Source organism: Fibrobacter sp. UWB3, assembly GCF_002210405.1.
Classification (GTDB): Bacteria; Fibrobacterota; Fibrobacteria; order Fibrobacterales; family Fibrobacteraceae; genus Fibrobacter.
In genome coordinates this window covers 346,028-403,698 of record NZ_MWQJ01000001.1, presented here as the reverse complement: position 1 = coordinate 403,698, position 57,671 = coordinate 346,028, and the positions used below count along the sequence as shown (strand labels likewise).

General features: G+C 48.7%; 45 protein-coding genes (1 of these 45 cut by a window edge). 18 read left to right on the top strand and 27 right to left on the bottom strand.

From position 1 onward, the window contains the following. Nucleotides 1-72: 72 nt before the first annotated feature. From B7991_RS01710 to B7991_RS01700, 3 genes are all read right to left on the bottom strand, one after another. Nucleotides 73-6,456, bottom strand: coding sequence for a glycoside hydrolase family 9 protein (locus B7991_RS01710; protein WP_088629305.1), 6,384 nt, complete (start codon nt 6,454-6,456; stop codon nt 73-75). Between the two features lie 307 nt (nt 6,457-6,763). Continuing rightward, nucleotides 6,764-13,258: a glycoside hydrolase family 9 protein gene (locus B7991_RS01705; RefSeq protein WP_088629304.1), complete on the bottom strand. Its 6,495-nt coding sequence runs from the start codon at nt 13,256-13,258 to the stop codon at nt 6,764-6,766. A 220-nt stretch (nt 13,259-13,478) separates the two neighbouring features. Then, nucleotides 13,479-14,171 carry a hypothetical protein gene (locus tag B7991_RS01700; protein WP_088629303.1) on the bottom strand — a complete coding sequence of 231 codons (693 nt, stop codon included), beginning with the start codon at nt 14,169-14,171 and terminating at the stop codon, nt 13,479-13,481. A 229-nt stretch (nt 14,172-14,400) separates the two neighbouring features. On the opposite strand from B7991_RS01700, the gene B7991_RS01695 reads away from it, so the two are divergent. Together B7991_RS01695 and B7991_RS01690 are read left to right on the top strand one after the other, a co-directional pair. Next, the gene (locus B7991_RS01695) at nt 14,401-16,038 is read left to right on the top strand and encodes a fumarate hydratase (RefSeq protein WP_072826902.1); all 1,638 of its coding nucleotides are present in this window, start codon (nt 14,401-14,403) and stop codon (nt 16,036-16,038) included. Nucleotides 16,039-16,153: 115 nt separating this feature from the next. Next, entirely contained in the window at nt 16,154-16,519 is a 366-nt protein-coding gene (locus B7991_RS01690; RefSeq protein WP_088629302.1) for a hypothetical protein, read from the top strand. Nucleotides 16,520-16,595: 76 nt separating this feature from the next. Here B7991_RS01690 and B7991_RS01685 read toward each other — a convergent pair whose 3' ends face one another. Together B7991_RS01685 and B7991_RS01680 are read right to left on the bottom strand one after the other, a co-directional pair. Further along, a complete protein-coding gene (locus tag B7991_RS01685; RefSeq protein ID WP_088629301.1) occupies nt 16,596-18,326 on the bottom strand; it encodes an arabinofuranosidase catalytic domain-containing protein in 1,731 nt (576 codons plus the stop codon). A gap of 114 nt (nt 18,327-18,440) precedes the next feature. Beyond that, complete coding sequence (locus tag B7991_RS01680) at nt 18,441-18,992, bottom strand: pseudouridine synthase (protein WP_088629300.1); 552 nt, start codon at nt 18,990-18,992, stop codon at nt 18,441-18,443. Nucleotides 18,993-19,027: 35 nt separating this feature from the next. On the opposite strand from B7991_RS01680, the gene B7991_RS01675 reads away from it, so the two are divergent. After that, nucleotides 19,028-19,783, top strand: coding sequence for an acyl-[acyl-carrier-protein] thioesterase (locus B7991_RS01675; RefSeq protein WP_088629299.1), 756 nt, complete (start codon nt 19,028-19,030; stop codon nt 19,781-19,783). A 198-nt stretch (nt 19,784-19,981) separates the two neighbouring features. On the opposite strand, the gene B7991_RS01670 is transcribed toward B7991_RS01675, so the two are convergent. Beyond that, nucleotides 19,982-20,515: a carbohydrate-binding family 9-like protein gene (locus B7991_RS01670; RefSeq protein WP_254917804.1), complete on the bottom strand. Its 534-nt coding sequence runs from the start codon at nt 20,513-20,515 to the stop codon at nt 19,982-19,984. A gap of 366 nt (nt 20,516-20,881) precedes the next feature. Between B7991_RS01670 and B7991_RS01665 the strand changes: the two genes are divergently transcribed. Both B7991_RS01665 and B7991_RS01660 read left to right on the top strand, forming a co-directional pair. Beyond that, nucleotides 20,882-21,214: a SpoVG family protein gene (locus B7991_RS01665; RefSeq protein WP_235002928.1), complete on the top strand. Its 333-nt coding sequence runs from the start codon at nt 20,882-20,884 to the stop codon at nt 21,212-21,214. Between the two features lie 12 nt (nt 21,215-21,226). Further along, the gene (locus B7991_RS01660; protein ID WP_088629297.1) at nt 21,227-22,756 is read left to right on the top strand and encodes a YifB family Mg chelatase-like AAA ATPase; all 1,530 of its coding nucleotides are present in this window, start codon (nt 21,227-21,229) and stop codon (nt 22,754-22,756) included. Here the strand turns inward: B7991_RS01660 and folB are convergent. Continuing rightward, entirely contained in the window at nt 22,753-23,121 is a 369-nt protein-coding gene (gene folB, locus B7991_RS01655; RefSeq protein WP_254917803.1) for a dihydroneopterin aldolase, read from the bottom strand. The two genes, B7991_RS01660 and folB, sit on opposite strands and share 4 nt — an antisense overlap. Then, on the bottom strand, nt 23,115-24,173 hold the full coding sequence (locus B7991_RS01650; RefSeq protein WP_088629295.1) for a hypothetical protein: 1,059 nt from the start codon (nt 24,171-24,173) through the stop codon (nt 23,115-23,117). Before B7991_RS01650 ends, folB begins: the two co-directional genes overlap by 7 nt. 395 nt (nt 24,174-24,568) lie before the next feature. Between B7991_RS01650 and pgk the strand changes: the two genes are divergently transcribed. From pgk to B7991_RS01635, 3 genes are all read left to right on the top strand, one after another. Further along, on the top strand, nt 24,569-25,825 hold the full coding sequence (pgk, locus tag B7991_RS01645) for a phosphoglycerate kinase (protein ID WP_088629294.1): 1,257 nt from the start codon (nt 24,569-24,571) through the stop codon (nt 25,823-25,825). A gap of 305 nt (nt 25,826-26,130) precedes the next feature. Further along, the gene (locus B7991_RS01640; protein ID WP_141099819.1) at nt 26,131-26,580 is read left to right on the top strand and encodes a hypothetical protein; all 450 of its coding nucleotides are present in this window, start codon (nt 26,131-26,133) and stop codon (nt 26,578-26,580) included. 245 nt (nt 26,581-26,825) lie between these two features. Further along, nucleotides 26,826-27,311 carry a hypothetical protein gene (locus tag B7991_RS01635; RefSeq protein ID WP_088629292.1) on the top strand — a complete coding sequence of 162 codons (486 nt, stop codon included), beginning with the start codon at nt 26,826-26,828 and terminating at the stop codon, nt 27,309-27,311. Nucleotides 27,312-27,323: 12 nt separating this feature from the next. Here the strand turns inward: B7991_RS01635 and B7991_RS14745 are convergent, their stop codons facing one another. Beyond that, complete coding sequence (locus B7991_RS14745; protein ID WP_176421738.1) at nt 27,324-27,479, bottom strand: hypothetical protein; 156 nt, start codon at nt 27,477-27,479, stop codon at nt 27,324-27,326. Nucleotides 27,480-27,674: 195 nt separating this feature from the next. On the opposite strand from B7991_RS14745, the gene B7991_RS01630 reads away from it, so the two are divergent. After that, nucleotides 27,675-28,022: a hypothetical protein gene (locus B7991_RS01630; RefSeq protein WP_088629291.1), complete on the top strand. Its 348-nt coding sequence runs from the start codon at nt 27,675-27,677 to the stop codon at nt 28,020-28,022. 109 nt (nt 28,023-28,131) lie between these two features. On the opposite strand, the gene B7991_RS01625 is transcribed toward B7991_RS01630, so the two are convergent. Beyond that, a complete protein-coding gene (locus B7991_RS01625; RefSeq protein ID WP_088629290.1) occupies nt 28,132-28,749 on the bottom strand; it encodes a hypothetical protein in 618 nt (205 codons plus the stop codon). Between the two features lie 202 nt (nt 28,750-28,951). On the opposite strand from B7991_RS01625, the gene B7991_RS01620 reads away from it, so the two are divergent. Further along, nucleotides 28,952-31,732, top strand: a complete 2,781-nt coding sequence (locus B7991_RS01620; protein ID WP_088629289.1) for a fibro-slime domain-containing protein — start codon at nt 28,952-28,954, stop codon at nt 31,730-31,732. A 107-nt stretch (nt 31,733-31,839) separates the two neighbouring features. Here B7991_RS01620 and B7991_RS01615 read toward each other — a convergent pair whose 3' ends face one another. From B7991_RS01615 to ffh, 11 genes are all read right to left on the bottom strand, one after another. Then, nucleotides 31,840-33,252, bottom strand: coding sequence for a MiaB/RimO family radical SAM methylthiotransferase (locus B7991_RS01615; protein ID WP_088629288.1), 1,413 nt, complete (start codon nt 33,250-33,252; stop codon nt 31,840-31,842). Continuing rightward, complete coding sequence (locus B7991_RS01610) at nt 33,249-34,463, bottom strand: SpoIID/LytB domain-containing protein (RefSeq protein WP_254917802.1); 1,215 nt, start codon at nt 34,461-34,463, stop codon at nt 33,249-33,251. Before B7991_RS01610 ends, B7991_RS01615 begins: the two co-directional genes overlap by 4 nt. A 38-nt stretch (nt 34,464-34,501) precedes the next feature. Beyond that, complete coding sequence (gene def / locus B7991_RS01605) at nt 34,502-35,041, bottom strand: peptide deformylase (protein ID WP_014547023.1); 540 nt, start codon at nt 35,039-35,041, stop codon at nt 34,502-34,504. 2 nt (nt 35,042-35,043) lie between these two features. After that, a complete protein-coding gene (gene yajC, locus B7991_RS01600; protein WP_015732288.1) occupies nt 35,044-35,409 on the bottom strand; it encodes a preprotein translocase subunit YajC in 366 nt (121 codons plus the stop codon). A 49-nt stretch (nt 35,410-35,458) separates the two neighbouring features. After that, entirely contained in the window at nt 35,459-36,349 is an 891-nt protein-coding gene (locus B7991_RS01595; protein WP_088629286.1) for a Crp/Fnr family transcriptional regulator, read from the bottom strand. Continuing rightward, nucleotides 36,346-37,254: a cyclic nucleotide-binding domain-containing protein gene (locus B7991_RS01590; RefSeq protein WP_088629285.1), complete on the bottom strand. Its 909-nt coding sequence runs from the start codon at nt 37,252-37,254 to the stop codon at nt 36,346-36,348. Before B7991_RS01590 ends, B7991_RS01595 begins: the two co-directional genes overlap by 4 nt. A 31-nt stretch (nt 37,255-37,285) precedes the next feature. After that, complete coding sequence (rplS, locus tag B7991_RS01585; RefSeq protein WP_073424632.1) at nt 37,286-37,633, bottom strand: 50S ribosomal protein L19; 348 nt, start codon at nt 37,631-37,633, stop codon at nt 37,286-37,288. 16 nt (nt 37,634-37,649) lie between these two features. Beyond that, the gene (gene trmD / locus B7991_RS01580) at nt 37,650-38,354 is read right to left on the bottom strand and encodes a tRNA (guanosine(37)-N1)-methyltransferase TrmD (protein WP_014547027.1); all 705 of its coding nucleotides are present in this window, start codon (nt 38,352-38,354) and stop codon (nt 37,650-37,652) included. Continuing rightward, nucleotides 38,351-38,905: a ribosome maturation factor RimM gene (gene rimM, locus B7991_RS01575; protein WP_088629284.1), complete on the bottom strand. Its 555-nt coding sequence runs from the start codon at nt 38,903-38,905 to the stop codon at nt 38,351-38,353. Before rimM ends, trmD begins: the two co-directional genes overlap by 4 nt. Before the next feature lie 90 nt (nt 38,906-38,995). Next, nucleotides 38,996-39,409: a 30S ribosomal protein S16 gene (gene rpsP, locus B7991_RS15190; RefSeq protein WP_014547029.1), complete on the bottom strand. Its 414-nt coding sequence runs from the start codon at nt 39,407-39,409 to the stop codon at nt 38,996-38,998. A gap of 225 nt (nt 39,410-39,634) precedes the next feature. Continuing rightward, nucleotides 39,635-40,999, bottom strand: coding sequence for a signal recognition particle protein (gene ffh, locus B7991_RS01565; RefSeq protein ID WP_014547033.1), 1,365 nt, complete (start codon nt 40,997-40,999; stop codon nt 39,635-39,637). A gap of 974 nt (nt 41,000-41,973) precedes the next feature. On the opposite strand from ffh, the gene B7991_RS01560 reads away from it, so the two are divergent. Further along, nucleotides 41,974-42,162 (top strand): hypothetical protein, encoded by a 189-nt coding sequence (locus B7991_RS01560; RefSeq protein ID WP_141099818.1) that lies wholly within the window; start codon nt 41,974-41,976, stop codon nt 42,160-42,162. A gap of 62 nt (nt 42,163-42,224) precedes the next feature. Here B7991_RS01560 and B7991_RS01555 read toward each other — a convergent pair whose 3' ends face one another. Together B7991_RS01555 and B7991_RS01550 are read right to left on the bottom strand one after the other, a co-directional pair. Further along, nucleotides 42,225-43,568 (bottom strand): ATP-binding protein, encoded by a 1,344-nt coding sequence (locus B7991_RS01555; RefSeq protein ID WP_088629282.1) that lies wholly within the window; start codon nt 43,566-43,568, stop codon nt 42,225-42,227. A 274-nt stretch (nt 43,569-43,842) separates the two neighbouring features. Further along, complete coding sequence (locus B7991_RS01550; protein WP_088629281.1) at nt 43,843-45,276, bottom strand: sodium:alanine symporter family protein; 1,434 nt, start codon at nt 45,274-45,276, stop codon at nt 43,843-43,845. A gap of 50 nt (nt 45,277-45,326) precedes the next feature. On the opposite strand from B7991_RS01550, the gene B7991_RS01545 reads away from it, so the two are divergent. The 6 genes from B7991_RS01545 to B7991_RS01520 all read left to right on the top strand — a co-directional run bounded on the left by B7991_RS01545 (nt 45,327) and on the right by B7991_RS01520 (nt 52,703). Beyond that, complete coding sequence (locus B7991_RS01545) at nt 45,327-46,535, top strand: pyridoxal phosphate-dependent aminotransferase (protein ID WP_088629280.1); 1,209 nt, start codon at nt 45,327-45,329, stop codon at nt 46,533-46,535. Between the two features lie 161 nt (nt 46,536-46,696). Beyond that, nucleotides 46,697-48,088 (top strand): alpha/beta fold hydrolase, encoded by a 1,392-nt coding sequence (locus tag B7991_RS01540; protein WP_176421737.1) that lies wholly within the window; start codon nt 46,697-46,699, stop codon nt 48,086-48,088. A gap of 49 nt (nt 48,089-48,137) precedes the next feature. After that, nucleotides 48,138-49,319 carry a hypothetical protein gene (locus B7991_RS01535; RefSeq protein WP_088629454.1) on the top strand — a complete coding sequence of 394 codons (1,182 nt, stop codon included), beginning with the start codon at nt 48,138-48,140 and terminating at the stop codon, nt 49,317-49,319. Nucleotides 49,320-49,327: 8 nt separating this feature from the next. Further along, a complete protein-coding gene (locus B7991_RS01530; protein WP_014547040.1) occupies nt 49,328-49,672 on the top strand; it encodes a MetQ/NlpA family ABC transporter substrate-binding protein in 345 nt (114 codons plus the stop codon). Nucleotides 49,673-49,718: 46 nt separating this feature from the next. Beyond that, nucleotides 49,719-51,134: an MATE family efflux transporter gene (locus tag B7991_RS01525; RefSeq protein WP_088629278.1), complete on the top strand. Its 1,416-nt coding sequence runs from the start codon at nt 49,719-49,721 to the stop codon at nt 51,132-51,134. Between the two features lie 147 nt (nt 51,135-51,281). Then, the gene (locus tag B7991_RS01520) at nt 51,282-52,703 is read left to right on the top strand and encodes a glycoside hydrolase family 16 protein (protein WP_088629277.1); all 1,422 of its coding nucleotides are present in this window, start codon (nt 51,282-51,284) and stop codon (nt 52,701-52,703) included. Nucleotides 52,704-52,754: 51 nt separating this feature from the next. Here B7991_RS01520 and B7991_RS01515 read toward each other — a convergent pair whose 3' ends face one another. Genes B7991_RS01515 through B7991_RS01505 form a run of 3 tightly spaced genes read right to left on the bottom strand, consistent with a single transcriptional unit; the run spans nt 52,755 to nt 54,710 of the window. Beyond that, nucleotides 52,755-53,525 carry a lysoplasmalogenase family protein gene (locus tag B7991_RS01515; protein WP_088629276.1) on the bottom strand — a complete coding sequence of 257 codons (771 nt, stop codon included), beginning with the start codon at nt 53,523-53,525 and terminating at the stop codon, nt 52,755-52,757. A 36-nt stretch (nt 53,526-53,561) separates the two neighbouring features. After that, nucleotides 53,562-54,464, bottom strand: coding sequence for a hypothetical protein (locus B7991_RS01510; protein ID WP_088629275.1), 903 nt, complete (start codon nt 54,462-54,464; stop codon nt 53,562-53,564). A 3-nt stretch (nt 54,465-54,467) separates the two neighbouring features. Further along, entirely contained in the window at nt 54,468-54,710 is a 243-nt protein-coding gene (locus B7991_RS01505; protein WP_088629274.1) for a DUF1653 domain-containing protein, read from the bottom strand. 207 nt (nt 54,711-54,917) lie between these two features. On the opposite strand from B7991_RS01505, the gene B7991_RS01500 reads away from it, so the two are divergent. After that, the gene (locus B7991_RS01500) at nt 54,918-55,904 is read left to right on the top strand and encodes a guanosine polyphosphate pyrophosphohydrolase (protein WP_088629453.1); all 987 of its coding nucleotides are present in this window, start codon (nt 54,918-54,920) and stop codon (nt 55,902-55,904) included. A 46-nt stretch (nt 55,905-55,950) separates the two neighbouring features. Here the strand turns inward: B7991_RS01500 and B7991_RS01495 are convergent, their stop codons facing one another. Then, nucleotides 55,951-57,671, bottom strand: the 3' portion of a protein-coding gene (locus B7991_RS01495) for a glycoside hydrolase family 44 protein (RefSeq protein ID WP_088629273.1). The gene runs 214 nt beyond the window's last position; 1,721 of the gene's 1,935 nt are visible here — the last part of the coding sequence; its start codon lies beyond the right edge, outside the window — the gene reads right to left on this strand; it ends in the stop codon at nt 55,951-55,953.

The following is a 57,671-nucleotide window of genomic DNA, read 5'->3' as shown; positions in this document are numbered from 1 at the left end:
TCTAATTTATCTTGTTCAAAAAATAAAGAAGCCGCCTGAATAGCTAGATCCAGGTGGCTCCATGTTTATTAATTATTTCTTTCTCTTAAAGCCGAGAGTCTTTGTCTTGCTGTCGGTTGCCTTTTCCTTTCTTTCGCCAACGGTCTTGCAAGCAAGCTTGTAGTCGTTGCTAGAAGCTTCGAAGGTCGTTGCGCAGTAGGTTTCGGCGGTAAGGTCGAACTTCGCGATGTAGGCGCCGGTTCCAATCTTATTGCCCTTCTTTGCTACAGGGGCCTCGTTGTCCTTGGCTGCCCATTCCACGTTGAGCTTAAGAATACCGTTGTCTACAAGTTCGCGTATTGCCGAGAATTTTTCCTTCGGAATGTCGAGATTGTACGTGTTGATGTACTGTCCAAGATTGTCGTAGAGGTCCATGACGATCTTCAGGCGGTAATCAAACATGGGGATTCCTTCGTGAGTCGTGAAGGCTGCCGAAGGCATTGTAATCTGGATATCGAAGTTCGGACCCGATCTGTAGTACACGGCAGTATCGACTTGACCGAGAATATTTCCGTTATCGCTGATGAAGCTGTTCTTGCCACCGATCGTCGCTGTCGTAACGAAGGCGTTATCCTTGGCTGCAATCGGACGACCTGCATAAGCGTTGGCCTTCGGGGTCGAGACCGGCTTTGTGAGTGTCACGTTGAAGCGGATGTTGTCGTCACCAGTGATACGGACGTAGGGGTTCGCGCTTGTCGGAGCGTTGTTGTTCTTGTCAAGGTAGGCAGAACCGATTGCGTCCGGAACGAGGCGGATACGGTCACCGGCATGGACAACGTTATCCTTTTCGTTGTACATGAAGACCTGGGCCTTGCTGGAGCCTTGCGGCTTTTCGGACGGAATGTAGCTGTCGCGTTCACGCTGGATGTACTTGCCCGTTTCGAGAATGGTGAGCGGTTCAGACATATTGACCGTAAGCATTCCCTTGATCATGCGGGCCGAAGAGATAACCGGCGGGCACTTGTCGTACAATGTGTAGTTCGTTTCGAAGAAACCGCTTGCGGTACCCTTGAGCGGGGAGACCGTTCCGTTGCCGTCCTTGTCGCCGCTTGTAGATCCGTAAGGATAGGCCTTGGAGGCAGGAATGGTGATTTCGATAATGCTGTTGGTATCTTGCACGAGCTTGGTGTTGACTGAATCAACCGCTACAGTGTACGGAGCCGAAAGTGTATCACGGATGGTCCAGTAGCTTTCTTTAGGCTTGATTACACCTCCAGTGGTGTCTGCAGTCGTGATAAAGCTACGAGTGATGCCCGGGGTGCCCCAGACCGTGACGATGCTGTCGAACACGTCCTTCGTCTTGAGCTTCTTTTCGAACATCATGTAGATAACATCGGGGACGCCATCGCCTTCAAGGTCAATCATTTCAGCATGGTAAATAGGTACCGGGCGAGAAATCAGCGTTACCGGAACGGTCGGCTTGCAGCCTACCGGATCAATAGCGTTGAAGCTTTCGTCGGTAATGGTGAAGTTGCCTGTAGTTCTTGCCGATGCGAGTGCGCCGACAGGGACAAGCGAATTGTTTTCGTTACCGGTGATGATAATCTGCCAGCTCTTGCCGTTGTTGGTCGTCGTTGCAGATCCAACTACTGTAGGCATGCCCGCGGTATTCGAGATGACGAGCGGCCATTCGTTCATGGAAGAGAACACAACAGGTTCAGAGAAGGCGACCATGACGGTATCGAAACCACTGTTGTCGTCGTCAGCCTTTTCGAGAATCGATACGCTCACGAGCGTGGGGAGAATACCATCGGTGATCTTGGCCGTTTCTCCGTTTGCGATGCCATTTTCTGCAACGTAGGTCGTGATCTTTCCAGAAGGACTTGCGTTTACAGGGTGGAGGCTCGTGTCGATTGCGACAACGACTTCGTTTTGGTCAAGATAGTTCTTTGCGACAAGCGGAACCTTGATGGTGTCTGCCATACCTTCGATGAAGTACTTGATGCTGTCGAGCGTGTAGTTGTCGGTAAGCTTGTTCGTGAAAGTAATTCTCAGCTGGTCCGCCTTGTTGTCGCAGTCGGTATCTTCTGCAAGAACCTTTTGCGGAGACGGAATCTTGGATTCGGCGTAGAATGTCTGCTTAGAGATATCTTCTTCATCGTCTGGGTCGATGTAGATAACCTGGATCGTGTCGCCAGCGTAGAACGAAATTTCAGAAGTCTGGTTCCTCGTTTCCTTGGAATGGTTGACTGCTGTAATCGGGCCTCCGACGAAGTGGCCAGGATTATTAGCATCTGCCGTCAAAGTCACCTTGAGGACATCGTCCTTCTTGTTATTGATGACCTGGACTTCAACAGTCTTGACATTGCCCTTAATCTTATCCTTGTCCATCACGTCGATGTAGAACGTCGTTCCTTCCGGCTTTGCAGGGCTTGCAATCGGGTTGCCTGCGGCATCCTTGATCACGAGCGTCGAAGCGGTAGCATCGCCCTTGGAGAAGTTCACGTAGTAGCTTCTGTTTTCAAATGCGCAACCGCCATTTTCGGTGCAGGCGTCGCAGGTCGGATCCGGGCCAACAAATATGGTCACGTCAACCTTGTTACTGCCGATACCCATCTTGACCGGAATATCGAGATCCCACATGTCGCTTGGAATGTCGTACTTGGCGATAATCTGGGTTCCGGATTCATCGAGGAGCCACTTGTTCATGCCGTCGACATATCCCTGACCGCTAACCTTCACGCCGTTTGCCCAAATCTTTGTGATGTGGCCATTTTCTGTGACGTGAGCCTTACCGGTGACATGCACGATGCTGCTGGTCTGGTCGATTTCGATGAAGGAGCCGTTAGAGACGTTGAACGGTTTATCGAGAGTCAGAGAAATCTTGTAATTAGCCCTCTTGGTTTCCATTTCCTTTCTGGATGGGCTGTAACCCCAGACAAACTGGTCTTTACGATAAACAGTAATATACGGGTCTACAGGAATGTCGCCGTCGATATCGCCGTAGTCCTTGTCTTCGACTGGCATACCGTCATAATCGGCGCCATCTTCCATGTAGGTGTGCGGACGCCAGGACCAGTCGCCAGATTCCTTGCTGAAGCGCTTTTTGCCCGGGGCGCGTATGGTTTCGCAGGTCTTGTAACCGTCGTTTGAGATACCGGAAGAGAAGCCGAAGTCTACGCGGAGACGAGACTGGGACTTGATGACGGAGGAGCCCAACGGAGCCGGGAAGTAGTAGGAGTATTTTCCTGTTGCCGGATCATAGGTGTCGTCCAGGCGAACCGGAAGTGCGGCACGCAGCAAGTCGCGAAGTTCGCGGTCGTTTTCGCAAGGCTTGTTGAAGCCTGCCTCGTCGTATGCCTGGCAAATATCGGAGTCGATCAAAGTAGCGCACTTTTCGACTTCTTCAGGCAATGCGGTGAAGTAGAGGCGAAGTGTCAAGCTGTCGAACGGTCTTGCTTCGTTGTTGTAAACGTTCAAGTTCAAGAAGTCCATGCCACCGAAGATGTACTGGTAGCCGCGGACGCTAAAGTCATACTGCGTCACAGGAGTCGTGAACTTGAGGAGTTCGCCATTGTCGTTGACATTAGTGAACACGCCGTTGCTTTCGACCATGAAGTAGTATGTCGTCTTTTCCTGAAGTCCGCCAATTTTTACGTAATGGAACTTGGTTGGAATGCCGGAAACGTCGGCGTTTCCGCTACCAGAATTGTATGCGAATTCCGCTGCCGTGGAGTGCGGCTTTGTATCCCAGTAAACCTTGGATTCGTATTCGCCGTTCGGGGTGTACCACATGATTTCTGCGGTATCTGCCGTGACGTTACAGACGGTCACGTTCACGATGTTTGCGTTTTCAATAGTGTTGAGCGTCGTAAATGTGAACGGAGTCTGAGTGCTGTCGACAAGGAACTTGGTCTTGGAATTCTCGGGCTTATAAGCGTTAAGACCGGTAACGTAGAAGTAGTAGGTTGTGCCCGGAGTGAGGTTGCGGAGCACCATTTCGTGCTGGACGCCGGCTACGGTATCAGCTGTCGTCTGTGTGTACTGGCCTTCGGCGGTACCGTAAGATATGACGGTTGTACCGCGCTGGGTGAGCTTCACCATTACGATAGCGGAGTCCATGCTCACGTGGCGGATTTCCACGTTGATGTCCGGTGCTGCGGTCTTGTCAAATTTCTGGGAGGCGATCATGTTCGAGCTAACCAGCGTTGCTGCAGCGTCGATACAGGTTTCGGACTTGTGGTAGTCTTCCCAGCTCTTGTTGTCGGGGACCATGGAGTTTTCTGTACCCGGCTTGACACCACCATAAAGGGCGCCTGTCGGCGGATTGTACTTATAGGCTGCACCCGGCTGGTTCTTGCCTTCGGGGTTTGCTGCACGGTGGTGCGGGTGAGCGTCGTTCTTGTCGCCAACGCCCAAGATGTAAGAAACATCCCACGGGTTCACACCAAGGAGATAGTTCAACTGGTTGATGCCCAACTGGCGCATTTCGTCGGCCTTCCAGTCCGGAGTGCCGAGGTCGGGGAGGCTAATTCCCTTTTCGGTAATGTCTTTGGCGACATCGGAATAGGCAAGAACTTCAAAGATGTTGCCGGCCTGGTAACGGTTATAGATCCAGTCCTGGTCCGTCTGCATGGTGTACCAGATCGGGTCGTACTTGACTGAGTTCGGCTTCCAGCCGATACCTTTCCAGTTCGGGCTTGTGGGGAGCACGATTTCTGCGGTTCCAGAGCCCAAGCTCATGTCGCCGAGGTTGTAAATCATGTCCATGATACAGTCTTCAACGGCGTGAGCCCATTCGGTTTCGGTAAGGCCGTAAACTGTTGTTGCTTTAGTCTTGTCAGCAAGAATGAGCTTGTAAAGGGCGTAGAGGGCGTAGCTGTAGGCGTTTGCCCAGCTCGTGTTCTTGACGTTCTTCAAGAAGCCCTTGTTGTCTGTAACGAACCAGCCCCCTTCAAAGCAGCCGGAGCAGTCCATAAAATCTTGGGGAACAGTTGTTTTGAGTGTTCTGGAACGGATTGCGTCATCGCCATACTTAGAATCTTCGGTGGCATACCACAGGGCGACCGATGCAAGTGCAAGATCATCAAAGTATTCGTTGTTGCCGTTGTAGGCCGGGCTAGACCAACCGGCTGCTTCGGTGTTGTTCTTGTAGGTCTTGCCTTGTGCCATCGACTTTGCAAAGTCGTACATTTCTATAGCGACTTTCAAGCAGCTGTCAGCGAAAGCTTTGTATTCGGGGTAATCCTGGTACATCTTACCGACAATGGCAAGGCCTGCAGCCGTTTCACCACCGATGTTTGCACCGATTTCACCGAGACGCACCGTACGGGATGCCGGACCACCACGGTCTGTTGCCGAGGCGGAGTTGTCGACCGGGAGCTTGTCCTGGTTTTCGGGGCGTCCCCACCAGCCGTGGTCAGAGCCGAAGTTACCAACAGAGAGGGCCATGTCGTCGATGACGCCTTTTGCGCGAACGTAAGCACGGAGAACGAAGTCTGCGCCGTGCTTTGCTTCACGGAGCATGTCCGGTATACCGTCGGTATTGACCGTTTCGCCCTGGTTAAAGGCGTAGACGTCCTGGTCTGCATCCGGGTTTGTCGCTGCCATCACAGCTGCGACCATGAATGCATACATTTGGGTCTGAGATTCCTTCAGATGGTCACCGCAGTCATAGTAACCGCCTTCAAGCGTCCCGGCGAGGGAGGCGTTGAACGGACCGCGAACATCGTCTGCTCCGGTGACGACCGGACCACCACCATCAAGAGTATGGCTAGCCGGGTGGAACCAGGACTCGCCATTACCACTGCGGTTGATGCCGTAGAACTTGAGGGCGGCATTCTTCACCATGGAGTAAACCTGGTTACTGATGATGAATGTACTCGAAATTTCTTTGCCGACTTTGATACGGAGACGGGTTTCGGTCGGAACACCCTGCGGAATGTTACCGATCATGATCTTGCCGGCTTGGCCTGTGATATCGACCTGGTAACGCTTCTGGTCGTTTGTAGCAGCGTTTGTGCCTGCGATAATCGTCCAGTCCGAGGTTATGCTTTGGCCATTGGGAGCGGGCTTAAGGGTGCCAGTTACAGCAGGGCTAAGGGATTGGCCGTTGACGTCAACGACTTCAAAGGAACTTTCGTTGCCGATGACATAGAATTGGCGTTCCAAGTCGGATTCAAGATAACCCGCCTGGTTGACGCGGATAGGCGACATGCGGACGTTAATGGCGTCCAGATATGCCTGGTTCAGTGTATCGGGAATTAAAGCATTGGGTGCATAGGAGGCCGGAGTTCTGTTCTTCGGCACCATGTTGTGCTTGTTCGTGACCGTTGTATCGAACCGGTTGAATACGGTGCTGTCCCACGTTAACGGATAGGTGGGGCGAATCAAGTCATAAGGAGTCGGTTGTTCCTGTTGTGCTGCCATTACGGATGTTGCAGCGCACAATGCAAACAGATACTTCTTAATACTCACGTTGTCTCCTTTACATATGTAAAAAGCGGGCAAAACTAGTCTTGCCCTCTAATTATATTCTCTCAAAAGATAAAATAGATTATTTATGTAAAAATGTTTTGTGATATATTCCTTTTTTGTTCTCAGAATATTCTCTATTTTGCTTTTCTGATTTGTTAAGTGTATCATATGAATAAAGAAATAAAAAAAATGGGCCAAAAGGTTTCATTGAGCTTCCACTTATTCTTTATGCAATGTATATAAAAGTTTACCATTTGAGAAAAATGTCTCCTAGGCCGTTAAATCCAGGAGACTTTTTTTCTGATTTTTACATTTTCCTCTTGAAGCCGAATGTCTTGGTTTTGCTATCGGAAGCTTTCTCTGCCTTGATTCCGGCTTTTTCGCATGATAGCTTGTAATCGTTGCTGGACTTGTCAAAATTCGTGGCGCAGAAGGATTCTGCCGTGAGGTCGAATTTTGCAATATAGGCTCCAGTTCCAATCTTGTTGCCCTTCTTGGCTACAGGAGCTTCGTTGTCTTTGGCGGCCCATTCCAGGCTCAACTTAAAAAGACCGTTATTGATCAGGTTTCGCATCTCTGCAAATTTTTCTTTTGGAATATCAAGCTTATAGGTGTTGATGTACTGTCCGAGGTTGTCATAGAGGTCCATGACGACTTTCAGGCGGAAATCGTACATTGGCAATCCTTCGTGAGTCGTAAAGCTTGCGGACGGCATCATGACTTCGATTTCGAAGTTCGGGCCCGAACTGAAATAAGCTGCCGTATCCACTTGACCGAGAACGGAACCGTCTCCGTTGATAAAGTTGTGCTTGCCGTTGATGACTGCGCTTGTGACGAAGGATTCGTTGGCGATTGTTTCTGGGCGCCCGATGTAGGCTTCTGCCTTTGGCTTAGAAACAGGCTTGGTCAGCGTCACGTTGAAGCGGATCTTGTCATTGCCTGTGATGCGTACGTAGGGGTTAGAAATTGTCGGTGCAATTCCGTTCTTGTCGATGAATGCTGAACCGAGTATGTCTGGGACGAGACGGACGCGGTCGCCGGCATGGAAGACGTTATCCTTTTCGTTGTAGGTGAATAGGTAGCTCTTGCCGTAGCCTTGTGGCTTTTCGGATGGAATGTATTCGTCGCGTTCCCGCTGTATGTACTTGCCTGTTTCGAGTATATTTACCGATTCAGATATGTTGACCGTGAGTAAACCACTGACTAGACGTGCCGAGGTGATGATTGGGGGGCATTTGTCGTAAAGTGTGTAGGTGGTTTCGAAAAATCCATTAGTAATGCCTTTGTGCGGGGAAATCGTACCGTTTCCGTCATTTTCGCCGCTTGTAGAACCTATTGGATAGGCTTTGTTTTCTGGAATGTTGATTTCGATAATGCTATACGTGTTGACGGAATCCTTTTTCGTAACGGAGTCTATTTGCACGGAGAACGGTGCCGATACGGAGTCACGGATTGTCCAGTAGGATTCCTTTGGCTTGATGACGCCGCCTGTGGTGTCCGCCGTTGTGATAAAGCTGCGTGTAATGCCCGGATTTCCCCAGCTCGTCACGATGCTATCGAACATGTCCTTTGTTTTCAGCTTGCTTTCGAACATGATGTAGATTTTGTCCGGAATGCCGTCGCCTTGGATGTCTATCATTTCTGCGTGATAGACCGGAACTGGGCGGCTGATGAGCGTTACTGGTACCGTAGGCTTGCAACCAGTTGGATCAATCGGATTGAAACTTTGGTCGGTAATGGAATATCCGCCGGTCGTTCTTGCGCTAGCCAGGGCTCCGATGGGTACTAGTGTATTGTCCTTGTTTCCGCTGATGATAAATTGCCAGCTCCTTCCGTTGTTTGTTGTTGTACCTTTTCCGATGACGGTTGGTACTCCTGCTGCTCCCGAAATGGAAAGCGGCCATTCGCTTTGGGATGAAAGGATTACCGGTTCTGAGAATGTTATCAAGACGGTATCAAGGTCGTTGTTGTCATTGTCCGATTTTTCGAGAATCGAGACACTCACGAGTGTGGGGAGGATGCCGTCCGTTATTTTTGTCGTTTCTGCATTAGGCGTGCCCTTGTCTGCAATGTAAGTCGTGATTTTTCCGGACGGGGTTGCATCGGTCGGGATAAGGCTTGTGTCAATAGGGATGGTGACTTCATTCAAGTCCGCATATTTCGAGGCTGTAAGCGGAACCTTTATGGAGTCTGTCATGCCTTCGATAAAGTACTTGATGCTGTCAAGCGTGTATCCCTCAGTAATTTTGTTCGAAAAAATGATTCTCAGCTGGTCTGCTTTGTTGTCGCAGTCGGTATCTTCGGCGAGAACCTTCTGTGGCGACGGAATCTTGGATATGGCGTAGAAGGACTGTTTTGAAATATCGTCTTCATCATCCGGGTCGGTATAGACAACCTGGATGGTGTCGCCTGCGAAGAATGAAATCTCGGAAGTCTGGTTTCTCGTTTCCTTGGAATGGTTGACGGCGGTAATCGGCCCGCAGGTAAAGTGGCCTGGATTTGCTGCATCTGCTTTCAAGGTGACGGTGAGTTCGTCATTCCTCTTGCTGTTGATGATTTGGACATCGATCGTCTTTGTGTTGCTCTTGATTTTATCTTTGTCCATCACGTCAATGTAGAATGTCGTGCCTTCTGGATTGGCAGGGCTGATAATCGGGTTGCCGTTGACCAAGGCATCCTTGATGACAAGCTGCGATTCCGTGGCATCGCCTTTGGAAAAGTTCACGTAGTAGGATCTGTTCTCGAAGGCGCATCCGCCGTTTTCTAGGCATGCATCGCATGTGGGGTCAGGCCCTGCGAACAGGGTTATATCGACCTTTTTGCTTCCGATGCTCATTTTGACCGGAATGTCGAGATCCCACATGTCGGTCGGAATATCGTACTTGGCGATGATTTTTGTTCCTGATTCGTCAAGAATCCATTTATTCAAACCGTCAACATATGGAACGCCACTCACTTTGACGCCGTTGGCCCAAATCTTTGTAATGTATCCTCCTTCAGAAATGTGAGCCTTGCCGGTGACGTGGACGGTGCTGCTGGTTTGGTCGATATCGATATGGGAACCGTTGGATACATTGAACGGTGGATCAAGTACCATGTTGATTTTGTAGTTCGCTCTTTTAGTCTGCATTTCCTTCTTGGAAGGACTGTAACCCCAAATAAATTCATCCTTGCGGTAAACGGATACATACGGATTCACCGGAGCCGCGTCAAAGTCTTTGTCTCCTTCGTCTTTTTCGATACACGGCATGCCGGGGTAATCCAGTTCTTCGCCGTTTGCGCGAGAGTGCGGCATCCAGCTCCAGTCACCCGGATTTTCGTCCAAGGTTGGGGCGCCCGGAGTTTCGTTGGACGGGGCATACCATTTGTTGCCAGAATAGCAATAAAGCTTTTTGTTTGGCGCTTCGTTCATCAAGTCCTTGTAAGGTGGGTACGGACTGCGGTGATCAAATCTCACGTCAAAGCGCAGGCGGCTTGAACTTTTGATGACTGTGGAGCCGAGGTTTAGCGGGAAGTACCATTGCCATGTTCCAGTAGCATCGTCGTAGGTGTCTTCAATTTTGACAGGATGGGCGTCGCGCAGGAGTCTTGCAAGTTCCTCGATGGTTTCTTCAGGGCATGAGCCGCTGAAACCCGCTTCGTCATAGTCGTTACAAATGTCTGTACCCATGCCGATATCGTTTTCGATTTCGTCGGTACCGCGCATGTAAAGGCGGATGGTCAAACTGTCGAATGCTCTAGATTCGTTATTGAAAATGTTGATGTTGACCATGGCCATATCGACCTGCCAAGGGTACTGGTAAGTCTTTACACTAAAGTCGTACCACGTGACGGGTGTCGTGAATTTTAACGGCTTGCCGTCATCGTCGACATTGGCAAATGTGCCATTGCTTTCGACCATGAAGTAATAAGTCGTCTTTTCCTTGAGCTCACCAATCTTTACGTAATGGAACTGGGTCGGAATGCCAGATACATCGGCGTTTCCTGCACCGGTATTGTAGGCGTATTCGGCTGCTGTAGAGTGCGGCTGGATGTCCCAGTAAATTCTGGATTCGTATTCGCCGTTCGGGGTGTACCACATGATTTCGGCGCTGTCTGCAGATACGTTACAGACGGTGACGTTGGTGATTTCTGCGCTTTCAACGGAACTTAGGGTCGTGAATGAATACGGCGTTTGTGTGCTGTCGACGAGATATTTGGGCTTTTCGTTTTCAGGCTTGTAGGCGTTTGCCCCTGTAACGTAGAAGTAATAGGTGGTGCCGGGCGTTAAGTTGCGGAGGACGATATCGTGCTGGACGCCTTTAAGGTTGTCTGTTGCGGTAAGCGAGTATTCACCTTCTGTGGTGCCGTAATGAATGACGGCTGTTCCTCGTATGGTCAGATTTACAGTCACGATGGCGGAGTCTGCGCTTTTGTGGCGAATCTCTACGCTTATGTCTGGCGCCTGGGTCATATCGAATTTGTGGGCGACAAGGCTAACCGCGCCTAAGAACGTAGCAGAGGCGTCGATGCAGACTTCGGATTTTTCATAATCTTCCCAGCTCATTGTCTTGGGAACAAATGAATTGGCTCCACCGGGCTTGATGCCTCCAAGGAAGGCGCCTGTGGGGACTTTATACGGGTAATGACCGCCTGGAACATTTGTTCCTTCTGGGTTTGAAGCGCGGTGGTGCGGGTGGGCATCATTCTTGTCTCCGACGCCGTAGATAAACGAAATGTCCCACGGATTCACGCCAAGCATGTAGTTCATCTGGTTGATGGCGAGCTGCTGCATTTCGTCGGTTTTCCAGTTGGGGGTGCCCATGTGCGGGAGCGTAATGCCTTGAGCTTTTATGCTTTTGGCAACATCGACATACGCCATGACATCAAAGATGTTGCCTGCTTGGTAGCGGTTGTAAATCCAATCCCCAGATGGCGAGGCCATGTTGTACCAATCGGCGTCGTATGTCACTTTATTCTGTTTCCAGATGATGCTGCCCATGGGTAGTTCTATGGAGGCTCCGGCACCTTCGGACATGTCGGAAACGTTATAAATCAAGTTGGCAACGCAGTCTTCAACGGCGTTCAGCCATTCATCTTCGGTCAGGCCGTATTGCGTAATCGCTTTGTTCTTGTCGGCGAGGATGAGCTTGTACAAAGCGTAAAGGGCGAATGTGTAGCTGTTTGCCCAACTCGTGGACTTTACGTTTTTCAAGAATCCCTTGTCGTTTGTGACGAACCAGCCGCCTTCGAAGCAACCGGCGCAGTTTTCCATATATTCCTGAGTTGGAGCCGTTTGCCCTTTGTCGCCAATTTTTACTCCTGCTGGCACTAATTTCCTGGTACGGATCATATCATCGGCGTATTGCTTGTCTCCGGTGGCGTAGAGAAGGGCTACAGAGGCGAGTGCCAGGTCGTCGTAGAATTCATTGTTGCCGTTATAGGCTTGACTGGACCAGCTTGCTGCAGATGTGTTGTTCTTAATCGGCTTGTCGCCGTCATAGGTGCTTTTACCTTGAGCGATGGCTTTGGCCAGGCTGTACATTTTTTCTGCAACCATCAAGCAGCTGTCCGCAAAATCTTCGTATTCGGAATAATCTTTGAACATCTTGCCAAGAATGGCAAGGCCTGCGGCTGTTTCACCGCCGATATTCGAGCCTATTTCACCTAAACGGACCATTCTTGAACTAGGGCCGCCTCGGTCTGTTGCAGAAGGGGAGCCGTCTACCGGAATGCCATCCTGATTTTCCGGGCGTCCCCACCAACCGTGGTCAGAACCTTTGGCTCCAATGGAAAGTGCCATGTCGTCGATGACGCCTTTTGCCCTTACAAAGGAACGGAGTACAAAATCGGCGCCGTGCTTCGCTTCGCGGAGCATGTCGGGGATACCGTCGCGTCCGCCTGCTCCATGGTTGTATTTGTAATGGTCTACGTCTACATCCGGGTTTGTTGCCGCCATGACCGCAGCGACCATGAAGGCATACATCTGTGTCTGGGATTCTTTCAGGTGGTCACCGCAGTCATAGTAACCGCCTTCGAGAGTCCCTGCCATTGATGCGTCGTAATAGTTTCGAACTTCTGTTGCATCGCCGACGGTTACTGCACCGGCGCCATCTTTCGTGTGGCTTGATGGGTGAAACCAGGAATCTCCGTAACCGCTGCGGTTGATGCCGTAGAATTTGATGGCGGCATCCTTGACCATAGTGTACACCTGGTCCGAAATGATGAACGTGCTAGAAATTTCATTGCCAACTTTAATGCGGAGGCGGGTGTCGGTGGGGAGTCCCTGCGGAATGTTCCCAATCATGATGGTGCCGGATTGACCGGTAATATCCACTTTATAGCGCATCTGGTCATTTGTGGCGGCGTTTGTGCCTGCGACAATGGTCCAGTCAGAGGATGTCGTGTGGCCAGAAGACTTTAGCGAGCCGGTAATGGCAGGGCTAAAAGGCTTGCCGTTGACATCGACAATTTCAAAGGTGGAGGCTGTTCCGATGTAGTAGAATTGACGTTCCTTGTCGCTTTCAAGGTAACCCGCTTGGTTTACGCGGATTGGCGACATGTGGTAATTGATGGCATCGAGATAAGCCTGGTCTAGTGTATCGACAATATAGGCGTTTGGCGCGTAAAAAGGAGTTGTCCTGATTTTGGGAACGGTATTCTTTTTCTTGGTGACCGATGCGTCATAGTGATCAAAAACGGTCGTGTCCCATGTTAGCGGAAATGTAGGCCTGATTAGGTCATATGGAGTGGGTTGTTCTTGTTGTGCGATTGCTAAGGGTACAACAAAAAACAGTATCAAAAGATACTTTATAATAGACATTTTTCCTCCCAAACATGGAAAATGCAAAAAAAATATTTTGCTTAATTACTTTATCTTATCTAGAAGTAAAATAATTTATTTACATGGGGATGACTTAAAATAAATTTATTTCTGTTCTCTAGCTGTTCCTCATTTTTGCAAAATTTTTGGACGCTCAAAAAAAAGACCGTCCTTGCGGGCGGTCTCCAAATTTTTAGAAAAGCGTTCTTAAAATCGCTTATTAGTCCCCAGTGAAGATGATCACGAGAACAGAGGCGATGAATGCTGCAGAAACGGCGATGAATTCCCATGGATTGTCCATGACTGCGGATTTTGCCGTGCCGCTTGTTTCATTTTCGACGTTCTTCTGTTCTTCTTCAGCCTTTGCCTTAGCTTCGGCTTCAGCGGCCTTCTTTTCTTCTTCGGCCTTGGCGAGAGCTGCGGAGTCTACCGGAGCTTCGGTCTTGGCTTCGAGAACTTCAGTGGCTTCAGCGGCCTGAGCCTTTGCTGTGTCAGCGACGGCTTGTGCCTGAGCCTGTGCGGAATCTGCTGTTGCAGTCACTGCCTGTGCGGCGTCAGCGGCTTGGGCCTGCGTTGCAGCTGCTGCATCTGTTGCCTGGGTCTGTGCTGCTTCGGCGGTGGCGGTTGCCTGAGCCTGTGCTGCATCAGTCGTTGCTGCGGCTTGAGCCTGAGCTGCAGTTGCGGTGTTGTCAGCTGTTTTAGCTGCTGCAGCGGTTGCTTCTGCTGCCTGAGTCTGGGTTGCGGCTGTGGCTTCAGCAGCCTTTGCCTCTACTGCGGCCGGAGCTTCGGCTGCTTTTTCTACCTTGGCGGCGACGGCCTTCTTGGCCGGAGCTGCCTTGCTAACCTTTTTTGCGGCCGGAGCTGCAAAAACCATAGCTGCCGAAATCATCGTGGCGAGCAGAATCTTTTTCATTATTCAATCCTCTTAGAAAAGAAAGTTTTTTGTTTCGTTATCAAAAATAATACATCTTCTGTGATTTTGGTCATGAAAAAAGTAAAAAAGTTCAAAAAAATTGTGAAAAAGGGTGATGAACGGTCGGTTCTAGGGGATAAGTGGAACAAAGTTGGGTAGCTTTTTCGATGGAAAGAATTATTTTTACAGCCGAAAGTAACGAAATAACCCTTAACCCCTATTATCTACTATGGCATTCAAATACGAAGCTACCGTCCAGCACGGTGAAGATACTACCGAATACGTAAATCTCGGTAAAGATGGCGTTTCTGTCGCCGAATTCGAAGGCAAGAAGATCCTCAAGGTTTCCAAGGAAGCTTTGACGAAGATCGCTCAGGCTGCATTCGAAGAAGTTGAATTCTGCCTCCGTCCGGCCCATACGGCCAAGGTCGCCAAGATTCTCCAGGATCCGGAAGCTTCGGATAACGACAAGTTTGTCGCCCTCACCATGCTCAAGAACGCATGCGTTGCCGCTAAGGGCATTCTCCCGTTCTGCCAGGATACCGGTACGGCTATTTGCGTTGCCCACAAGGGCCAGCAGGTCTGGACGGGCTTTGATGACGCCGAAGCTATTTCTGAAGGTGTCTACAACGCTTACACCACCAAGAACCTTCGCTACAGCCAAATTGCTCCCTTGACCATGTACGAAGAAAAGAACACGGGCTGCAACCTCCCGGCTCAGATTGATATCCATGCCGAAGAAGGTGCCGAAATGAAGTTCTTGTTCGTCGCCAAGGGCGGTGGTTCTGCTAACAAGACTTACTACTGGCCGATGACCAAGGCGCTCCTCAACCCGAAGTCCTTGGAAAAGTTCCTCGCCGAAAAGGTGAAGACGCTCGGTACAGCCGCTTGCCCTCCGTACCACCTTGCTATCGTGATTGGCGGTACCTCTGCCGAAATGAACACGCACATGGTGAAGCTCGCTAGCTGCGGCTACCTCGACGATATTCCGACGAGCGGTTCTGAAGGCGGTCGTATTTTCCGCGACCTCGAAATGGAAGAAAAGGTTCTCCACATTTGCCAGAAGACAGGCATTGGCGCCCAGTTCGGTGGCAAGTACCTCGTACACGATGTTCGCGTGATCCGCGCTCCGCGTCATGCTGCAAGCTGCCCGGTTTCCATCGGCGTTTCTTGCTCTGCTGACCGTAACATCAAGGCCAAGATTGACGAAAACGGCCTCTGGCTCGAAAAGATGGAACACCATCCGGAAAATTATATCCCGGCTGGCAACGCCGTGAACCTTGCTCCGGCTATCGAAATTGACCTTGACCGTCCGATGAAGGAAGTGCTCGCCGACCTCACCAAGTATCCGGTGAAGACGCGTCTTTCCCTCAAGGGTACGATGATCGTGGCTCGCGACATGGCCCACGCGAAGATTGCTGAAATCTTCGACAAGCAGGAACGCGGCGAAGAACTCACGGACGAAGAAAAGACCGTGCTCAAGGTTGTTTCTGACCACCCGATTTACTACGCTGGCCCGGCCAAGACTCCGGCAGGCATGCCGACGGGTAGCTTTGGCCCGACGACGGCTAACCGCATGGACCCGTACGTGATGCGCTTCCAGAGCAAGGGTGCTTCGATGATCATGGTCGCTAAGGGCAACCGCTCTCAGGACGTGACCGACGCCTGCAAGAAGTACGGTGGATTCTTCCTCGGCTCTATCGGCGGTCCGGCAGCCATCCTCGCTGAACAGAACATTCTCAGCAACGACATCGTGGCCTTCCCGGAACTCGGCATGGAAGCCATCCGCAAGATCACCATCAAGGACTTCCCGGCATTCATCTTGGTCGATGACAAGGGCAACAACTTCTTTGAAGGACTTATCTAATCGGATGAATTGTCATTCCCGCCTTGAGCGGGAATCTCCCTTTCATTAAGAACGTCCCGCAAGTTTGTGCTTGCGGGGCGTTCTTGTATATAGGAATTTGTATATATTTAAAGCGATGTTTAAGGCTTTGCGTATCGCTGTATTTCTTTTGATGTGCTGCAGTTCTGTAGCGATGGCCCAGCTTTTATCTGATGTTCAGAAATCTCAAAACGAAGAGAATGTTTGGGTCCCTGAATCTGTATTATACATGTCTCCAAATTTACCCAAATGCATGGACTTAGGGAACGGATGTCTAGGGGAAAACCTTAATTATGATAAAGTAAAAGATGGAATAGAGTGGGACAAGTGCCGTAATGGAGATAAGGATTGCTATTTGACAAAAAATGTGAAGAATGCGGAACCCTTTGTTAAAGCTCTAGTACAGCCGTTTATCTATAATCACGAAAAGCGTGAACGCCAGTCCGGCGAATCGTCAAAATAATCGTAATGTAATTGCTATTGAAAAAAGCAGACTTCTTTCGAAGCCTGCTTGAATGAGTTTGGTTGTGAGGAGTGTGTTATTTCGTATTTGAAATTCGAATTGTTTTGCTATTGGTCTTGATGACGTAAATGCCACCTGGTAGATTTACACGAGCTTTATCCCAAATGTTTTGCATAGAGCTTTCGCTTGCTTGGAATGAGGTCACGCGGTTCCCAAGGACATCATAGACGGAGTAAGCTTGCGATGAATTTGTCCGAATGCTGAATTTAGGCAATGCCGTTTTTTCTTTGGCCGCAGCAATTTCAATCCAATCGAGATTAAAGTATGGCTTGTCTATTCGAATTTTGAGTACATGGTCGCCCGCGGTAATTGCAGGTACGGTCGTTGTGACGGTTTCGAAGTTTTTCCAGTCACCGGTGTTGGGAACAGTGATTTTAGCGATATCTTTATCATCAACGAGAATGGAGAAGAATGTGCTATCGCTTGGCGACGATACGCGTGCGGTAATGTCGAGCGAATCGTTTTTGGAGACTTTTATCGTATAACGCAGCCAATCGTTGGCATAACCCCAGCCGTAAATAATGGCGTCGCCTGCGCTGTCGAGGCCTGCATTGTCTTCGCGGTAGAGCGAGTTCTCGTTTTCAATGTCGGTGTCCAAGAATCCCTGACCGTTGCCGCCCTTGTCGTAGTTTTCTGCTTCGATTTTTCCCGGGATGGTAAGCGTATCCTTAAACGGTTCAATCGGATCAGGCTTCTTGAGTTCAATTTTACTTCCATAACCGGCAGCGACAATGTTTGCTTGAACTTTATCGTCAATAGAATCTGGCGGGTTGCCGATTGTCATGCAGCCTTCGAAGAATGTTCCTGCGCCGCCATCGCTGCCGTCACCGCCGTTGCCGAGGACAATGGCGCCTTGGAGCTTGCGCGGACTATAGCCTCTTTTGCGGGGACCATCCCACATAGTGGTGAGCTTTCCTTCTTGCGCACTGCCGCCTTTCAGTTTGAATGTGCCGTCGTTCGGTCCTTTGAGCATGGCTGTAGCGTAGTCGGCATCAATTGTTTGTGCATCTGGCCATGGGGTAGTATGTGTTCTGCCCCACATGTATCCGGCATCGTTGCCTTTGAACACGCCGTCTTCCAAGTCGGCGGCGACCCATGGGCCTGTGCCTTGTCCAGGACCGCCCCAATCCTTGTCGTCACCGAAATAAATACATTCCATGGTTCCCGGGCCGTCGTCATTGCCGGTTGTTTCAGCGTTGCCGTAGTTGAAACAGCACATGTCATTGTAGTGCCTGCCATCGACCACCATGTACATGGATTCTTCTTCGTCTCCGGTAGCGACACCTTTGGTTTCGTTGTTGCGGTAACCTGTAGAAGACCACGCGTCGCGATAAAAGCCGTACGCTTTTCGACCGTTGATGTAGATGGGCGCCCTGTCGGCGATGGCTTCTCTGCCGCCTTCTTTAAGCCAAAAGACGGGAGGCGATTTTTTCAAATCGTTTTTGTAACTACTCTGGTCATAAATGATTGAAATTGTGCATTTGGAGCCTGCACAAAAGTCGTCTTGCACGGAAGATTTGACATAACCTCCCATGGTCTCAACCGGAATGTCCTTGGTTTCGCCGTCGGCACGGCGGACCTGGTAAAGATTCCCGTTGTAATTGCCGTACAAGGCTCGGGTTAAACTGTGTGCGGCTACGCATGGCGTATTGGCTCTTGCGTAAATGTCGCACGGACCTTCGTTAGCATAGACTGTTATGGCTGTAGCCGCTAACAAGGCTACAACCTTGATTGTTGTGTATTTCATCCAAATATCCCCCTTTGGTGATTACTATTAAGAAAATATCTCTTTGAAGGGGGATAAATATTGGCTTTTAGAAATCTTCCATTGTCAATTTATCAAAGGCGAATAATCGGATGTTTAAATAACTTTGTCTGTGACGATGCGCCATTCGCCGGGCTTTAATTTGCCAAGCGGGATGTTTCCGATTTGCACGCGGACAAGGCGGAGCGTGGGGAAGCCTACGGCTGCAGTCATGTGACGGACTTGGCGGTTCTTGCCTTCGATGAGCGTTAAACGGACCCAGCTGGTGGGAATGTTTGCGCGGAAACGTACTGGCGGATTGCGTTCCCAAATCCAGTCCGGGGCTTCGACAATTTCAGCTTTGCAGGGCTTCGTGTGGTAGCCCTTGATGTCTACTCCTTTTGCGAGCTTGCGAACGGCTTCTTCGGTGATTTGGCCGTCTACTTGCGCGAGGTATGTGCGTGGGTGCTCGTATTTTGGGTCTAGAAGCTTTTTGATGAGCTTGCCGTTATCGGTCAGGAGCAAAGCGCCCTCGCTATCGTGGTCGAGTCGGCCTGCGGCGTACACTCCTGGCGGAAATCCGAAGCTATCGAGGGCGGGGTGGCCCGCTTCGGGGGTGAACTGGCTCAAAACACCAAAAGGCTTATTGAAAATAATAACGGTAGACATGCGCCCAAATGATAAAAAAAATTATATTAAAAACCATGATTGATATTTATACTTTGGCGAAAAATCCGCTCGTGTTCCAAAAGCCGAGAACAATTACTTCGGCTTATATTGATGTGTCTGGAAAGATGGGTCTTGCACAGACTGTGCTCATGGTCCAGGACAATATTACTGAAAATTTTGGCGCCATGAAAATGGATAATTTCGTGGTGAAAGAAAAGGGCGGCTTCTGGGTCGTTTACAAGGCTAAGTTCAAGTTCCTCAAGCGCCCGTATTGGCGTGACAAGGTTGTGACGACGTCTTTTCCGGCGGATAATCAGCTGATTCGTTTGAACGAAAATACGGCAATCACCACGGTGGAAGGCGAACCGATTATTTTTGCAAAACAGGAAATGTGCTGCCTCAGTCTCGATCGCCATCGCCCGATGCGACTTTCTTCGGTGGACTTCCCGACGGAAGGTTTCCCGGAAGCGTTTATGACGGATGAATTCGACCGCTTTAACGTGAAGCCCGAAGAGTACGAAGAAGTTTATCAGCAAAAGGTGCTGCCGCAGCATATCGACATGTCGCACCACATGAACAACATTGAATATGTGAAGCTTGCGCTCAATGTGTTTAGCGCTTCGGATTTGGAACTCTGCATTCCGTCTGAACTCGAAGTTCATTACTTGGGCGAATCCGAAGAAGGGCAGACGATGAGAGTCTTCCGTGCCGATCACAACGGTGCTACGTACATGCGAATTCTCGACGAAAATGATCGCCCCGTCTTCGAGATGAAACTTAGAATGATGTAAACTATTACGCTCGTCGTCATTCTGACGACCGTAGGGCGGAAGAATCGAGTGCGAGGTGAGCAAAGCAGGGCTGCTTGCAGACCTATTTTTGAGCCGAAGCCTCGGACGGCGTAGCCGTCAATCCAGTAATTTCTTGAGTTCTTCGCTAGACTTGACTGGATCTTTCCGCCGTTGGCGTCAAGATGACGAGATGCATCTTTATTGCTGCAATATCTGAAAGAATTCCGGGCGGTGAAAGTCCGGTTTTTCTGTTTCTATGCGGAATGCGCTCAGGTAATGGGGCGTGTTTGCTTTATCGGCGCATTTGTAGAGGTTTCCGCGGAGTGGCGCCTCGAATGCTTTTATTCCAAAAATCTCGGCAGGAATTTCGACCGTCATTGTCCAATAGACAGAATCGTCCTGAATGCTCGGCGCTGTTCCTGAACGCTTGATTTTCGCGATAGTGTCGAGCGGAAGCGTTTGTCTGTTGTTGCGATCGTTTCCTCGGGCGGCGAGCACAAAGCCTCGGCTTGTCGTTTCGAAGTTGAAATATTCGGCTGGGTTCGTTGGGTTCTGCAAAAAAATTTCCACGCAGGAATCTTCCCAGCTGCGTCCGTTGTCTTCTTGAACGGCGGCGCGGTAGCAGTCCAAAGGTTCTTCTACGGTAAACTTAACGACGACGCTGTTTGTCGTTTGCGAAAACTCGGCTGTGACCATTGGGTGAATGATTCCCTGGTTGGCCGTCCATTGCATATTCGGTTTTAAAAGCATGGGTAGAAGTTAGAAAAAGTTATTGGTAGTTGGTCATTGGTTATTGGTCTTTGGTTGATTGTTGAAACTAAAGATTTTCTAATGACCATTGACTAATGACTATTGACCTTATTTTATAGCTTTAATTTAATGTGGATAAAGTATTGAATTTGATTAACTTATATGAATTAAAAAGACTGATTAATCAGTGGTTAAATCGATTAATCACTTTTTTATTTGAATGAAAGTGCTGAAATTTGCTTAAAAACGCCAATTTTTGCTTTGGCACGCCTTTTGCATACTGTGTTGTGTTCCGCTAGAATGCGAGTGCATTTGCCTGCGGTTAATCTTCAAAAATAGGAGGCCGATATGGCTGAAAAAACAGAAAAGAAAACATCGTGTATCCCTGCAATGTCCCCGGCGTTTGACTGTCTTGCCGTGACGAATGTTCAAGTTTATCCGTTCAAGGAAGGGGCTAATCTTGGCCACATGAAGGGGATTGCGACAATTGTACTGAATGACCAAATTCAGATTCGTGGGCTCCGCGTGATGGATGGCGAAAATGGCATGTTTGTGGGGTATCCGCTTGATACATTCTACAAGGGCGAAGATTACCGCACTGTATGTTTGCCGATTACGCGACAGCTGCGTGAACATATCGAAAATTGCGTGCTTGAAAAGTATCAGGCTGCAGTAGCGTAAGGTAGGTGCAAATTGTTTCGTAGAATCCGTTCTTATTGCTTGTTTGGAATAAAGGCTGTTCCCGTGAGTGTAGAAGTCGATGCCTCTCAAGGACTGCCAGGTTTTACTCTTGTTGGGCTTCCGGACAATGCGGTAAGGGAATCTCGAGAGCGAGTCGTTTCGGCAATACGTTCCATCGGGAAAGTGGTGACTGGTTTCCGTACAACGGTGAACTTGTCGCCTGCGGATTTACGAAAGGAGGGGAGTGCATTAGACCTTCCGCTAGCGATTGGCTTGCTTGTTTCGACTGGGGAAATTGAAATTCCACAGCTGGATCGCTATGTCTTTGTGGGCGAACTTTCATTGGATGGTTTGTTGAAGCCTGTCCGTGGAGTGTTATCTATCGCAATGAATTTGTCTACAGAACGTGAGCGCATTCTCGTTATTCCGCGCGGGAATGTGCAGGAAGCCTCGCTAGTGGAAGGTCTTCGTTTTATTTGTGCGGATACACTTGGGGAATGTGTTGAAATTCTAGAGCGCAATTCAAGCCAAGATGTGAAAATCTCAAAAGGGATTGCGTCGTGTCGGGCGGATATTGGTAATGGCGTTCCTGATTTTAAGAATGTGGTGGGGATGGAAGGTGTAAAGCGAGCGCTTGAAATTGCTGCTGCGGGAGCGCATAATTTTTTGCTTGTGGGCTCTCCTGGTGCGGGCAAGACGCTTTGTGCGAAATGCTTGCCGGGAATCCTCCCTGAGATGACGGAACAGGAAATCTTGGAAACAACGCGAATCCATTCCTGTGCGCGTCGTGCTGGTGATTCTGATGAGTTTAAACCTGTACTTACGCGGCCATTCCGTTCACCGCATCATTCGGCGTCTATGGCTTCGCTTGTAGGCGGTGGCACACGGCTCTTGCCGGGCGAGGCGAGCTTGGCACATAATGGCGTATTGTTCTTGGATGAGTTGCCTGAGTTCAACCGGAGCGTCTTGGAAGCTTTACGCGAGCCGATGGAAGAAGGTGAAATCTCGGTTAGCCGAGCTAGCGGTACTGTGGTGTGGCCTGCTCGATTTATGATGGGGGCTGCTATGAACCCGTGCCCATGCGGCTATTCAATGGACCCGAAACGCGAGTGTACTTGCTTGCCCGAGGCTCGCAAACGTTATCGTGAAAAAATCTCGGGACCGCTATTGGACCGTATCGATATCCAGGTGAGCGTGCCACCTGTAGATGCTGCCATGTTTGCGATAAAAGGGCGAGGGGAGTCGTCTGCGGATATTCGCAGGCGCGTGTGTACTGCACGATCTGTTCAGCGGGAGCGCTTTCGCAATTTGACTTTTAAATCCAATGCCGAAATGTCGTCGGAATACGCACGGAAATTTGCGGAGATGACTCCTGCTGTAGAAAGCTTTGCGGTAAATGCCGCTGCTAAAATGGAATTGAGTGCGCGCGGATACTTTAGGTTGTTAAAAGTCGCGCGCACGATCGCTGACTTGCGCGGCGCCTCCGCCGTTGATATTATGGATCTTTCAGAAGCTTTGCGCTACCGCGCCTTTAGAGGCTAATCTCTACTAATCTTAATGCTTGCTTCGGCGCCAAGGCAACCGGGAACGGCTTTGGGCTTTGCGACGGATACTTCGACGGCGGTTGCTTTGGGGTAATGCTCCAGAACGTATTCCGCGGTCTTAACGACCAGAGTCTCGACTAGCTTAAAACAAGAAAGGCGGATGAACCCTTTGAGTTCTTCCGCCAGCTTTGCATAATCGATAGATTCGTTTAAATCTTCAGTTTCTGCAGCTTTGGCAAAGTCCAACCAAAGGGTCAGGTTCAAGATGATTGGCTGTTCGTTTTCGCGTTCGTAGGGGAGTATGCCTACAATGCAATCAAATTGAACGTCTTTGAGTCGGATTCGCCCTTGTTCCATTACCATGCGAACAACACGATAGCTGTTGTCAAGGAGATTGCTGTGACGCCGAACCAGATGTTGCGGCCCATAGCGTAAGAATCCTTGGTGTCCGTGTTAACCTTCATTCTGTCTTGGAGGTCTGCATAAGTCCAGCCACTAGCCATGAATGCGCCTCTATTAGTTTCAGTCGTAGCGTTTCTTGTTGTCTTGTAGTGGTCAATGCAAGCTTTCTGGTCCGTGACACCGTTAATCTTGCTGCAAGCGGTCTTGATCTTGTCTTCGACGATGTCAGAAACTTTCTTAAGCTTCTTGTAGGCGTCGTTTGCTTCGCTAGACTTCATCTGCTGGTAGATGCCCATGACGGCGCTGCCTGCTGCAACTGCGGAGAGGGCGACTGCGCTCCAGAAGCGGACTTCGTCAGCAATACCGAAACGGTCGGTAACATCTTGTGCTGCTGCAGAAGCGGAGTAATCGCGAGCATCGGCACGAGCGTTAGTGCTATTCAAGTCACCGGAAACATCGTAGTTCTTGCCGCTTTTTGCTGCAATGATGTCTTCGTCGCAAGAAACGTCAAATTCGTCGCATTCCTGCTTCGGAGCAGAGGCGCTTTCAGCCGGAGCTTCGCCCTTGAGGTCAACCTGTACGCCGTTGACAAATGCGATTGCGGACGTTGCACCCGGGATGTAAACGAACTTGCCGTCAAAGTAAACCTTTTCTGCGTCATCACCCGGCTTCATGCCGCGGCGAACGTAAAGCTTGGACTTCACAACGTTTTTGTAAGAGGCGGTAGAAGGAACGCTCAACGCTGTCATGGAAGAAATATCACCGACATCACCGATGTAAAGCTGATAGGCGTTAATGCCGGATTCCTGAGCAAACTTCTGACGGAGAACGATTTTTCCAGAAGGAACAGATGCTGCTTCATCAACAGAAACTGTGTTCAGTTCGCCGTAAGAGGCAAAAATCTGATTGTCAGACGAGACGGCATCTTTTGCCGTGAAATCAGCAATATCATAAACTCCAGCGAATGCTGCTGCAGCGGAAAGGCAGAGGGCCAATAAGAAAGAACGCTTCATCGTATCTACTCCGAATAATCCAATTTTTTTGGAAAATATATAAAAAAAACACCAGTAATGAATTATATAATTTTTTTTCACGAAAGGAATCACGATTTGGGCGAATAAATTATTAGTGTGATGAAAATATCATGTAATTATAGGGTTTAATTGGCTTCGTTTGTAAACGTCTATTTACAAAATGCAAGGCTGGGCTAAATGGGGGGGGATGGGGTTGGCGCCTTCTTGTGAAATCGGAATTAGGAAATTGTCGCAGCTCTCGCCTTTGACGCTCTTTGAGCGTCTTTTGCTGGGCTCAAAAATGAATCTGCAAGCAGCTTCGCTTTGTTCGCCCTACGCAAAAGTTACTATATTTTCCCGCGTGAAATTTTAACCCTAAAAAAGAAGGTGCTATAATGGCAAAGCTTTCTATCGAAGATCTCGAACTCGCCGGCAAGCGCGTGTTCATCCGTGTCGACTTCAACGTTCCGCAGGACAAGGTGACTGGTGAAATCACCAACACCAAGCGTATCGAAGCCGCTCTCCCGACCATCCAGTACGCTCTCGACAAGGGTGCAGCCGTCGTGCTCGCTTCCCACCTCGGCCGTCCGAATGGCGAAAAGAACATGAAGTACACGCTCGCTCCGGTTGCAAAGAAGCTCGAAGAACTCATCAAGAAGCCGGTGAAGTTCCTCTCCGACTGCGTTGGTCCGGAAGTCGAAGCCGCCTGCGCCGCTATCAAGCCGGGTGAAATCATCCTCCTCGAAAACCTCCGCTTCCACATCGAAGAAGAAGGCAAGCGCAAGATCAAGAACGCTGATGGCACCGAAACCAAGGAAAAGGCCGACAAGGAAGCCGTCAAGGCATTCCGCGCAAGCCTCACCAAGCTCGCTGACGTTTATGTGAACGACGCTTTCGGTACCGCTCACCGCGATCACTCTTCCATGACTGGTGTCGCACTCCCGCAGCGTGCCGCTGGTTTCCTCATGAACAAGGAACTCAAGGCTTTCGACCAGGTGCTCAACAATCCTCCGCGTCCGTTCCTCGCCATCCTCGGCGGTGCAAAGGTCGCTGACAAGATCCAGCTCATCAACAACCTCCTCGACAAGGCCGACAAGATCATCATCGGCGGCGGCATGGCTTTCACCTTCAAGAAGGTTCTCAACAACATCGAAATCGGTTCTTCTTTGTTTGACGAAGAAGGTGCCAAGCTCGTTCCGGATCTCATGGCTAAGGCTAAGGCTGCTGGCAAGGAAATCATCCTCCCGGTTGACTACATCGCTGCCGACAAGTTCGCTGCCGATGCTGCTACTAAGGCTGTCACGGATGCCGAAGGCATTCCGGCTGGCTGGATGGGCCTCGATGTGGGCGCTGAATCCACCAAGCTCTTCGTGAATGCTATCAAGTCCGCAAAGACCATCGTCTGGAACGGTCCTGCAGGCGTGTTTGAATTCGAAGCCTTTGAAAAGGCTACCAAGGCTATGGCCGACGCTATCGTCGAAGCTACCGCTGCTGGCGCAATCACCGTGATCGGTGGTGGCGATACCGCTACGGCTGCCAAGAAGTACGGCGCTGACAAGAAGGTGACCCACACCTCTACGGGTGGTGGCGCATCCCTCGAACTCCTCGAAGGAAAGGTTTTGCCGGGCGTCGCCGTCTTGACCGACAAGTAAAATTTGCCCATAGGCGTCGCGAATACTTCGTTGTCGGGACTCTCGCTGTATGTCTTATACAGCTTCGGTCCCTCCGCCTCGTCTCGCTAGCCTCTGAACAAATTTCGATTTTAAAGACTCTGCAACATAGTTTGCGGAGTTTTTTGTTATTCGGTTTCGGGTCTGCGGCCTTGCTCTGCTCGCAACTGAACCATTACTAGGATTTTGTTGACTAACAAAATTTTAAAGTCCCGACTTTTCTAAGTCGGAATTTTGCTTTATAGGAACTCTCGCTCGCGAGGGTTTCTTTTTTTATATTAATTCGCATGAAAATTATTTTGTTGTGTGTCGCGTTGTTGATGATGCCATGCTTGGCTGATGAACCGGCTACTGTTACGCCAGTTGATTCTGCTGCGTATTATCAGAAAATGTATGAGTACAATTTGGAAAAATATCACACCGATGTTTTTGTGAAAGACGTGATGTTCTGGACTTATATCGGAGGCATGATTGCTTCTGGTTGTATCTCTTTGCCTGTGGCTTTGGGGGCGGGAGTTCGCGGTGGAAAAATATCTACCATGGAGAAGGTTGGGATTATTGCTCCTTTAGCTATTATGGGAACTGCTGGTCTTGGGTATATTACTTTTGAAATTGCGACATTAGTTCGCCGCAGTAAATATGAAAAATACTATCAAAAGTGGAATGATTATCAAATCGTGCCTTTTGTGAATCCCGTTAATGGGGGTGTGGGCGGATTATTGTCGTTGAATTTCTAGAACTGCAGGACTTATTCCTGTCAGTGGAATGGTCTTCGGGGCTTTTTCCGGATATGCTTGACTTGCGGTCTGCTTTTTTGTATATTAACAATAGAAACAGGGTGGTAGGTCGCCACCTGAGAAAAAAAGAAAGGCCAAATTGATGAAACAGGGTGGTAGGTTGCCACCTGAGAAAAAAAAGAAAAACCAAAATTTGCCGCTTCTTATATGAAAATATAAGGAGCGGCTTTTTTGTTGAGGAGAAAATGAGCCGAATTACAATCGTTCATTTGAACGAAAAATTTTTTGAAGAGCATGCTCAGCATGTTGAAATATTAAAGAAACCAAAAAGACCACATTTGGTTTTGATTTTGAAAATAGCTCAGGGTACGTTTGCTATTCCTTTTAGAACAAGTGCTCACTGTCCTAAGACAGGTCGTATTTCGCATTGCTTTTTCTTTGCAAAATCTGGTCGAAAATCGTTAAGCACGACAGGGCGTATCCCGGCTCTTGATTTTGCGAAGGCTGTTATTGTTACAGAAGATGATATTGGAGATGTAACAAGGATTGATGCAAATGAATTTAAGGAATTGCAAGATCATTTCCGCGAAATCGAGACGAAGTTTCAGAATTATCTAAGATATTATGTGAATTCAATTAAGACACAGACGAATTTGGATGCCCCTGAAATCAAGTATTCTTCACTGCAATATTTTATGGATACTCTTGTTGAAATGGATCTTGAAAAATAAATGGTTTTCGTTTTAACCTTGCTCGCCTTGCTTTGGCTCGGCGGTTTCGTCGTGTTCCTCGATTTTACTGACTTTGGTGAACCAGTAGTCTTCGCTGTTGATGGAACTCATGTTGCCGATGAGCTGGTCGAGGTCGAGATTCTTGATGTCGTTGTTTTCGTTAGGCATAGCTAGAATATAAAAAACGCAGAAAGGGAGGTTCCCGCTCGGCGGGCGGGAAAGACTTTAAAATTGGCGGATTTTACGTCATAATTTCAAAAATACGACTGCTTTTTACGTAAATTTTGCCGAAAATTTGAAATTAGGATTTTCAGTGCCTGTCACGAATGTAAATTTACATTGTCTTTTGCGAAAGGAGCTTTTATGTCAATTGCCGAATTTTCGAAGAAATTCCATGCGGATAAGCGCGGTAACTGTGCCATGGCGGTTGCTTATGGTTACGCCCGTGCAACGGGCAAGTCCGAAGATGAAGCGGTAAAGGCCGCTGAAATGTTCCGTACTTTTGGCGGTGGCAAGGCTCCGGACGGCTTGTGCGGGGCGCTCTATGCCGCGAAGATGATGCAGCCCGACCACGCTGAATCGATTGAAGATGTCTTTAAGCGCGGTGCTCAGGGCTGTACCAAGTGTAAGGAAATTCGCCCGAATAAGATTATCCCGTGCAACCGCTGTGTGGAACTGGCGGGCGAGGCGCTGGATTTTTTGGAGAAATAACTGGATGCTTCGGGCGTTTGCCCTCAGCATGACGAGTTGTACATTGTGGGCTTTCGCCCTCAGCATGACGTGATTAGGTGCTTCGGGCTTTCGCCCTCAGCATGATGGTCTATACCCTCACGTTCAAGAGGTCTTCTTCCCAGGCGTCTTTTTGCTTGCGGAGAGCTTCGAGAGACTTGTCGTCGGCGGTGCTTTCGTCGCGTGCCTGCATGAGCTGCTTGTAGCCTTCGGCGAGTTCGCTTGCGTGCGGGTAGTCCGGTGCGAGTTTTGCAAGGGCCTCTAAAATGGCGTTGTCCGAATACAGGCGGGCGATCCCTTCGAGGGTGCGCTCGATATACTTTTGAGTTTCGTTGCTTTGCTTAAATGATTCAGCCTCTTCAAATTCAAGAGGCTTTATTTTGTCCATCCACTCGCACTCTTGAGCGTAGAGATCGTTATCTTCTGCAATGGCGTCTTTACGGCCGAAAATGGCCAACTGAGATTTGAGGAACGGACGGTAGCTTTCAATGTCTATTTTTTGCGATGTTTGCTCGAAAAAATTGCCAAGATTCTTGAGATTTGTTTCGGATGGATTGTTCAGAAGGCATTCTTTGAGGACTGCAAGCTGATCTTTTGGCGGGAGTCGCTTGAAAGATTCGGAACGGGTGCTGTTGGCGCGGATTCTGAGGCGTAAAATGCGCAACAGCAGAAGCATCATGACAATGAAAAATACAATAGACCAATTCATGGGCGGAAAAAATAGATAATCTGCGTCAAAAAATGATAGATAAAAGAATAAATTGCCTGTATTATACGGGTATCATTTAAAAAATCTCAAAAAAAACTGTTTTTACATATATTTTGCAATATTACAAGACCTCATTTCTTTTTATTTGGTTTATATTTAGGTGGAATTGTTGTACCTATTATTAGGTGGAGATTGGAATATTATGAAATTGACTAAATGGATTACCCTAAGCGCTTTATTTGGTTTTTCCGTGTCCTTTGCACAAGGCGCTAAGGATGTCCGCATCCTGGATATTGTTATTCGCGATTTCCAGCCGAATCACCCAGACTTCGAAAATTTCTCGGAAGAAGCTGTTAAGCATCTGGACAATATTTATAATTACAGGACTGGTACTGGAACGCTCATGCAGTTGAATGGCTATGATCTTTCCTGGTATAATAATGCGGCCAAGTATCATTATTCCTGTGGTAATATGAATACTATTGCTTTGGGTGCCGGTGCTGCGATTGGTGCAGATGGTCTTCCGATGAAGCCTAACTATGCTCTGCCTTTGTATTTGCAGCAAGTTTCTACTAAAGATACTTTGCGATATGGTGAATGCGGTGATAAGTATAAAGACCCGAAGACGCAGGTCGAACTGACTCAACGTGGTTATAAGAACGCACAAAATGATGTTAGTGGCTACAAGTGCCCGAATGGAAATACCATGTGGGCAAACCCGGTTATTTATACTCCGGGCATGGTGGCTCCGTATTTGCAGTTCCCAAAAATGACGGGCGGCGAAGGCAAATATGACATGCTTAATGATGTGGTTATTGTTAAGGCAAACGACCTTTGTGATAACCAGTACTTCGAACAGTGGTTTGCTGATGTCCCGCCTGTAAATGGCCTTTATGTCAATAAGCGTGTTAATACGACGATGGACATTCCGAAGGACGATAAGTCGAACTACTTTATTTACGACTACAACTACAACAATGGCGGTTATTCTCCGTTGGATAGTATCAATCCGGATACTAGAGAATGGGTGATGAATAAGCCCTGTAACCCCAAAATCCAGCTAAACCAGGTTTGTGACCAGTTTGATCCGCAGACGCTTTCTATTTTCTGCCCGCCGTATGATTATGAATGGCGCGATAAGCAGGCGGACTATCGTGGAAATAACACGTATAAGCTTTGTACGGACTGGCTGAACTATGGTGGCCCGCGCAATGTAAGTGCAATTGACGGTAGTGGTTATAGTGCTGCATGGCAGGCTGCTGTGTATAATGGTTCTTTGGGTAAGCAGCACCTCCGCAATTACGCCTTTACGATGATGGGCTATGCTAGCTTCAAGTACAAGCAGAGCAACCAGAGTCCTATGCACGAAGTCTTCGAATTCGCCGGTGACGATGACATGTGGATTTTCGTGGATGGCGTTCTTGTCGTGGACTTGGGCGGTACTCACTTGTCAGCTCCGGGTAAGGTGGATATTGAAGTCCTTGCTAAGAACAACCATGGTTGCCATATCCTTGCAGACGGAACTCCGGAACCTCTTGCTAATTATTCCAACTGCGCTGGCGCTTCTGATGCAAAGGGTTGGGCTGATGATACCTGGCACCATTTGCACTTCTTCTATGCAGACCGCCAGTCTGATGGTTCTAACATTTATATTCGTACTTCTCTTGCTGAACTTGCTCCGTCTCGCTATGGTCAGCCGTCTGTAGGCAATGTTATTGTGAAGGTGGGCGAAGATGGCGTTCCTAAGAACAGTATGTTTATGAACGTTCCGCTTGCTGATTCCACCGTTGCCAATATGGTCAATCCGATTAATAACGCTCCGTCTATGCTTGTGATGCGTGATGAAGTTGTGCTTGGTTTAGATGGCAAGCCGTTAAAGAATTCCCAGGGTACGGATTCCATGGTCACTAATGTTTATGGTTATTATGTGTCAAAGATGGAAGGTCCTGTTGATAAAGGTGCTGATGGTCAATTGTACCAGTTCAGCGGTACTTTGACGGATGCGACTGGTAAAGTTCTTGAAGGTGGACTTTTGGGTAATGACCGCATTGCCTTTAACGTGAAATGGTCTCAGGGACTTGAAGATGATGGCAATGGCGGAAACTACACTGCTGATGAATGGAAGCAGATCATGTTCTGGTCTAAGTTGATGCCGTTTAACGTCGCTGCATCTTCGGGTAAGAATGTGGAAGGCTTCGACGAAAAGGATAAGTGGGCCAAGATTTCTTATACGGCAGTCGCTGTTGTGACGGTTATTCCTGATGATCCGGCTTATGACCGTCCGGACTTTACTAACGAAGCTCAGAAACTTTCGAATTTGGCTGAAGCTAGCGAAGATGGAACTCTCCCGACGGATATGACGGCTGACCTTGTGTTGACTCCGATTCCTGCAACGGGCATTGACCCGATGAAGTGGGCTAAGGATAATGCCGAAACCATTACGGTTTCTGGCCCTCAGGGTGAAGTTGCTGCTGGTTCTGTCGTTTATGGTGCAAGTCAGGGGACGAATTCGACGCTTTGCTATAGCAATGGCTCTAAGAAAGTTCCTGGCAAGAAGAGTAATGAATCTTGCACACAGTGGTCTTTCCCGACAACTCAGCCGTTCCATGTGAACATTCGTGTGTTTGACCATCTTGGACACTTTGTGAACCAGTATACCAAGCGTGTTACGGGTGATGATTTCAAGAATGCATTGATGGGTCAGCGCGCCGGTAGTGATGCTGTTGGCAAGACTGAACCTAAATGTAATGATTTGCCGTTGTATGGTGAAACTGGTGCCTTGCTTGCTACGATCAAGATGTATCCTGTAACGGATAAGGGTCGTTTGCTTGCTACGGGTCCGTATGTATACCAGATGACGGTTGTGTTGGAACAGTTCGATTATTGCTATTCGAATGGTAGTTCTACAACGCCTGCAACGATGCCGTTCCAGCGTACTACGGAAACGATCAGACGCGGTTATCGTAGAACTGTAAGAAAGTAATTCATAGAGAATATTGAAGATACTCCCTGTGGTGATTCCACGGGGAGTTTTTTATAGTCTGTGGGAGGAAAGCGCGCAGGGGCTCGCGGCGTGTGGCGCCGGTGCGGTTAGAGAGGTTTCGCTATCAGTGCGAAGGGTTCGGCATCGGTGATGCGGACGCGGAGCGTTTGCCCGGCAGGGAATGAGCCTTGTAAGGCGACGGGGCGGTAGGCCTCGTTGCGGGCGATGGTTGTGCCTGCGCGGTAGCCTTGCTTTTCGGTGACGACGGTGCATTCGTCGCCGATCCATTCGCGGTTGTTCTCGAGGGCGATTTTCTGGAACGCTTCGGCGAGAATCGCGGAACGTTCGTGCTTGATATCGTCGGGGATTGCAAGGGGTGCGGGGGCGAGATGCGCGCTTTTTTTTGCAGACTCGGGATGCGTTGGTTTGCTTGTTTCGAGACGCGCGGCGACAGTGCCTGGGCGCGCGACAAAACGCGTGATGTTGCAGACGGTCGGGCGAGTTTCTTTCAAAAGCTTTAACGTGTCGTTGAAATCTGCGTCGGTTTCGCCGGGATAGCCGACGATAAGGTCGGTGCTGAGCGTGAACTTGCGGAATCGCTCGGTAAAGGCGTGGGCGAGGGTTGCGTAGTCGCGTGCTGTGTGGCGACGGTTCATCGCCTTGAGCACGTTTTCGCTGCCGCTCTGGACGGGAATGTGGATGAACTTGTAAATGCGATTATCCGTGAAGCAATCCAAAAGCGCTTCTTGATAGCCGAGGACATGGCGCGGATTGCCCATGCCGAGGCGGATGCGGTAATTACCGTTCACGTGCGTGAGGATTCTCTGCGTGAGTTCGGCGAGATTCGTGCCGATGTCAAAACCGTAACAGGCGCAATCTTGGCCGGTGAGCTGGATTTCTAGGCAACCGTCATCGACGAGTGCCTGGACTTGATCCACGATAGTTTGGGGTGCAAAGCTGTGGAGGCGTCCTTTGACGAGATGCGTGCTGCAAAAGGCGCATGCATCAAGACAGCCTTCTTCGATGTTTACGATGCCGACGAACGGGGATTCGCGAAGGACGTTGCGAGAGACTTTATTGCTGTCGGGAGTGCGCTCGTTTATCAGGCTTGAGGGGGATTGCGCGGGCTGGGTTGGTAATATTGCCGAATCTTCAAGTTCTTTTAGGCTTGTGAATTGTACGTGTGGGACAGTGCGGAGCGCTTCTTCGCGGAAGTCCTTGGGGGCGCAACCTGTGATGTATATGGGAACGCCTGGAAATGTGCTCGCTGCTTTGCGCAGGAGCTTCATGGCGCCCGCGTTGCCCTTGACCGTGCAAACGTTCAAGTAGAACGCTTCGGGCTTTTCAGTGCTGAAGTCCGCGGGATTCGCGGCGCTTGTGGAATTCTCTGCTCTTGTGGAATGCGCCGGCTTCGCTTCCGGAAACTCGAATATGACTTCGGATTTTTGGGAGAGAATGCGCGCAATCTTTTCACCGTCACCGAAATTTGCGGCACAGCCCTGGCTTAAAACGACTATCATCTCTTGAATTTTTCCAGCGTGATGCCGGGGTAATAGTGCGTTAAAATCTGGATGTAGCTTTGACCGGCCTGTGCGCGAGCGCGAGCGCCCATTTGGCAAAGCCCAACGCCATGCCCGAATCCCTTGCCCTTGAGAATCCATTCATTCCCGTTCTTGTGGATGCGGAAAAAGCTGGAGGGGAGAATTGTGCCACTGCGCTTAAACAGCCAGCGGATTTTGTCTGCTTTGGCAGTGAAAGAACCGTTGTTCGTTTCGATGACGAGCGTGTGGATGCGACCGCTCTTGAGCGTGTCTTGAATGTGCATCGACTTGATGCTCGAAAAACTCGGGACGTTTGCTTTCGCTTCTTTTGCGTTTATCTGGAATAAATCGCGAAGTTCGTCTTCGGTGAATTCACGAGTCCATTCCGAGTAGCTTGATTCGCGGCACCACGGCGTTCCGTCGGGGCGGAGGTCGGGTTTGTTCTTGAGATAGGGGTGGTCCGGGCGCCCCCAGGTGACAACACCTTCTGTTTCGCCACCGCAAGTGGAATGGTAATAGGCGGTGATGAATTCTCCGTTGTACGTCATCACGACGCCTTCGGTTTCGCGGACGGCTTTGTCTGTAAGTGCAGTGGCGCTGTGGAGACCTTTGTAGACTTGGTCGCGCGTGTCGGCGTAAACGTCAAAGCCTTGTGCAACTCGACTGCCGAAGTGCTTGTACGCGTAGGTACGTGCGGCAACGGCTTGGGCCTTGAGCGCTTCGAACTTGGATTCGTCGAGTTTGCCGATTTCGTAAGGAACAACGCCTCGCAAGTAATCTTCGATGTCGATGACGTTGATGGCGTTTAGCTTGTAGCCATTGGCGGTGACGATAAATTCACCATTGTAACATGCTTTATTGAGGCCAACCTTGTCTGTTGCAATGGCAATGCAATCGCTTGCTGAAGAACTCGTGGCTTTGAAAACGCGTCGGTCAGCGGTTTGCTGGCGCTTTGATTTTGTCTTGATTTTAAGTTTGCCTTTAGAGGCGGTGATGTGCAGTTCTTCGTTCTTTTGACGGACGAAAATGTTTGTCACACCGACAAAGACGCCCACCTGGATAGGGCGGTTGAGTTCTTTGGCAATTTTTTGAGGAACGATGGTCTGCTCGGATACGCTGTTTGCTTCGATCGGGCTATACTCAGAATTGCCGGCCGCAAGAGATGGGGTCGCCAAAGAGAGTGTCGTCAAAGCAACTGCTGAAAATATCCGGAGCAGGCCCATGGACCTTATTTCTTTTTGAGCTTCGCCTGGGTTTCTTTTGCCATCTTGCGGAGCTTGGACTGATTCATCGTACGGTCCGACGTCGAGATCTTATCGACAAAGAGGTCGCCGTTGAGGTGGTCGCATTCGTGCTGGATGCAGCGGGCGAACAGACCTTCGCAGTTATGAATTTCCTGGGCTTCGCCATTGATGTCAAAGAAACGAACTGTTACGCGGTCCGGGCGGACAACGTTGCAGAAAATTTCCGGGAGGGAGAGGCAACCTTCATCGTAATCGACGTTCTTGGCATCTGGTTCAGCTTCCCATTCGGGGTTGAACATGATGTACGGACGCGGTTCCTCTTCGTCTGGAATGGCGGTGTCGATGACCACGAGACGGATGTTCTTGCCAATTTGCGGAGCGGCAAGGCCGCAGCCTGGAGCATCGTACATGGTTTCGAGCATGTCTTTTGCGAGCTGGCGGAGTTCCGGCGTGATTTCGGTGATGGGTTCGCACTTTTTGCGAAGCACCGGGTCACCGTAAATTCTGATGGGGAGAATGGCCATGATTACTTCTTTTCTTCGACCTTAGCGGAAGTGTCGTTGTTGATGACGCGGAGGATGGCTGCCTTTTCGAATTCGATGGTGGAGGTGCCAGTGCGGAGCGTGATGATGTTTTCTTCCATGCTAGCGATGGTGCCGATGATGCCTGCGGCGGTCATGACCTTGTCGCCCTTCTTGAGCTGCTTGCGCATTTCGTCCATCTGCTTCATTTCCTTCTGCTTCGGGCGGATGAAGAAGAGCCACATCACCACAAAGAGGAGGATGAGCGGGAGGAAGCTAGCGAGAGCACCCGGCTGTTCCGGCTGAGCGGCTGCGTCCTGTGCGAAAGCGGCGATGGAGGAAAGAGTCACGAGAAGTGCAGAGAGTTTCATATTGAACCTTGTAAAAGGGTGAATGTGTTACGAGATAAAAATAGAAAATTTAGAGGAGCTTCTTGTCTAGCAACGGGTAGATTCGATTGAGTTCGAGCAGGTTTAGGAGCCTGTCGAAGTTGGCGCAATATTTGTCTTTGGGGAGCTCTTTGAGGAGCTGCTTTTGCAAAAGCGTTTCGAGGTTTCGCGGGGTGAGGCTCATCCCGTGCATGGTACGCTTGGTCTGCTCAATCAAATCGTTCAAGTTTACTGCAACGAGACCGTCGGACTGGAGCTCGCCTTTGTCGCAGGCGGCTTTCACGAATGCAGTGAGGATTGCCTGGTCGGTAAGCGAAAGTATGTTTGGCGATGTGCTTTTGTATATGGCGCGATGGCGGAGCGTTTCGTAGAGAATCTTGATCAGCGGCTTGTTCTCGACAGATACGGATTCCGATTGCAAACGGACGAGCTTAAAGTCCTGTAAAATAATTAATAGTTTGTATGTTCCAAGTGCGGAGAGCTTTGAAAATTGAGCGATTTCGTCTTGTAGTGCGACTAAACTAATATCTTTCGCGGGCATTCTCGAAAGCACGAACAACAGCGACGGGAAAGTTGTTATCAAGTCGCTTTTGCGCTTGTTCTCTTGCGCGATGTGATTGCGCTGTGTGAGGAACGCGAGAATGGACTTGAGCCAGATGGGCTGCTCTTTCATCGTGTCGTGCAAGGCACTTTGCGGAACGACTTCGATTTCGCAGTCTTCTTCGGCGTGGACCGTGTATTCCATGGGTTCGCCTGCGATGAGGCTGAGTTCGCCAAACGTGGAACCGGGTCCGAAATTCAGGACTTGTGTGCCGTTTTGCTCGTCCTTAGAAGTTGCTGTAAGCGCACCGCTTTTGACGATGTAAAATGAATGGGTGAGGTCGCCTTGCAGGCAAAGATTTTCGCCTTCTCTCAAAATCATTTGACCGTCCCCTTGAGATTTGGCTCGTATTGCAATGATAATAAATAGTAATTTACTTTATCTATATTAAGCGCGAAAAGATGGTTCTCTTTTTCGTTGAACCATTCAAATTGCTGCATTTGGAGCCAGTCTGTAACGCCAACTTCAAGGTTGTGTTCCTTGAATAAATTCATCCATGCGGAACCGTCTATGGTCGTGTCAGGCTCAAGTGTCGATAGCCAGACGAGACATCTCTTTTGCTGGAGCGTGAGCTTGAACGGTAGCCACGGAAGTTCAAGTTCTTGCGTCTTGAGGTAATCCGCAAAAATTTCGAGAAGGAGCGGGTCCGGGACGGTAAGCGTCGAGCCGTTGGCTTGCGGGATGAGCATCTTGCGGCGGATAAGCGTCTTTAGAGCTTCGTTTGCGACTAGGAACGGCGTCTTGGTGAGCCACGAGAATTCTTGCAACAGCAACTGCTTTTGCAAAATTTCGTCTTTGCTGTAGAATTTGCAGAAAGAGGCGAGGCTTTCGAGCGGATTTCCCGTCTTTGCTGCGCGGATGGACTCGTTGATGCGGCGCGTTTTGGCCGAAATCGCCTTGATAGCTGCCAAAAGCCAGACGGGGAGCGCCTTTAGCTCGGATTCCATGCACTCGTCATTGATAATGGTGATGGTGGAATCGGTTGTCGCCTGGAAAATATAGCGTACGGGTTCGCGTTCAAGCAGGGCGCCTACGCCCACGAGATTTCCGGGATGGATCTTGAAAACGACCTTGTTGTTCGCTTTAGGGTCGAGTGCGACAAGCTCACCTTCGTTCAAAAGGATGATTTTCTTGTCTTCGTCCTGAGGTGAGGATACAACAAAACCCGCCTTCACGCGGAGTCGCGTGGGCGGGATAAGTCTTGGTTGCGAATTCCCCGTAATCATCGGGAAATAACCGCCTTCGAAGTCCGGCTAATTAAGCCTGGCGTTCTTCGATACGTGCAGCCTTACCGCGGAGGTCGCGCATGTAGTAAATGCGAGCCTGGTGAACCTTACCGGAGCGTTCGACAACGATGGAGTCGATGCGCGGGGAGTTGACCGGGAAGATACGTTCGACAGCGACTGCACCGGACATCTTGCGGACCGTGATGGACTTGCCGATGCCAGAGTTCTTCTGCTGAATAACGACGCCCTTGAACGGCTGGATACGTTCCTTGGTACCTTCGATAACCTTGACGTTAACGGTAACGGTATCGCCAGCACGGAATTCCGGAAGGTCGGTCTTCAAATTTTCGTTTTGGATTGCTTCAATGTTCAGGGACATAATGTGTACCTCGTTATTATTTGTCGCCAAATGTAGTATTTATTTCAAGATTTTTAAAGATGTCGGGGCGTCTTTCTTGCGTTCTTTTTAACGATTCTTGACGTCTCCACTCTGAAATGTTCTTGTGATGACCGGAAAGTAGCACCTCAGGCACCTTTTTTCCTTCGAATTCTTCGGGGCGGGTGTAGACAGGCCAGCCCAAAACGCCTTGTGCGAAGGAGTCCGTTTCACCGGATTCCTTGTGGCCCAGAGCCCCGTCCAGCAGTCGCACTACGGCGTCCGTGACGAGCATCGCCGGAAGTTCGCCTCCGCTCACGACAAAATCGCCGATGGAAATTTCCATGTCGACCTCGGTCTGGCGGATGCGGTCATCGATTCCCTTGTAGTGTCCGCAGACAAGAACAAGGTGGTTTTCTTGAGAGAGTTCTTTGGCAATCTTGTGTGTGAAGGGGACGCCATCTGCCGTGAGGTAGATGACTTTTCCGCCATCTTCCTTGACTCCCGTGCTGCGAATGGCCTTCGCAAGCGGTTCGGGACGGAGTACCATGCCCGGTTCGCCACCGTACGGAACATCGTCCACCTGCCCGTAGGCGTTGATGGCGAAGTCTCGCAGATAGACTGTATTGAACTCAAACAAGCCTTTTGCCTGTGCGCGGCCCATGATTGAACTTTTCATCGGCGCGAACATTTCGGGGAAGATGGTGATGCAGTCGATCTTCATCGTTCCTCCGGGCAAACGGATTTTAAATAGTCGCTATCACAAACAATGAACTTTTCTTCGTCGTTGATTTCCTTGACGCAATCGTCAATCCAAGGGGCGAGGATGGACTTGCTGCTGAATTCGGATTGCACGGCAAGGTCGAACTTGATGAGGAACGCATCGACCGTCATCAGTTCTTGCACTTCGATGACTTCGCCGACGTCGCGACCGTCTTCGGTGTGGACGCGGAAACCTTCCAGGTCGTCAAGATAGTATTCGCCTTCGGGGAGCGGGAGACGTTCGGATTCGGGAATCATGACGTCGCCATTGACGAGCGGGGAGAGTGCTTCTGGAGTGTCGAAACCCTTGAATTTCAAGAGCCAGAGGTTGTTTGCCTGCTTGGCATCTTCGAGGGTGAGTTCCAGAACTTCGCCATTCCTCTTTTGAACGCGCACGTCTTTAAGGCTCTTGCAGCGAGTCAGGTCGTGGGTCAGGGGCATCGCTTTGATGTAGCCTTTGACGCCATGCGCACGCATGAGCTGGCAGACGGTGATGTATTCTTGAGAATCCATTTTAGAAGAAAGACGAGAGATGTTTGTTTGTGGTTTGTTAAAGAAAAAAGTCCCGTGCATGCGGCACGAGACTCTTTTTTAAAGGCGTAATTAAGCCTGTGCTTCTTCAGCGGCCGGAGCTTCAGCAGCTTCCTTGGCAGCCTTTTCGGCTTCGAGGCGAGCCTGAGCCTTCGGGCTCAACTTGCGCTGCTTGGACTTGATTTCGCGAGCGACCGGAGCCTTGCCTTCGATGGAGCGGTTGGCCTTGAGGTCGTGGAACAAGTCAGAAATGCCAGTCTTCTTGAGGAGAGACTTGACCGTGTCAGACGGCTGTGCACCGACGGAGAGCCACTTGAGGACCTTTTCCTGTTCGAAGCGGATTTCCGGCTGCTTGAGGTTCGGGTTGAAGAAACCGACCTGTTCGATAAAGCTATCGTCGCGAGCCTTGCGGTTGTCGATGACGACGATGCGGTAGATCGGGTTGTGACGCTTGCCGAAGCGGGCGAGACGGATAACAGTTGCCATTTTATACCTCTTTATGGGGTTTTTCCCGAAATTTCGGGGTTTTAGTTCTTTTGATGCCAAATATAGCAAACTTGCTTTTGTGTGTAAAGGACGGCAATGAAAAAAAATCCGTCATTTACTTATAAATTAAATTGTTGAATAGCGGAAAAATCTCCAAAATTGCCGAAATTCGTTCAAAAATGCCAAATTTAAACGAAAAAGACCCGCTTTGTCGCGGGCCCTTGATTATCTCTTTTTCTTCTTGTTTTTGTCCTTAGGCGGGGTGTAGTTCGAGCCGATCGTGCCGCCGTTGTTCTGGCGCTTGGCGAAATCGCCGACCTTCTTGAACATTTCCTTCATGCTTTCGTACTGCTTGAGGACTGCGTTCACGCGGGCGGCATCCGTGCCGGAACCCTTTGCGATACGGGCCTTGCGGCTACCGTCAATAATCTGCGGCTTCTTGCGTTCCTTCGGCGTCATGGAGCTGAGCACAGCTTCCACATAGACTAACTGCTTTTCGTCAATCTGGTCGAGCGGGAGCTTGTTGAGTCCCGGGATGAGGCTCAAAATGTCCTTGATGCGGCCGAGCTTCTTGATCGTGCGGAGCTGCTTCAAGAAGTCGTTCAAGTCGAACGTGTTGTTGAGAATCTTTTTCTTGAGGTCCTTCGCGTCCTTTTCATCGATGACCTGCTGTGCTTTTTCCACGAGGGATACCACGTCGCCCATGCCGAGGATTCGGCTAGCCATGCGGTCCGGGTGGAAAAGGTCGATTTCGTTCAGCTTTTCGCCAACACCGATAAAGCATATAGGCACGCCCGTCATCTTCTTGATGCTAAGCGCTGCACCGCCGCGGGTATCGCCATCCATCTTCGAGAGGCAGACGCCCGTGAAGTTCAGACGGTTCCAGAACGTTTCGGCGACATTCACCGCTTCCTGACCGATCATAGCATCGGCAACGAACAAAATTTCGTCCGGATGAACGGCATCGCGTGCCTTTTCGAGTTCCTGCATCAACTCTTCGTCAATCTGCAGACGGCCTGCCGTATCGTAAATCACGAGGTCAAAACCGTTGTCCTTGGCGTACTGGTAGCCGTGCTTGATGATTTCGACCGGATTGCCCTGGCCTTCGTCATAAACCGGAACGCCGATGGACTTGCCGAGCACCTGCAACTGCTTGATTGCGGCCGGACGGTAAACGTCTGCGGCAACGAGGAGCGGCTTCCTCTTCTTCTTGCTGCGCATCCAGAGTGCGATCTTGCCTGCGAAAGTCGTCTTACCCGAACCCTGCAGACCGACCATCATGATGCCCACCGGGGAGGGGGCGGAAAGGTTGATTTCCTTAGTTTCGCCACCCATGACGGCCACAAGCTCGTCGTGGATAATCTTCACAATCTGCTGACCCGGGGTCACGGAATTGAGTACTTCGGCGCCCATGGACTTTTCCTTGACGGACTTGACAAAGTCGCGGGTCACGTTGAAGTTCACGTCGGCAGCGAGGAACGCACGACGCACCTCACGCAGCGATTCCGCCACATTTTCTTCGGTAAGTTTGCCCTGCCCACGCAGGTTCTTGAGGGTATTTTCTAGAGAATCAGTCAGTTGTGAAAACATAGTGGGTCAAATTTAGTAATAAGACGAGAGACGAGAGACTAGAGACGAGAGAAATGTTAGTGAAAAAGCTTGTAATGGTGTCATTCTGGAATTGTCATCCTCGAAGTCGTCATCCTGAACGCGAAGCGTGAAGGATCCAGTGATTTTTATATGAGGGAAGGGAGAAGTCTCTCCCTCGCTTCAGCCCCGGCTTTCAAGTGCGAATGCTGTATGTCATGCCCGTCTCCGAACGGGCACCTCCATTTTTTTTGCAAAAAATGAATCTGCGCCGGGGCTTCCGCTACCTTCTCTAGCGGGCTTCAGACGCCAGCCCGCAACGCCTGGCTTGTCCTGCCCACCCACCCTTTAGTGCTGAAATTGCTATAGCCTGCAGTTATCCCAATTTTTCGGATAACTGGCGATTTAGGATGCTCTTTGCTATCGATAATTCCTTTAGAAATGCGCTTGAGCCGAGTGTAACCATTTCAATCACTCGGTTAAAATGATCGGCTAAATTTCAAAGATATTACGAGCTTTTTTTGAGAAATTGCTCAAATTTGAATAAAAACGCTTGTTTGATCTCGTAATTTGTGAAAAAATCGTTCGCAACTATCCAATTTTTTCGAATAGTTGCTGTTTGGCACGTCTCATATTATATGAGTTTGTTTAAAAAAAACAGAATAGGGAAATAATCCAAAATTTGCAGAAAGAGTCAAATATCGAGCTGCGCGTGGATTGATTTTTGGGGCTGGAGAACCATAGCCGTCAAATATAGCCCGACGCACATATATGTGCGGGAACGCCTTCAAAGAGAATTATCCAGTAGAAAAATTATTTTTCTACTAAATAATTTTTGACGTTGATGAATATAGCAGGTCGAGCGAACGATCTGCTTTTTCTATGGAATGCTCGGTCCCTTGCTCGCTCATTTTCGAAATAGTAAATTCTTATTCAGTTCTATTATCAACTGCGAGGTAAAGAAAATGACGGATGTGATGGCTGAACGTGAAAACGCTTTTGCCGAAGGCAAGGAAGTGGGCCGTGCTGAAGGGGCTTCTACCGAGCGGACGAAAGCGGATCAGGAAAAACGCCAAATGGCGAAAAGTCTCAAGGAACAGAATGTCGATGTTTCTATAATCGCTAAATCGACAGGTTTTTCTGAAGAAGAAATTCTCAGTTTGTAGCTGAAATTCTGTTTTTAAGAATGCAAAAAAGCAGGCCGCGTGAACGACCTGCTGTTTATATTCTAAATACACGGAACCATGTAAATTGGCAAGCAAGTCACGCCATCTAATTGTTGGTAGTCCTTCGTGTAGACGATATATTTTTGAGGAGGCTTTAGCCTGTATTTTTCGGTGAAAATATCAAGGGATTTGTGCTGGCGATAGCTTGAAGATTTGACCTCAATGGGGCAAATCTTGTTTTGGCGAACTAGCAGAAAATCCATCTCATATTTTCTTTCTTTGCCTGATTCCTTATCTAATGCGGTAAATTCGTGAAAATAAAGGTCGTCGCCTTTGGCTCTGAGCATTTGGGCTACGATGTTTTCAAAAATCATTCCCTGATTGATTCCTAGCTTGCCTGCGATTAGTGATTCGTAGAGTTCCTCCGAGTTCTGCATCTTGATTATCTGCGTGACTAGAAGTCCTGTATCGCCCATGTACAGCTTAAATCGCTCGCTCTTTCTATAAAGTTCCATCGCAACATCAGGAACAGTTACGTTGGTGCATATATTGCCAATCATCGATTCTCTGATGAAGTTGAATGCGCTGATGTAATTTTTGTATCGGGCGTTCTTGTCAATGGCTGACATCTTGAAAATTGGGTTCTTGCGATTCAATTGTTCTGGCAAATATTTGAACACAATCGATGCCTTCTCGTTGTTTTCAGAGTCGTGTTTTTCTAGGTCTTCTTCGTATAGAGCAAGGATGTTTCGCTTGATAAAATCAATTTGCGCATATGTTTCGCCAGCAACAAACGATGCTACGGCTTGGGGCATGCCGCCTACGGCCATGTATGTTCGAAATGACTTCATTATCTCGTGGTGAGCGCGTCCACCGACGCCGTTCCCTGCATTGAATGCCTCGCGAACAACATCCATCGTCACCTCGTCACCGGTTGCCCACAGGAATTCCTCAAAGTCCATTGGGTACATTTTCAAACGATATTCTTCGGAAGGAATCAGAATGTCCTTTGTGTTCTTTTTGATGGAAATAAGGGAGCCGGTTTCGATGTAATCGTATCGACCGTCTTGAACTAGGTACTTGATTGCCTGTCGTGCCAATGGAAAGAGCTGGATTTCGTCAAAGATGATGACCATTCGTCCATTCTTGGGCTTCTTTTTGGTGAATAGGAACAGATTCCTGAAGAAAGTTGTCAGGTCGTCAAGTCCTTCTTGAAACAATTCTCTGATGTTTGGACCGACTTTTGCAAAATCTACGACGAGGTTGTCGTCGTATTCGTTCTTGGCGAATTCGAGTGCTACTGTGCTTTTTCCTATGCGGCGGGCTCCTTCTATGAAAAGAGCGGTTTTTCCCTTGGAAACGGTTTTCCACTGTAGCATTTCCCTATAGATCTTACGCTCGAACATATGGCTTCCTCCTTCTTAAATATATTAATTTTTCCCGAAATGGTAAAATCTTTTTTATATGTTTTTCTCGAAATTAAGAAATGTTTTTGGCCTGTTCTTCACGAAAATGCAAAATCTTTTATTTGTTTTTCCCCGAAAACGCAAAATGTTTGAATCTTGCCTCGTAACTCGAATAGTTTTGCCTGATCTACTAAATAATTTTTGATGTTTCGTGAATAAAAAAAAGAGACAGGTTGAAGTAACCTGTCCTTTGTGCGTGTGTATACAGCTATTTTTACAGCTTTTGTCCTGGATTCCAGTAATCGGTGGGTTGCTCGACGCCGCATTCTTTTGCGATGTAGACGGGTTCGAGGCCTTTCTTCTTTTGGTCGGTGTAGTTTTTGAGGGCCTTGATGGCGATTGGCGAGAGTATCAAGATGACGGGAATGTTCACGAGGACCATGAGGCCTTGGCAAAGGTCTGCGCTGTCCCAGGCAAACGATGCGCTGGAGGTGGCGCCTAAGAAGACGATGGCGGTTGCGATGGTCTTGAATACGTTGCGGATTTTCTTGGTGGGGCGTCTGTTCAAGATGAAACGGAGGCAGCCTTCGGTGTAGTAGTAGTTTCCGATGAGCGTGGTGTAGCCAAAGAGGCACATGGAGAATGTGATGAAGATGGCGCCGTTGCTGCCGAGGACGGAGGCGAGAGACTTTTGTACGTAAATGATTCCCGAAATGTCCTTGCTGGGTTCGATGTTGGTCGAGAGGCACATGAGGGCTGTGGCGGAGCAGATGAGGAGCGTGTCGATGAATACGGAGAGCGATTGCACGAGGCCCTGCTTGACGGGGTGCGAGACGCTTGCGCTTGCACTCGCGTTCGGGGCGGAACCCATACCTGCTTCGTTGGAGTAGAGGCCGCGCTTGATGCCGTACATGATGCAGCTTCCGGCGAAGCCGCCGAATCCTGCGTCAAACGAAAATGCGTTTTTGAAAATCGTGCCGAACATGGCGGGAACGTTCGATATGTTGTATATGATAATGCCGAAGGCGACGATGACGTAGATAGTTCCCATGAAGGGGACGAGGTAACTTGTGATGGTGGAAATTTTCTTAGCGCCTTCCCAAATGCAAAGAGCGAAGAGGGCGGCTAAAATGAATCCGACGATGAACGGTGTGGATGCTTGGTCGTAGAATTTGTATCCGGTGAGGGAGTCTTGAATGTTGTATGAGGCGAGCAGGTTGTAGCCCACGATGTAGGTGAGGAGCACAAAACCCGAAAAAAGAACGCCGAGCCAGCGCTTGCCGAGTGCAGTCTGAATGTAATAGGACGGTCCGCCGTAGGAGTGTCCCGTGACATCGTCATGGCGCTTGTAAATCTGGGCGAGGGTGGATTCTACGAATGCGGAGGCTGCGCCGAGGATGGCGATGACCCACATCCAGAAAATGGCGCCGGGGCCACCGAGGCAAATGGCCGAAGATACGCCGACGATGTTTCCGGTGCCGACGCGGGAGGCTGTCGAGACCATCAATGCCGCAAATGACGAAATTCCGTGCTTGTGCAATGGCTTTTCGCGAGTAACGCGGAATGTTTCAATCAGGTAGCGGACTTGCGGAAATCCCAAGCGAACGGAAAGAAATACCCCGGCTACAATCAAAAATAGCGGAACTATGTAGAAATCGTAAAGGGCGGTGTTAAGCGCCGAAACAATGGGATGTAAGGGGTTTGACATAGAAATCTCCTATTGGATAAATAGTAGAAAAATTTTTAAATTTCCCCGCCATGCAACCGTTAAGTAAACGCACTGAAACTTTTACCGATTCCGTTATCCGCCGAATGACCCGTATTGCCAATGCTTGCGGGGCTATTAACCTGTCGCAGGGGTTCCCTGATTTTGACCCGCCGGAGGCGCTTACGAAGCGTCTTTCGGAAGTGGCTTTGACGGGTCCGCACCAGTATGCGATTACGTTTGGCGCGCAGAATTTCCGCGAGGCGCTGAGCGATAAGCAGTTCCATTTTAGCGGGCTGCGTTACGATCCGCAAAGAGAGATTGTGATTACTTGCGGCAGTACCGAAGCGATGATGGCGTCGATGATGTCGGTCTGCAATCCGGGCGATAAGGTGGTGCTGTTCTCGCCGTTCTACGAGAACTATTCCGCCGATACGATTTTGTGCGGGGCGACTCCTGTCTATGTGCCGCTTTCGCCGGTGGACTTGAGCTTTGATGCGAATGTGCTCGAAAGCGCGATGGCACAGCCGGGCGTGAAAGCGCTTGTGCTTTGCAATCCGGCAAATCCCAGCGGTAAGGTCTTTACGCACGAGGAACTTTCGATTATTGCATCGCTTGCAGTCAAGTACGACTTGTTTGTGATTACGGACGAAGTTTACGAGCATATTGTTTTTGCTCCGCATCGCCACACGTACATAGCGACGCTCCCGGGAATGTTCGAACGCACGATTGAATGTAGTAGTTTGAGCAAGACGTATTCGATTACGGGTTGGCGCCTTGGCTATGTGCTTGCAGCGGAACCGGTTATGGAACGCATCAAGAAGGTGCATGACTTCTTGACGGTGGGTGCTGCAGCTCCGTTGATGGAAGCTGCGGTGACAGCGCTCCGATTTGACGACTCGTACTATACGGGCTTGCAGGCGCATTACACGCACATGAAGGATGTATTTACAAACGGACTCCGCAATCTCGGGTTGCATTTTACCGAACCGCAAGGTGCTTACTTTGTACTGATTGATGTTTCGGAATTCGGATACGGTCGCCGCGAATCTTGTAGCGCTTCGAAATGCGCGGCCGGCACATTGCCCGATGAACAATTCTGCATTGATATGGTGCAGAAGGTGGGTGTCGCGGCTGTCCCGGGTTCGAGCTTCTTCCGCGAACCGGTGGACCATCTTGTTCGTTTGCATTTCGCAAAGAAAGACGAAACGCTCTACGAAGCACTCAACCGCTTGGAAAATTTGAAAAAGTTGAAACGATAGCTTGTGTGAATTAATTTGTAATTGAAAGGTGTGGCGGAATGCTGCTCCTTTTTTAGTTATAAAAAAATTGTATCATCAGTAATGAAATAATAGTATTGGACAAAAGTCTTTATAGAATCTATCATTGTGCGTGCTAAAACAACACAACAATGGAGGATTCAATGAATATCTTTAAAAAAAATACGAAACTTTCGACTATTATTTTAGCATCACTCCTTTCACTTTCTGCATGTTCTGAAGACGATTCAAATTCTGTTGCAGCATCCTCTGAAGATCATGAAAACCATTCTACGGAAGAACACTCCGGTTCTGGCGAAACGCATTCCGGTGCTGCCGATGAACATTCTGGTCATGTTACGGAATCTGGTGACCACAAATCTGCATCAAGCGGCTTGACGCTTGGCGATGAAAATATTAAAGATGGCATCATTTTCTTGCAGGATACGACAATTAATGGCGTGTTGACGGTGAATACTTCAACGCCGGGCGCAACGGTGCTTAAAAACGTCAAGGTCACAGGCAATTTGTTGATTAAGCGCTCTGGCCGCGTCGATTTCTCGGGTAGTGCCGATGTGGTTCATGTGGGTAGCAGCAATACGGATGTCTACGCTTTTGAAGACAACGCAAAAGTGAATGGCCATCATTTTATGGGCAAGAACAATACCTTTACGACCAAGAGATTTTCGGATTACCAGGAAGTCGATTGGACCGAAAAGGCTGCGCATTTGTCTACAGGAATCCACTTGGCTTATACGGTCACGGGTGACGAAAAGGGCACTCCTGTCATTTTGATCCACGGCCTTACGGATGGTCGCGTTTCCTGGTCGCAGGTGGCTCCACAGCTTGCCAAGAAGGGCTATCGTGTATATGTTCCGGAACTCCGCGGTAACGGAAAGACGGACAAGCCTATTGAAGAATCGGCGTATTCAATCAAGGAATTGGCAAAGGATATCGCAGCTTTTATCGATAAGCTTGAATTGAACAAACCGCATATTGTTGGTCATTCTCTAGGCGCGTTTGTGGCGCAGGAACTCTCTATTTTGCATGCCGATAAAATTGCATCCATTACATTGATTGGCTCGGGCGCTGCGGTCGATGAAACGAATGCCACGATAGATTGGCTTGTGAATGGCACAGGTGATAAAAATTTTGATGGGATTTTTGCTTACGATTCCACGCAGAAACTTCCTGAATCTTTCATTGAAAAGTGGGGCGAAAATACGAATTCCGATGAAGAGTTCCAAGCGGCGAACTTGGAACATTTGCATCAAGTCCCTTATTATGCCTGGAAATTCCTTGTCAAAAACTTTGTAGCTGTTGACAATGCAAAGCGCCTTTCTTCGATTACATCGGATGTCCAAATTATCTGGGGTACAAAGGACGCAATATTCGATAAAAAGTCGCAGGAAACTTTGCAAAAGGGTCTCGATAAGGCAAAGAGCATCGAATTCCATGAAATCAAGGACGCCGATCACAATACACATTGGGGTTCCAAAGCCGCTGTAGAAACTGTGACGGACTACATCGACAACTTTATCAAAGGCGACAAGTAATTATTAATTATGGGAAGGAGCGTCTGTAAAAAGGATGCTCCTTTATTTTATGAATAAAAGAATTTTATCATGCGTTTTATTGTCTGCAGGTGTTGCTTTTGCTGAGGCTCAGCCTAAACTAGACCTTTCTGGGATGGTGATGGTCCACGCTTATGCCGATTGGAATACGGATGAGCCTAAGGTTACGCACCGTTTTGAATCCATGCTAGATTTGGACTTTGACCTTCGTTTTAACGATCGCTGGTCTGCATGGCTTGAACTCGAAGCGATGGGGATGGCGATGAACGGAATGGAGGATATGGAAGGGATGGACATGGGCGATGAATCGTCTATGGATCCCGTAAATCCTGCTGTTGTCTTTAATGGCGCGTATATTCAATACACTCGTTCGGAACGCTCTTTCTTTCGCGTTGGTGACTTGAAATTTTTTGAAGGTATTTTCAAGAATTATTATGATTTCGGGGATCCGCGCGATGACGCTGCAGGCATTTCGCAAAAGACGATTCGCGGTTTAGAATTCCAGTGGAACGGATTGCAATTTGATGTGGGTTTTGGTACTGCGGGCAATGACCAAAGTTGCCATTACCATTTCATGTTTGGCGAGTACATGGGAATGGATTGTAAGGAAGGTTATACGTATGAAGTCCATGCGGCGTATGACCTAGAAATTGCAAATCAAGTTTTCCGTCCTTATTTTGATTACAAAAGCTATCAGCGTAAAGATTACAATGAACTTTATGCGGGGTTAGATTTATCGCTTGCGTTTGGCCCTTTTGCGTTCCATGGACTATACGGGTTCCATTCCGTGTTCCTTGCGAGTGACGATGCTGTCTCGAATCATGTTTTGCTTGCAGAACCGTCATTTGATATTTCGAGATTTTGCATAGTGGGCTCCTTGTTCTATGCGTTCATCGATGACCCAGTTCGTACAAGTCTAGAAATCACGACGCGACCGGAATACTTTTTTGCTTTCATTGAACCGAGTGTTGCCGTGAACGAGTTCTGGACTATCGGGCTTCCGCTGGAATTGCATACAAATACATTAGATAAAAAGGACGACTTAGGCTCTGTACGCGTGGGTGGGCGATTCTACTTCAATGTGCCTGATTTCAAAATTGATATAATCTCGATGGTGCTTGTCGATATCCCGTATGGCGATGATTGGCCGTCCGAAGGGAATAAGAATAATCCTTCCTTTATTTTTGGTGTGGAAGCAATGTTTGACTTCTAGAGGTTTGCATGAAAAAGATTGTATTACTTTGTATTTTGCTGAGTTCCCTTGCGATGGCTCGTTTTGATTGCTGTGCTCGCAAACGCGCAACTGTCAAAAAAGAGGAAACGTCATTGACGTTTTCGGTGGGTGTAGTTCGCGCAGAAGATGAGTCCCTGCTGAAGAAGGCTTCATCTTCGCTTGCCAAGGAATCTATCACGTTACAGATAAAAAAGTGGGATACTCAGGAGCATGCCAACGAGGCGCTTGCCAAAGGCTTTGTCGATGGCTTGTATATTGATAGTCTTTGGTTTAACTCGGATTCCGATAAGAAAGAAGTTCTCTTGAGGCTGAAAAAAGAAATAGGAAAGTAAAATCGGCTGTCGCGCGGTCTTTGATTTTTTCTATCTTTGCCAAGCTATGGTTGATGCTATTTTAAATAGGTTCTATAAACCTTCGAAATTCAAGAAGAACGGGGACGTGAAGGATGTGCTCGTGGTGGCACTCCCGATGCTTTTGTCGATGTCGTTTGACACGTTCATGACGTTCATTGACCGATTGTTCCTCTCGAAGCTTGGCCCCGCTGAAATGAATGCTGCGCTTGGGGCGGGGGCAGTGCAGCTTGCACTCACGATGTTTTTTACGGGAGCGATTAGCTATACGACGGCAATGGTGGCTCAGCGCTTGGGTGGTAAAAAACGCTGGGATTGCGCCCGCGTGTTCATGCAATCGGTGTACTTGTCGCTGATTTCAGTGCCGCTTTTGTACCTCACGATTCCGCTGGGGCATTTTGCGTTTGGACTGGAGCATTTGCCGGCGGACCAGCTTGAATACCAGAAGACGTATTTCAACATCTTGATGTTCGGTGGCGTGATCAACTTGTTGCGTAACGCGGCTCCGTGTTTCTTTAGCGGTATTGGCGAAACCAAGGTCGTGATGAAGGCGGCTTTCGCTGGCATGATTGTGAACGTGGCCTGCAACTTTGTATTGATTTATGGCTACGGTCCGATTCCCGCGATGGGCGTTGCGGGCGCTGCTTATGGCACGCTCATAGGCAATGTGGTTTCTACGGTGATTCTGTTTGCGAAGTTCTTTAGCAATAGTTGCCATCGTCGGTTCCGTACGCGTTTTGCGTTTGCGTTTAGCTGGCCGTTGACTCGCGAACTTTTGCAAAAGGGAATCCCGTCTGGCGTTGAGATGTTCTTGAACATGGCGGCGTTTCAGTCGTTGATTTTGATGTTCCATGCGCTTGGGCCTGAGGCGGCGACGGCATCCTCAATCATGTTCAACTGGGACTTGGTGGCGTATGTGCCGCTGATGGGGTTGGAGGTCGCGTCGACGAGTTTGGTGGGGCGCTATGTGGGCGCCAAGAATGCCGCTGCGGCAACGCGTTCGACTTATTCCGGGCTTAAGCTCGGCTGGGGCTATTCCCTGGTAATGGGGATTTTCTTCATCTTCTTGCCGGGAGTGCTGACGGATATTTTCAAGCCGGATGTTGCCGAGGCGACGGAAAGCGCGCTTGCGATTTTTAATGCGGCTCGGCCGATGAGCATGTTCATGCTTCGGATTGCGACGTTCTACATCTTTGTTGAAGTCTTGCTCGTGATTTATGCGGGTGCGCTTCGCGGTGCGGGCGATACGGTCTGGGTGATGTTCGCTTGCGGTATCATGAACTGGTTCGTGGCGATTGCCTTGTACATCGTGGCTTACGTCTTCCATCTGCCGGCCCATTACGCTTGGATTGTCGTAGTTGCCGTTTATAGCACGGCTCCGCTGATTTTCTGGCGTCGCTGGAAGAGCGGAAAATGGCGCAGACACGTGATGAACGCTAAATAAAGCTCGAAAATCGTAGATTCGGGGCTTTTTTACAACTTTTAACTAGGCTTATCGAAGTGCCGTAGGTATATTTATAAGACCTGCGGCATTTTTGTTTTTGGTGTGGGCTATTTTTGCAGAGGTCGTGGGTGAGGATTGGAATTGGATATGAAGAAAAATCACGTCATTGCGGGCTTCGTTGCGCTCGCATCTATCGCTTTTGCTGCCCCGCCGTCTAACTTTAGCGGCTGGGATCTCGTTTTTGAAGATAACTTTGACGGAACTTCGCTTGACACGAAAAAGTGGAACTCGACGTACAATTGGGGCCCGACGCATAACCATCGCGCCTACTGCGCCAAAGAAAACGTGATTGTCTCCGATGGAACGCTCAAGCTCAAGGGAGAAAAGAAAACGCATCCTGATGCCAAGGGCAGAACGGCAAAGTTCAACAACAAGGAAATCCCTGTCGATTACACTTCGGGCGCAATTGACACCAAAGGCCATTTCGAAGTCAAGTACGGATATATTGAAGGCCGATTCAAGGCTCCCTCACAAAAGGGAACTTGGCCTGCGTTTTGGACGTTGCAAGACGGCTGGCCTCCAGAAATTGACATCTTGGAAATCCCAGCATCACGCAAGCAACACCATTACTATTTGCATTACACCGACCCGAGCTGGTACAACAGCCATGGTTCGGCATGGGATCACGAAGCCTCTTTTGGCGGCCATAAGGACGACAATGTGGACCGCTCGGCGGATTTCCACACGTATGCGGTGGAATGGGACGAGTCAACGCTTAGCTTTTATTTTGACGACAAAAAATTTGCAAGTTACAACCGCCCGACCGAAATCAAGCAGCTTTCGGCGCAGTACATTATTGTGAATTTGGCGATTGGCGGCTGGGCGGGCGACGATATTGAAATCACGTCGGACAAGCCTGCGTATTTCGAAGCAGACTGGGTGCGTGTATGGCAGGCGAAACCAGCAAAGCCCGATACCGTGCGCATTATGTCGATGAATTTTGGTACATGCATGACGCGAACTGCCGAGGACAAGCTTGCGCTTGGCGATTGCAGCGGCGATAATGCGATTGCGACGATAACTCCGCTTTCTTCGACGACTTACCGCATCAATTTTGGCGATATCTCGCTAGATACGCCGAATGAGTCAACCGATGCGGGTGTGACGATGGGGCTATACAAGTGGAACGGCGGCGGGCATCAAAAGGTGGTCATGGAAAAGCAATCCGGCTACGAGGGCTCCGTGGTGCGCATGAAAATGCAGCACAGCAATATGTACCTGCGTGCAACGACGGATGGCGAACGCGTGGTGCAGAGCTGGGCAGATGACTGGGAATGGAATCAGATGTGGCGCTTGCTCAAGTCAGGTGATGAAATCCCGACGAAGGACCCGTCTGTTGGAATCCACGAGTCTGCGCGGACGATTGCCCCTGCTTATGGCGCCAAAGTTTTCCGCAAGAATGGAATGCTTTATGTGCAGTTCGGCGATCGTAACGGGAACGTGCCTAACAATAATGGCACGAAGCTTGAGCCTCGTGCCTACGATTTCAAAGGTCGTAAATTTAAGTAGCTTTATTGTCATGCCCGCCTCCGAGCGGGCACCTCCCTTTCATAAGGAGTCTTACTCTTTTCTCTTGTATCCGCTGAGCCCGAGTAAAATCAGGGCCGGCGTATAGAAGTACCATACAAAGTTGTTGGCGACAGTCGCTACAATTTCTTGAACGCTGTGGTCATCGCCGGTTGCAAGCGAAATGCCTACGCATGCATCGCAGCAGAAGAATAGAATCATGCCGCGTTTGATGTTGCGTGCGTTTTTAGCGGGGAAATATCCTTTGCTAGGAACCTTGCAGGCGACAACGAGTGAGCAAATGAGGAATGCTGCATAAGTTGCGATAATCGGGACTGTCGGTCCTTCGAAAATGCGGAAGAGATGAAGCGCATTCGTGATGAACATGACTGTAAACGGAATAATCAAAATCCACGGAGAGCTCTTGTCCGTATCGCTTGTGCGTGTGTGACGGTAAATGAAAAGTGCCTGCACAACCATAAAGAAGCAAATGCCAAGCAACGTGTAATCGCTGCGGTGCTCCAGAACGTGTGCGTAGTTGTGCATGATTTTCAAACAGAAATCCGCGCACAAAGCCATAGCGAAACCCGCCTGCAAAAAGTTACGGTCGCGCTTGCACAGGCAATTTTCGCCAATGAAAAATACGACAACCGTCATGATGGCGGTAACAGCGAACTTTGCGATGTTCTGGTAGTTGCTGCTTTCGACGAGGCACTGCTCGACAGCACCGCAGTTGTAAAATACAAGCCAGTCTCTCACGAAGAATGTAATCATGAGAATTCCGACGATAATGATAAGCGAAGTTATAAGTGTTTTCTTGTTCATAACGTATAATATAAATAAATTCAAAGATGATGAATATTATTTGTCTGAATTTATATCAATGTCGAGCATGTCTGCGACGCATGGAATGAATTCGTTTTTATATTGTTCATTGTTGCTGTATTCATAAACATGGTGGTTGGGCTTTTTCCTTATGTATTTGCTCATGTCCTTTGTATTGCAAAGTGATTTGGGGTATTGTATGTCTTCTCGAACATGTTTACTTGTGTAGGAACAGGTCTTGTCTTTAGATTCAAATGTTACGGTTTCTGTAGCGACGTTGTCAGAATTGATTTCATATGATCCTGTTACTTTTACGGAAATCCCGTTGGCTTTAAATTTGGCTGTATTGCATCCTGATTTTAGAATTGAAACGTCGTTGACATCCATATCTAAATCGTATTGCAAAAATTCTTCAATCCAATAATCGTCAAAATCATCTCCGATGCAATATTTCTTGTTCTTTTCCCAAGAAAAAGCAAGACTGTTATGTGTGATTGTTAAAACGCGAAAAACTTTTGATTTTTCACCTTTTCCTGGTTCGCATTCTAGGGTTCCGTTTTCGTAGTGACAAACGTCATCGTTTGGTACTTCTTTCCAAGTGCCATAGATGCCTTCTGCGTTATTGCTTGTTAAAACTAAAGGACCTCCTTCGTGTTGAACTTTTGCGATGGAGTTGATGTCTGTAGAACTATTTCCTGTGAAGATGAGTAATGTGTCATGGGTGAATTCGTAACCATAATTCTTTTTGTATACGTATTCATCCCAACGTGTGCTGTTTGAAGTTACATAGCAAAAATCATAAATGATTGAAAATAGCTGATTTGTTTCATCAAGTATGTATTTGGGCTTTGAACTCGCTGATGTTCCGTTATCTCCACAACTGGTGAGGGGAAAAATAATGGATGCAAATAAAGTGAATAATAAGATTGTATTTTTCATGAATTATTCTCCTAACTCAACTTCATCAAAACGGTATTTTTGTTTGACGTCCGGATATTTTTCGTGATCGACTTCGCTTAAGAACATGGATTTCTCGCGGAGCCAAACCGTATTGTCACCGTAAAGGGCGCGGTAGATGACGTATTCTTCGTCGGTTTCGGAATGTTTCGCTACTCCTTCAACAATGTAGTAGCGATTTTTGAAGTGCTTGTAAATGCCGTGAATTTTAAGTTCTCTTTTTTCCATAAATTTTTTCCTGAATATTAAAGAATGAAATTTTTCAATTTTTTGTAACTTATTACAATTCGTGAAACCTCTTTTACATCGTACGTAATATGTTGAACTGCAAAAAAAATATTTGTTTTGCAATTTACCTTATTTCACTAGAATTCGCAAGAGCTTTTGTTATATTACTTCCTGAAAGCCGTTCAAAAAATGGCTTCGGGAGTAAAAATGATTTCTTTGAACGACTATTTGTTTTCTGGAAATACGGTGCTGAAAATTTTGCATCAATATTCAAATGATCTCAGAAACAGCGCTAAGGAAACACATAATGGCATCGATCTTGCGCATTCGAATTTTCTGATACAGATAATAGAGCTTTTGGAGCATAACGACTTCTTGACCTCTCAGTCTCAAAGAATCAAAGAGTTCTACAAGTACATGACGAGGGAATATCCTTTCTTGGCGTTTACGTTCAAAGGACGCATCAAGTCTTTGATTCGCGCCGAAGAAAAATTCAATGGCTATATCCTTGAATTTGTTTACAACTATTACAAGAAAAATGGGGTGTTCCCATCTGAAGCCGAAATAAAAAGCACGCTGAATTTTCGCGACTTGATTGCTTATCGTATTGTCATTTCGATGCCATCTTGCCATATCAAAAAAGGTGAAGAGCGGAGCGAGGTTGAACGGAAGTATCTTTACGAGATTGCGAACGTCATGCCTGAATTTTTGGAGGAACGAGGTTTTACTCCAGAAATTTCAAGACATAAGGATGGCGGTCATTGCGACTTGCTAAAAGATGCTGTTCAGCCGTATTACCATGACTCGGTGGCGACTCCGCGAAGCTCCGGGTACCAATCGTTGCACATAACGATGTATGATAATCTTGCGCGTTGCTATACGGAAGTACAACTTAGAACAAAAGATATGGATGACTTTGCCGAAATCGGTGATGCAAACCACTTCGGGTATGAAAAGACTCAAGAAACGCGTCGTTCCAAACATGACCAAATTCCAAGCGGCGAGTGCGTTTACTTTGACGATGCTTATGAGCGCCTGACGAAATTGCAGGAGCTTGAACTTTCGAAGCTGGATGTGAACATGTTCAAGGCCATCAACAATCAATTGATCAACGATGGTTGCGGACTTTTCAGAGGACGCCAAATTTTGCCGTTCGAACACCTGTCGAGATTCCAGAACGACTTGATTGATTAGCGTTCTGGTATGATAGGCTTTCATTAGTTGTTGCTATAGATAAATTCTACTTCACTGTTATTTTTTGCATTTGCGTTCCGCTTGCAGTTTCTATGCGCACAATGAAATTGCCTTTGCTGAGCACTTCGCTTGCAATGCGGATGTTTCCGCGGGCGATGGCGTGCATTCGCAGTACGCTTTGCCCGAGACTGTTGAACACGTTTATACGGCGCACTTTCCCTGAACCGTTGTCGATAAACCAGTTGCTGTTTTCATGGTGCAGCAGGTTCCCTGTGAGTGCGCTTCTCGTGTGGGCTATGGCGTCGATTTGTTTTGGCGTAGTCGTAGTGAGTAGCACCGCGGTGATGGATTTTGCAGGGAGCGTCATCTTGAATCTGTTTATGCTGTTGCCCGTCGCAGTGGTCGTTCCGCCCTGCGTTTTTGCTTCTACTGCATTTTCTTTCAAGGCGTTGCTTGTGTGCGAAACGAATGTCTCGCCCTTGAGATTCTGCAAGGTGAGCGTTTTAACCTTTCCGTCGGAGGCGAAGTTCGCAAGATTGAGGTCTATATCTTGTGCGTCTTTTTCGGCTCGGTTTACAAAAATCACTGTGAGCGAATCGCCCTTGTTACTGATAGAACTGTAGGCGGATACCAGCGAATCATTACTTGAAGTCGACTGCACTCGGTTTGGATGGCCGTAGCGGCTGAAAAGGTGCACCGTTTCGTACATGCCGTCACCCCAGGTCCACGGGGTGAAAATCTCCACACCGTTATCTTGCATGGTGCCAAGGAATGACGCGTAAATGAGTGCTGTCACCATGGGGTCGTTGTCGATGATGCTTGTTTCGGTGATGCCGAACGTGATGCCGTGATTCTTGCCGAAGTACTTTTCGAGCCACTGGTTGATGCGCGCGAATATGTATTCCTTGGTAATTTTATTGTCCCAGTTGCCACCGACCATCTTTATGCCGTTTGCGCCTGGATAGTTATAGGTTGTATCAAACATGACTCGATGCCAGTTCACGCGTGATTCGTAATCCTTTTCTGTCGGGTACCAGTGAATGTCGAAAACATCGAGTAGGCGAACACCAGATTTTTTCTGTTCTTCGGCAACTTTCATGATAAAGTATTCTAGCCAACAGTAGTTGCGGTCTTCGCCTTTAGGGCGGTCTTCCTTGTTGTACGAAGATACGGAACACCATTGCCATTCGTTTGCGGCAACAGGGCCGGTAAGCTTAATGTCGCCCCAAGCGGCACGAGCCTTCTTGGCTACGTCGATGTAACGCTCAACGAGAAAGTCTCCCGTGACGGGCAAATCCAAATCGTTGTGCGTGCCGCGCCAGATTTCCATCTCGTTATCCATGCTCCAATATTTAAAACGGCTCATGTCGAACTTGAGTTCGTCTTTCCAATGAGGGATAATGGCTACCGTAGAATCGGCCGGCCATTCCATGTTGTAAAGCGATGGGTCGCCTGCTTTGATGAGTGTCTTGCCGTCTTCTGAGACTTCGCCGCCGCCCGCAAGGTCGAACGTTTGCGTTGCGTACGTGCCGTGTTCTTGTTTCCAGTTCCAGTCGGGAAAGTTGTAGTCAGTGCTGCTAGCTGCATAGCCTGTGAGCTGGAAGGCGTACATGGCGTCAACACCCGGCATCTTGTCGAGTACCTTTTGTGCGGTAATTGCCCAATCGTGCGAATACACATTGTTATACCAGTCGGGGTGAACTGTCATTTTGTGACGCCAATTGTAGCGCGTGGCATTGTTGCCGTTGTTCGCTCGCAACATGTGGA

Bases quoted from the DNA above. Each gene is read 5' to 3' on its own strand.
- rimM (WP_088629284.1), bottom strand. From the start codon at position 38,905: ATGGATTCTCAAGAATACATCACCGTCTGCCAGCTCATGCGTGCGCAT.
- trmD (WP_014547027.1), bottom strand. From the start codon at position 38,354: ATGAAGATCGACTGCATCACCATCTTCCCCGAAATGTTCGCGCCGATG.
- B7991_RS01705 (WP_088629304.1), bottom strand. From the start codon at position 13,258: ATGTCTATTATAAAGTATCTTTTGATACTGTTTTTTGTTGTACCCTTA.
- B7991_RS01630 (WP_088629291.1), top strand. From the start codon at position 27,675: ATGTCAATTGCCGAATTTTCGAAGAAATTCCATGCGGATAAGCGCGGT.
- B7991_RS01615 (WP_088629288.1), bottom strand. From the start codon at position 33,252: ATGATAGTCGTTTTAAGCCAGGGCTGTGCCGCAAATTTCGGTGACGGT.
- B7991_RS01590 (WP_088629285.1), bottom strand. From the start codon at position 37,254: ATGATTACGGGGAATTCGCAACCAAGACTTATCCCGCCCACGCGACTC.
- B7991_RS01675 (WP_088629299.1), top strand. From the start codon at position 19,028: ATGATTGATATTTATACTTTGGCGAAAAATCCGCTCGTGTTCCAAAAG.
- B7991_RS01545 (WP_088629280.1), top strand. From the start codon at position 45,327: ATGCAACCGTTAAGTAAACGCACTGAAACTTTTACCGATTCCGTTATC.
- B7991_RS01505 (WP_088629274.1), bottom strand. From the start codon at position 54,710: ATGGAAAAAAGAGAACTTAAAATTCACGGCATTTACAAGCACTTCAAA.
- pgk (WP_088629294.1), top strand. From the start codon at position 24,569: ATGGCAAAGCTTTCTATCGAAGATCTCGAACTCGCCGGCAAGCGCGTG.
- B7991_RS01640 (WP_141099819.1), top strand. From the start codon at position 26,131: ATGAAAATTATTTTGTTGTGTGTCGCGTTGTTGATGATGCCATGCTTG.
- B7991_RS01530 (WP_014547040.1), top strand. From the start codon at position 49,328: ATGAAAAAGATTGTATTACTTTGTATTTTGCTGAGTTCCCTTGCGATG.
- B7991_RS01515 (WP_088629276.1), bottom strand. From the start codon at position 53,525: ATGAACAAGAAAACACTTATAACTTCGCTTATCATTATCGTCGGAATT.
- B7991_RS01550 (WP_088629281.1), bottom strand. From the start codon at position 45,276: ATGTCAAACCCCTTACATCCCATTGTTTCGGCGCTTAACACCGCCCTT.
- B7991_RS01625 (WP_088629290.1), bottom strand. From the start codon at position 28,749: ATGAATTGGTCTATTGTATTTTTCATTGTCATGATGCTTCTGCTGTTG.
- B7991_RS01650 (WP_088629295.1), bottom strand. From the start codon at position 24,173: ATGAAGCGTTCTTTCTTATTGGCCCTCTGCCTTTCCGCTGCAGCAGCA.
- B7991_RS01620 (WP_088629289.1), top strand. From the start codon at position 28,952: ATGAAATTGACTAAATGGATTACCCTAAGCGCTTTATTTGGTTTTTCC.
- B7991_RS14745 (WP_176421738.1), bottom strand. From the start codon at position 27,479: ATGCCTAACGAAAACAACGACATCAAGAATCTCGACCTCGACCAGCTC.
- B7991_RS01685 (WP_088629301.1), bottom strand. From the start codon at position 18,326: ATGAAATACACAACAATCAAGGTTGTAGCCTTGTTAGCGGCTACAGCC.
- B7991_RS01525 (WP_088629278.1), top strand. From the start codon at position 49,719: ATGGTTGATGCTATTTTAAATAGGTTCTATAAACCTTCGAAATTCAAG.
- rplS (WP_073424632.1), bottom strand. From the start codon at position 37,633: ATGTCCCTGAACATTGAAGCAATCCAAAACGAAAATTTGAAGACCGAC.
- B7991_RS01690 (WP_088629302.1), top strand. From the start codon at position 16,154: ATGTTTAAGGCTTTGCGTATCGCTGTATTTCTTTTGATGTGCTGCAGT.
- B7991_RS01555 (WP_088629282.1), bottom strand. From the start codon at position 43,568: ATGTTCGAGCGTAAGATCTATAGGGAAATGCTACAGTGGAAAACCGTT.
- ffh (WP_014547033.1), bottom strand. From the start codon at position 40,999: ATGTTTTCACAACTGACTGATTCTCTAGAAAATACCCTCAAGAACCTG.
- folB (WP_254917803.1), bottom strand. From the start codon at position 23,121: ATGGTAATGGAACAAGGGCGAATCCGACTCAAAGACGTTCAATTTGAT.
- B7991_RS01700 (WP_088629303.1), bottom strand. From the start codon at position 14,171: ATGAAAAAGATTCTGCTCGCCACGATGATTTCGGCAGCTATGGTTTTT.
- B7991_RS01535 (WP_088629454.1), top strand. From the start codon at position 48,138: ATGAATAAAAGAATTTTATCATGCGTTTTATTGTCTGCAGGTGTTGCT.
- yajC (WP_015732288.1), bottom strand. From the start codon at position 35,409: ATGAAACTCTCTGCACTTCTCGTGACTCTTTCCTCCATCGCCGCTTTC.
- def (WP_014547023.1), bottom strand. From the start codon at position 35,041: ATGGCCATTCTCCCCATCAGAATTTACGGTGACCCGGTGCTTCGCAAA.
- B7991_RS01560 (WP_141099818.1), top strand. From the start codon at position 41,974: ATGGCTGAACGTGAAAACGCTTTTGCCGAAGGCAAGGAAGTGGGCCGT.
- B7991_RS01500 (WP_088629453.1), top strand. From the start codon at position 54,918: ATGATTTCTTTGAACGACTATTTGTTTTCTGGAAATACGGTGCTGAAA.
- B7991_RS01680 (WP_088629300.1), bottom strand. From the start codon at position 18,992: ATGTCTACCGTTATTATTTTCAATAAGCCTTTTGGTGTTTTGAGCCAG.
- B7991_RS01595 (WP_088629286.1), bottom strand. From the start codon at position 36,349: ATGATTTTGAGAGAAGGCGAAAATCTTTGCCTGCAAGGCGACCTCACC.
- B7991_RS01510 (WP_088629275.1), bottom strand. From the start codon at position 54,464: ATGAAAAATACAATCTTATTATTCACTTTATTTGCATCCATTATTTTT.
- B7991_RS01695 (WP_072826902.1), top strand. From the start codon at position 14,401: ATGGCATTCAAATACGAAGCTACCGTCCAGCACGGTGAAGATACTACC.
- B7991_RS01520 (WP_088629277.1), top strand. From the start codon at position 51,282: ATGAAGAAAAATCACGTCATTGCGGGCTTCGTTGCGCTCGCATCTATC.
- B7991_RS01670 (WP_254917804.1), bottom strand. From the start codon at position 20,515: ATGCAATGGACGGCCAACCAGGGAATCATTCACCCAATGGTCACAGCC.
- B7991_RS01540 (WP_176421737.1), top strand. From the start codon at position 46,697: ATGAATATCTTTAAAAAAAATACGAAACTTTCGACTATTATTTTAGCA.
- rpsP (WP_014547029.1), bottom strand. From the start codon at position 39,409: ATGGCAACTGTTATCCGTCTCGCCCGCTTCGGCAAGCGTCACAACCCG.
- B7991_RS01665 (WP_235002928.1), top strand. From the start codon at position 20,882: ATGGCTGAAAAAACAGAAAAGAAAACATCGTGTATCCCTGCAATGTCC.
- B7991_RS01635 (WP_088629292.1), top strand. From the start codon at position 26,826: ATGAGCCGAATTACAATCGTTCATTTGAACGAAAAATTTTTTGAAGAG.